Source organism: Micromonospora sp. NPDC048843 (genome assembly GCF_040649965.1).
Taxonomy (GTDB): domain Bacteria; phylum Actinomycetota; class Actinomycetes; order Mycobacteriales; family Micromonosporaceae; genus Micromonospora; species Micromonospora hortensis.
In genome coordinates, this window is sequence record NZ_JBEZGJ010000014.1 from 1 (window position 1) to 56,387 (window position 56,387).

Consider the following 56,387-nt stretch of genomic DNA (forward strand, 5'->3'; position numbering starts at 1 on the left):
CGTTGACGTCCATGAATGCCCGTCCGGGCCCGGAGGGTCGCATGAAACGCTCCAGCGCCGACCGACCTCAACCGGTACGTCGGACGAGCGTGCCGGTCGGGTGCCGCCCGGTGATCGGGGCGGCCGGCGCGCTGAACGACGAGCCGGTGTACGTGGTGCCGGGGCGTTCGACAGCGCCGGCCGAGCGGACCACGCCCGCTGGTGAGACCGACAGGGCCGAGGCGATCGCCGCCTGGGCGTCCCGACGACGCCGGTTCCAGGCGCCTCGGTCACCGTCGAAGTAGCCCTGCCGGTAACCGAAGCGGTAGCCGATGCGGTAGCTGAGCTGCCCGTGCAGCCGGCCTGCCGCGTAACTGGTGGCACCGAGCACCAGGACGAGGAACACCGCGAGAAACGGGCTCATCGGGCAGCTCCGGCCCAGCCGGGACGCCAGGTCATCGCTCCTCCGGCTCGATCGTGGTGGGGTCGGCGACGAGCAGCCGGTCCAGGTCGTCGGTGCTGACCTCCTCGACCAGCTCGACGCTGATCCGGCAGCCGTCCAGCACGACTTCGGCCACCGAGGAGCGGCGGATCTCGCCGCCGGCGTCGTAGACCCGGACGCTCAGCTCCGGGCAGCCGAGATGGGTACGCCAGGCGTTCCACTCGGTACGATCGCCGACGCTCAGCGACAGGTAGCGGCAGCCTCGGGCGAGGTAGAGCCGCCAGGGGGCGGTCAGCCCTGCGGCGACCCCCTCGGCGATCAGCCCGAAGGCCTGGGCGCGGGTGGCGAGCTCGGTCACCACGACCCCCTGGCACCGGGGGCGTGACGCACGCGAGCACCAATCGTCTCATGCACGTGACACACCGTAGATTGTCCCATGGGCGTGACAGTATCAGCTTTTCGTCCGCTTACGTTTGCCACTACGTTCATCTATTCTGCCCGCGTGACACCCCTCAACAGTGGCACTGACTCGTTTACCGGAAACCCGAACCTCTCGTCACGTCCGCGTGACAGTGGCGAGCCGGGGCGCGCACTCGCAGCCGGCTGGCCTTACCGTCACGGAGTGACCGAGACGGCCAATGCGCGGAAGATCGCCTTCGCCACCTTCGTCCGACGGGCTCTGGACGAGGCGCGGGCGACCCGAGCCTGGAGCGGCACCGAGGTGTCCCGGCGCACCGGCGTCTCCCGGCAGACCATCAACCGCTGGGTCCGGGGGGACTGGGCCAGCGACCCGGAGGCCGAGCGGGTGGTCGCCTTCTGCGAGGGCCTGGGGGTGAACCCGGCCGCGGCCTTCGCCGCGCTCGGCTGGGACCGCGCCGCGGCCGGCCCCCGCGCCGGCCAGGCCGCCCCTCCGATGGACCCCGACGTGGAGGCGCTGCTGCGCCGCCTGGTCGACCCTCAGGTGTCGGACGCGGAGAAGTTCCACATCCGGGAAACCATCAGATACCTCGCATACCGCCCAACGTTGCCGGTCGATGTCCGAAAAAGGGGCAATCAGGCAGGCTAGTTCCTCAGATAGCGAAAGAACGCCTGGTCAGGTTCATTCGTTTGCCTCCGGGGCTGGAACGGGCACGCTAGCGTCCCTATTCGTACTGCTTGGGCTCGTCATCGGCGGGGGGACGGGACAAGGCCGAACCCAGCCCTGCGGGACAGAAGGAGGGGTCTGTCCATGACCCTGAAGTGGTTGGCAGTCGTGGTCGCAACGGTGTCGGTGACACTGTGGGCGACCGGCAACACGGTGACCCTCGCGGTCGACGGCGGGCAGCTGCCGCTGCTCGTCAACCTCTTTGCGCTCATCACCGCCGGCACCGCGGTCGTCCTGGCCGTCGTCGCCGAGCTGCACGAGCGTCTGAACAACCGAATCAGCGCGCTCACCGAGTTCCTGGTGGCACGGCTCAACGAGATCGACAACCACACCGGCGATCGCAACACCGGGTTCGTGGAGGGCTACCTGTTGAGCCATGGCCAGGAGGCGGCGGTGGTGCCGTTCGGCCGGCGCGGACGAGGAGCCGCCGAACGCTGATCCCGTACCGCTCAATAGGTCCGCTCGGCCAGGAATGAGCCTGGATCGCCGGGGTACGCTGACGCGCGTGCCGCCGTTGAATCTGGGCAATCAGCAGCCGAGAACTCCGTTGAACGCCGACCAGGCCTGGCGGATAACCGCCAGCCGGGCGGCCGGGACCGTGCTCTTCTTCGACTTCGACGGCACGCTCGCGCCCGTCGACGACGATCCGACAGCGGTACGCCCGGCACCCAAGGCGTTGGCCGCGATCGAGGCGCTCGCCCCGGTCGTGCAGCGGGTCGCGATCGTCTCCGCCCGACCCGTCGAGTTCCTTCGGGATCAACTCGGCGGGCTCGCTGGCGTGGACCTCTACGGCCTCTACGGGCTGGAGCACAGCCACTCCGGCGGCGAAACTGTCACCGAACCGGCAGCACTGCCCTGGGTGCCGACCATGGCGGAGTTGGCCGACCTGGCCCGGGCGGAACTGCCGCCCGGCACGCTCGTGGAGTACAAGCGGCTCTCGGTCGCGCTTCATTGGCGTACCGCCCCGCAACTCGGCGCGACAGTGCAGCAGTGGGGGCAGGCGCAGGCCGACCGTCTGGGGTTGCGCTCGCAGGCCGGGCGGATGGTGCTGGAGCTCAAGCCACCTGTCGACCGGGACAAGGGCATGGTGATCGGCGAGGCGATCAAGGGTGCCACCGGCGCCTGGTACTTCGGCGACGACGTCTCCGACATCAAGGCCTTCGCCGCGCTGCGCGCTCGCGCCGCCGCCGACCCGGACTTCCTCGGTGTCTGCGTGGCGGTGGCCAACCCGGAGACCGGCCAGGAGGTGGCCAACGCCGCCGACCTGACCATCGAGTCGCCGGCCGCCCTGGGCGACTTCCTCACCCAGGCACTGACCCACCTGCCCTGAACCGACCTGGCTCAGGCGGCGACCGACGGCGTCGCCGCCGGGTCAGGCGCCGTAACGGCGTTGTCTGGTGGCGTACGAACGCAGGGCCCGCAGAAAGTCGATGTGCCGGAAGTCCGGCCAGTTGAGCTCGCAGAAGTAGAACTCCGAGTGCGCGGACTGCCAGAGCATGAAACCGGACAGCCGCTGCTCACCGCTGGTGCGGATGACCAGGTCCGGGTCGGGCTGGCCCCGGGTGTAGAGGTGCTCGGCGATGTGCTCGACGTCCAGCACCTCGGCCAATTCCTCGATCGTGCCCCCGGTGGCGGCGTGCTCCAGCAACAGCGAACGGACCGCGTCGGTGATCTCCCGGCGGCCGCCGTAGCCCACCGCGATGTTGACCTCCGCGCCACCGGTGCGCTCGCGGGTGCGCTCCTCGGCGCCCTTGAGCGCCGCCGCGGTCTGCGCCGGCAGCAGGTCGAGCGCTCCGACGATGCGCAGTCGCCAGGGGTTGCCCTCCTCGGAGAGCTCCACCACGAGGTCCTCAATGATCTTGAGGAGCGGGTCCAGTTCGGCGGCCGGACGGCGCAGGTTGTCGGTGGCCAGCAGGTAGAGGGTCACGTGCCCGACGCCGGCCTGGTCACACCAGCCGAGGACATGCTTGATCTTCGCCGCGCCGACCCGGTGCCCGTCGTTCGGGTCGACGAAGCCCATCTCCCTGGCCCATCGGCGGTTGCCGTCGCACATCACCCCGACGTGCCGGGGCACCGGCTTACCGGCGAGCTTCGCCGTGAGCCGGCGCTCGTACACGGAGTAGATAAGGTTCCGCAGCGTCATCACCTAGCAGCGTAGCGACCCTTCAGCCAGTTCACTGCCTCGGAGCCCCATCCCCGCCGCCCAGACCGGCGCCGATCAGTGCGAGCGTACGAGCGGTGAGGCGTCCGTCACCCAGTCCCAACTCGACCACGTCGTAGAACACCCGGTCGTCCCGACGGGCGGCCCGGACCGCCGCGTCCACCACCCGGCGTCGCCGGGCCAACCAGGCCGCTACCGAACTGTGCCGCAGGTGGGTGCCGAGGCGGCGGCGCAACCCGTCGGCGTAACGACCAGCCGCGCCCTCGGGCGACCGGGCCGCCGCCGAGCCGGCGAGCGCGCCGGAGAGCAACGCGTAGAAGATGCCCTCCCCGGTGAACGGATTGATCAGCGACAGCGCGTCCCCGGCCAGCAGCGTGCGCCCTCGCCCCGGCGACGGCCGGTGAGTGGAGAGCGGCAGGTGATGCGCGCGCAACGCGGTCACGGTCGCCAAGTCGGTGCCGGGCAGCAGCGCGGCCAGCCGATCCAGCAGGTACGCGCGGCTCAACGGCTCGCCGCGCAGGACCTCCCCGTACCCGACGTTCGCCCGCCCGTCGCCGATCGGGAACGACCAGGCGTACGCCGGCCAGCGTGCCTTCGATGTGACGATGAGCTGCTCGGACGGGCCGGGCAGGGCCGGGGCGTACCCCCGGATGGCCAGCGCGAGGTGCCGGTCGGGATTCTGCGGATGGCCGAGCGCCCGACGCACCACCGAGCCGGCGCCGTCCGCGCCGATCACCACCCGGCCGGACACCTGCCCGTCGAGCACCACCCGGTCCGCGCGCGGCTCGACCTGGCGCACCGTGTGCCGGCGTAGCTGCGCGCCGGCGGCCACAGCGGCCGCCACCAGCCGCGCGTCGAAAACCTCCCGGGGCACCGTGTACGCGGGTCGGGGCAGCGCCCGAGCCACCGCACCACCACCCGGCGAGATCATGCGCAACGCCGGCAGCGGCGCGTAACCGGCCACCGCCTCGGTCACCCCCAGCTCGGCGAGCACGTCCACCGAGTGCGCGGCGATCCCGTCACCACACGCCTTGTCCCGGGGAAAATCGGCCCGGTCCAGCAGCAGCACGCTGGCACCGGCCCGGCGCGCCGTCAACGCGGCTGCCGCCCCGGCCGGCCCCGCCCCCACCACCACCACGTCGAACTCGTCGTCCACCGCGCGCCTCCCTCCGTTCGGTGGCGGCCCGCTCCTGCCCCGTCCGGCGATCCGCCAGTGCCCCGACGTCGACCACTGTGACCGACACCACCCGCCATCCTGCCCCGTACCGGCGCAGGCAGACCGACCGCGCGGCGCGCCAGCCGGCCCCACCCCGTCGATCATGGAGTTGTGCTGGTTCACAAAAGTGGCAAATCAATGTTCACCGGGCACCACAAGTCCATGATCGACGCGGGTGGGGGTGGGGTGGGGGGTGGGGGTTAGGCCGGGGCGTGGTCTTCGGTGCGGGCGGCGCGGCGCAGGCCATAGAGGGCCAGGCCGGCGGCGGCCAGGAGGGGGGCGCCGTCGCGGATCAGGCCGTCGACGCCCAGCAGCCACCAGCACAGCGGCAGGTCCACGGCGAGTACGGCCACGGTGACGACGACCAGCAGGCCACGCGCCCAGTCCTTGCCCCGCATCAGGAACGCCGTGCAGAACAGCACCGCGTAGCTGGCCGTGATGCCCGCGCCGAACCAGAACAGCACCGCCGGCACCGCTGTCAGTCGACCGTCCAGGATGGAACCTCCGGCCACCAGGGCCGGCACCAGCATCAGCGGGCTGTAGGTGAAGGCCGCCACCCGGCTGGTAGAGAACCAGGCACTGGCCTGTGGCCGGCGTGGAGGGGTTTCCCGCCAGGAGATGCCGTCCCGGTCGATGACGAGGCGTGGACGGTGCCGGACCAGGTGGCCGGCCAACGCCGACGAGCGGTAGAGCAGCCAGACCACCGCGACACAGAGCGCCGTGAGAATGGCGAAGCCGAGCAGGCCGGGCAGCGGCGGCACTCCCTGCCGGGGCACGATGAGCCGGCCGACCGCGAAGATCGTGGTGACCGCGAGGATCAGGCCGAACGGGCGGGCCACCGTACGACCCCGTCGCACGTGCCCGATCAGCAGCAGGAAGCCGAACGAGCGCAGCATGGCCCAGCCGGTCCGTACGGCCAGCCCGAATCCCTGCTCCGGGGCGTACCACCAGTTGAGCAGCTCGACCACGACGGTGGCCGCCGCCGTCGTCGCCAGCAGGGTGGTCAGCACCCGGACGGCGGACGGCCGCCGGACCTGGGTCTCGGCGGCCGTCCTCATGAAATCCGATGTTGCCCGCGAAGGGTCTCGTTCACACCTATCGCTGCGGCTGCGCGGCGTCCAGGCGGGCGCGCAGCGCGTCCAACTCGGCCCAGAGCACGCCGGGCAGCTTGTCACCGAACTTCTCGAACCACTCGGTGATCATCGGCAGCTCGTTGCGCCACTCGTCCGGGTCGACCTTCAGCGCGATCCGAACATCCTCCGGGGTCATGTCCAGGCCCTCGACGTCGAGGGCGTCCGGAGCGGGGACCATGCCGACCGGCGTCTCGACCGCGCCGGCAGTGCCCTCGATCCGCTCGACGACCCACTTGAGCACCCGGGAGTTCTCCCCGAAGCCCGGCCAGAGGAACGAGCCGTCCGGGTCCTTGCGGAACCAGTTGACGTAGTAGATCTTGGGCAGCTTCGCCTCGTCGCCGTCGGCGCCCTTGCCCATCTCGATCCAGTGCCGGAAGTAGTCACCGGCGTGGTAGCCGATGAACGGCAGCATCGCCATCGGATCCCGCCGGACCACGCCGACGGCGCCGGACGCGGCGGCGGTGGTCTCCGAGGAGAGCGTGGCGCCCATGTAGACGCCGTGCACCCAGTCGCGGGCCTCGGTCACCAGCGGGATGGTGTCCTTGCGGCGACCGCCGAAGAGGATCGCGTCGATCGGCACCCCGTTGGGGTCGAAGTACTCGTCGGCGAGGATCGGGCACTGGGTGATCGGGGTGCAGAACCGGCTGTTGGCGTGGGAGGACAGGCTGTCGCTCTCCGGCGTCCAGTCGTTGCCCTTCCAGTCGATCAGGTGTGCCGGCGGCTCGCCCATGCCCTCCCACCAGACGTCGCCGTCATCGGTGAGGCCGACGTTGGTGAAGACGGAGTTGCCCCGGTCCAGCGTGCGCATGGCGTTGGCGTTGGTCTTCCAGTCGGTGCCGGGCGCGACGCCGAACAGACCGTACTCGGGGTTGACGGCGTAGAGGCGGCCGTCCGGCCCGAACCGCATCCAGGCGATGTCGTCGCCGATGGTCTCGACCTTCCAGCCGGGAATCGTCGGCTCCACCATGGCGAGGTTGGTCTTGCCGCAGGCAGACGGGAACGCACCGGCGATGTGGTAGGTCTTACCCTCCGGCGAAGTGATCTTGAGGATCAGCATGTGCTCGGCGAGCCAGCCCTCGTCCCGGCCCATCACGCTGGCGATCCGCAGCGAGTAGCACTTCTTGCCGAGCAGCGAGTTGCCGCCGTAACCCGAGCCGTACGACCAGATCTCCCGGCTCTCCGGGAAGTGCGAGATGTACTTGGTGTCGTTGCACGGCCAGGCGACATCCTGCTGGCCGGGGGCGAGCGGGGCGCCGATCGAGTGCAGGGCGTGCACGAAGTCCGCGTCGTTGCCCATGGCCTCGAGGACCCGGGTGCCCATCCGCGTCATGATGCGCATCGAGGCGACCACGTAGGGGCTGTCGGTGACCTCGACACCGAACATCGGGGACTCGGCCTCGACCGGCCCCATGACGAACGGGATGACGTACATGGTGCGACCGCGCATGGAGCCCCGGTACAGGTCCGTCATCGTCCGCTTCATCTCGGCCGGCGCCATCCAGTTGTTGGTGGGGCCAGCGTCCGCCTCGTCGACGGAACAGATGTAGGTGCGCTCCTCGACCCGGGCGACATCCGTCGGGTCGGTGCGCGCGTAGAACGAGTTGGGCTTCTTCTCCGGGTTGAGCCGGATCAGGGTTCCGGCCTCGACCAGCTCATCGGTGAGGCGGCGCCACTCCTCGTCGGACCCGTCCACCCAGACGACACGGTCGGGGGTGGTCAGTTCCGCGACCTCACGGACCCAGGCGAGCAGTTTCGGATGGGACGTCGGGGCCTGATCAATACCCCGCACAACAGCCGGAGCAACCATGACACATCTCCTTGTGGTCGACGCTGACCGATCTATGGGATGCACGAGACTCAGCGGCGCGATGCGTCGCCTTCGTGGAAACCTGGGATTGGCCTCAGCGTAAACCGGGCAGCCTTCCGAGTCAGTGGGACAGGTTGTGAAGAACTGCACAAGCTACGGCCTCGCTGCGGCATCACGAGCTGATACCCGCTTTCCCGCGCAGTTTCACGCAAATCTTGTTGTGCACCCCGGCGGACGCTTGTTGCGGTCGGGCCGTGGACCTGCCCCGCCGACCGGTGCGGTGATTCCCGTTCCGCGGCGGCTCAGTCCTCCGAATTGGCTACGCTCTGTGCAGCGGTTACGTACGCGGCGCTGGGCCCCTCCGGGAGACCACGCCCGCTTGCCGTTGCTACCCCTCCGACTGGCCGGCAGCCGGTAGGCTCCCTCCGTGGCCGCCACGATGACCGGGGAACAACCGGGTCCCCGGCAGACCCGAGGGGGTCTCGTCGGCTTACTCCTCGACCGCTTCGGTCATCTCATCCGCGAGATGGGCAAGTTCGCCACAGTGGGTGGTTTCGCCTTCCTCGTCGACTTCGCGCTCTTCAACTACCTGACGAGCAAGCACGGCGTCGAAGAGCTGACGGCGAAGACGATCTCCACGGTGATCGCTGCGTCCGTCGCCTTCGTGGGCAACCGGTTCTGGACGTGGCGGCACCGCCAGCGCAACAACGCGGCGCGCGAGTACGCGCTCTTCTTCTTCTTCAACGCCGTCGGTCTCGGCATCACCGTGGCCTGCCTCGCGCTCAGCCGCTACGGGCTCGGAGCCATCTGGCCGGCCGTGTTCCAGACGCGCCTGGCGGACAATCTGGCCAGCTACATCGTCGGCACGGGGTTCGCCACGCTGTTTCGATTCTGGTCGTACCGGCGGTTCGTCTTCGTCGAAGCGGGAACCCCGACCCTTCCGCAGGTGGATCCCGACCGTGACCACAGGGCGTGACCTGCCGCCCACCTCGTTCGGCCGGTGATCGCCGGCCGCACCGACTGCCCTAAGGTGTTTCGCATGCGTCTTGTCCGCCTGCTGCCTGAGCGCTGGCAGAAGTTCATCCACGAGGCGCTCAAGTTCGGCATCGTCGGCGGCATCAACACCGTCATCAATTACGCGGTGTTCAATGCCCTTGCACTGACCGTTTTCGTCAATGGTCAGTTGAAGGCGACAGTGATCGCGACGATCGTCGCCACCATCACGTCGTACCTCATGAATCGGCACTGGACGTACCGCGATCGCCCGAAATCGGCGCTTCGCCGGGAATATCTGCTTTTCTTCCTATTCAACGGTGCTGGCCTGCTCATTGAGCTGGGTGCCGTGGCGGCGGCCAAGTACGGTCTCGGCGTACACGGCCTGCTGGCTCTGAATCTGGCCAAGACCGTCGGCGTCATGCTGGCCACGCTGTTCCGGTTCTGGTCGTACCGCACCTTCGTCTTCCAACCCGTCGCACCGGCCGAGGACGAGGCCGCGAAGCCCGACTCCACCTGGCACGACATTCCGCGCGACGAGTGGGACACGATGGCGGAGATGGACCCGGTCGCCGAGTTGGCGGAGTCGGTGTCCGAGCTGGAGGAGGCGGAGTCCGCGCAACGGCGCGACTCCCCAGCCGGCGCACCGGCTCAGAGCCGGCTCCCGCGGCTGAGCGTCAGCCCCGCCGTCGACCTGGACGCGGAACTCGCCGCGGAGCTGCACGTCAGCACCCGTCGCGCGCCCCGCCGGTGACGACACCCGACGCCCGCTCCGGCACGGGGCGACCGGCCGAGCTGTTCTTCGAGGATCTCGTCCCGGGGCTCACCGTCGACCTCGGCGTGGTCACCGTGGACGCCGACGAGATGGTCGCCTTCGCCCGCCGTTTCGACCCGCAGTGGTACCACGTCGACAGCGACCTGGCCGCCGCGAGCCGGCACGGTGGTCTGATCGCCAGCGGCTTCTACACTGTCAGCCTGTTCATGCGCGCGTACGTCGACCACCTGCTGTCCCGGGCCGCCGCCGACGCGTCCCCCGGCCTGGAGGAGCTGCGTTGGCTCGCCCCGGTGCGGGCCGGCGACCGGCTCGCGGTCCGGGTGGACGTGATGGGCGCCCGGCCGTCGACTGCCCGCCCCGGGCTCGGCACCGTCAGTCTCACAGGCACCATGCTGCGCCTTGGCCCGGACGACCGGCCCGAGCAGGAGGTGCTGCGGACCCGCTTCCGCGGCTGGTTCGCCGTGCGACCGGTCGAGGCCGACCCCGCCGAAGCCGAAGCCACCGAAGCCGCACCGACCGACGCGGACCAGCCCGGGGTCGACCAGCCCGACCACGGCCCGACCGAGACGGACCCGTCCACCGTCGGGTCGTCCGTCGGCGACCCGACGGACAGCAGCGGCTCACCCGAGGCCCAGCGGCCCGACTGACCCGCCCCGACAGCGCGGCAGGGGCGGGTTCCAGCCGTCCGGTTCAGGTGGTGGTGTCGCGCAGCGGCTTGCCGTCCTGCATGTCGGCGAGCATGTCGCGCATCTCGCCATCACCCAGCGAGTGCTTGTCGTGCTGTGCCTCAACCAGCTCGTACAGGGTGGTCTGCACCCTTCCGACGTCCGGCACGTCGGCGAGCACCGACTGGCCGCGCTCACCTGCCGACTCGATGGTGAGCGTCCCGCAGCCGAGCAGACGCTCGACGAACCGCTGATTCATCGAGTGGTCGTTGACCCGGGCGAGCGGAAGGTCCCGCCGGTCCCGGGAGAACACACCCTGCTGGAGCAGGACTCGCTCGTTCGTGAACAGGTAGTGGGTGGTGCGCCAGACCAGGAACGGCCACAGGCCGAGCCAGAGCACCGCGACCAGGGCGATCGCCCCGATCACGGCCAGCGCGATCGAACCGCCGCCACTCTCGGGCAACAGGAGCACGCCGACCACCACCGCGGCGATGGCCAGCACCAGCACCGCGATCGGCCGGATCAACGCCTTCCAGTGCGGATGCAGGTGCAGCACGACGTGCTCGTCCTCGGTGAGCACGTCTTCAGGAAACGCCACGGGAACCTCCAACGCGATTTTCTAGACGCGCAGACGGTAAACCCCCCAAGCCCCACCACGACATCCGCCGCGCGGGCCCACTCGGGCTCTTCGTGATCTTGCCCGTCCTCAGCGGAGGTGCAGGACGTCGCCGGCAGCCAGGGTCCGGGCGCCGGTCGACGTGGTGACCATCAGTTGGCCGTCCGGGTCCACCCCGGTGGCGGTGCCGGTCAGGGACTCACCGTTGGGGAGCAGGACGCGTACCTCGCGCCCGATCGTCGCGCAGGCCGCCAGGTAGGCGTCGCGCAGACCGCTGGCCACCGCGTCGCCGCCCGCCGAACGCCAACGGTCGTACCAGTCGGCGACCGAGCGCAACAGCGCCCGCAGCAGCGGATCCCGGTCGGTGGCCACAGCGCCGGCCAGTTGGAGCGAGGTGGCCGGCAGCCCGGTCGGGTTCACCGGCAGCTCGTCGGCGCGCAACGTCACGTTGAGCCCGATGCCCAGCACGATCGCCGGCGGTTGGTCCGGCACACGTCCGGGCACCGCCTCGGCCAGCACACCCGCGCACTTCGCGTCGTCGATCAGCAGGTCGTTCGGCCATTTGAGGGCGGCTTCCAGCTCGGCCAGCCGGGCCACCGCCTCGACCAGCGCCACGCCGGCCAGCAACGGCAGCCACCCGTACCCAGTGGGTGACGCCGGTAGCCAGCCGCGGTCCGGCACTGCCTCGCCGGGCCGCAGCAGGACGCTCGTCGCGATGCCGGCCCGCGCCGGCGACTGCCAGATCCGACCGCGCCGGCCGCGCCCTTCGGTCTGCCGCTCGGCGACCACTACCAGGCCCTCGGGCTCGTCGGCCCGGGCCGCCTCGGCCACGTCGGCGTTCGTGGAGCCGGTCTCGGCACGCAGCTCCAGCCGGGCCCACGGCCCGTTCGGCGCTGTCAACGCGCGGCGCAGCCGGGCCGCCGACAGCGGCGGCCGGTCCAGATCGGTGTACGGGGAGCCCGACATTCCGCCAGCCTACGGCGGTGCTCCGGTCGACACTGAGGCGTACTGCACAGCGGCACCCACCTGAACCATCGTTATATTCCCTGGGTGACTACCGAGACCGGGACCAACATGCACAGCACCGCGGGCAAGCTGGCGGACCTGGAGCGCCGGGTCGACGAGGCGGTGCACGCCGGGTCGGCCCGCGCCGTGGAGAAGCAGCACGCGCGCGGCAAGAAGACCGCCCGCGAGCGGATCGAGATGCTGCTCGACGAGGGCTCCTTCGTCGAACTCGACGAGCTGGCCCGGCACCGGTCCACGGCCTTCGGGCTGGAGCGAAACCGCCCGTACGGCGACGGTGTGGTCACCGGCTACGGCACGGTCGACGGCCGGCAGGTGTGCGTCTTCGCGCAGGACTTCACCGTCTTCGGTGGCTCGCTCGGCGAGGTCTTCGGCGAGAAGATCGTCAAGGTGATGGACCTGGCCATGAAGATCGGCTGCCCGGTGGTCGGCATCAACGACTCCGGCGGCGCGCGCATCCAGGAGGGCGTCGTCTCGCTCGGTCTCTACGGCGAGATCTTCTTCCGCAACGTGCGGGCCTCCGGCGTCATCCCGCAGATCTCACTGGTGATGGGCCCCTGTGCCGGCGGCGCCGTCTACTCCCCGGCGGTCACCGACTTCACGGTGATGGTCGACCAGACCTCGCACATGTTCATCACCGGCCCCGACGTGATCAAGACGGTGACGGGCGAGGACGTCGGCATGGAGGAGCTGGGCGGCGCGCGTACGCACAACACCCGCAGCGGCAACGCGCACTACCTCGCCAGTGACGAGGAGGACGCTGTCGACTACGTCAAGGCGCTGCTGTCGTACCTGCCGTCGAACAACCTGGACGAGCCGGTAGTCGTCGACGCCCCCGCTTCGCTTGAGGTCACCGACGAGGACCGGGAGTTGGACACCCTGATCCCGGACTCGGCCAACCAGCCGTACGACATCCACACGGTGATCGAGCAGGTCCTCGACGACGGGGAGTTCCTCGAGGTCCAGCCGCTCTACGCGCAGAACATCGTGGTCGGCTACGGCCGGGTCGAGGGGCGACCGGTCGGTGTGGTGGCCAACCAGCCGATGCACTTCGCCGGCACCCTGGACATCGCCGCCTCGGAGAAGGCCGCACGCTTCGTTCGCACCTGCGACGCGTTCAACATCCCGGTACTGACCTTCGTGGACGTGCCCGGCTTCCTGCCCGGCACCGGTCAGGAGTGGGACGGCATCATCCGCCGGGGCGCGAAGCTCATCTACGCGTACGCCGAGGCGACCGTCCCGAAGGTCACGGTGATCACCCGCAAGGCGTACGGCGGGGCGTACGACGTGATGGGCTCAAAGCACCTCGGCGCGGACCTGAACTTCGCCTGGCCGACAGCGCAGATCGCGGTGATGGGCGCGCAGGGCGCTGTGAACATCCTCTACCGCTCCGAGCTGGCCGGCGCCGAGGACCCGGCGGCGGTCCGGGCCGAGAAGATCGCCGAGTACGAGGACACCCTGGCCAACCCATACGTGGCCGCCGAGCGCGGGTACATCGACTCGGTGATCGCTCCGCACGAGACGCGCACCCAGATCGTCCGGGCGCTGCGCGTCCTGCGGACCAAGCGGGAAACCCTGCCGCCGAAGAAGCACGGCAACATCCCGCTCTGAGCCTTTGTGGCGGCCCCTGCGGCCCCTGATCCGCGCAACTTCAGCGTTGTTGCTGCCTCCGGGCGCCGGGAGGCACCAACATCCCTGATGTTGCGCGGATCATCGCCGCATGTTGCTCGGGTCGAGCGCCTCGGTTGGGGTCAGCAGGCCGGGTTGGCGGCGGCGCACATCCGGGCTGCCGCCGCCACGGCGAGCTGGTGGAGTTTCGCCTCGGTGCCGCCATCTGCAATGCGGAGCAGCGAGACAGTGTCACCGACCCGGACGATGGCCAGGAGGGTCGGCGGCGGTGCATTGCCGAACGTCTGCCCGGTCTGCACGTCCCGAGCAGCCGTGAACGTGTCCCGCAGGATGGCGGCGTCGTCCCCCGCGAAGCCCCGCTGCACCACCGCCCACCGGTGGATCACCTCCACGGTGTGGGTGCTGTCCACCGTCTCCGTGCCCGCCAACCCCCACTGCTCGACGCTTCGCCACTCGGCGCACGGCGCGACCAGGTCGTCCAGACTGGTGAAGAGCTGTCGAGCCGTCTGTGGTTCCAGCCTGAAGAGATCCTGCATGGCCAGGGCGTCGCCCGGCACCAGGACGCCCTGAGTGGCCTTCCGCATGAGGGTCTGTGAACGGGACAGGATGGACATCTGCCAGCCGTCCGATTGCCCCTGGCTCGTCCGGCAACGGCCGAGCGTATCGTCCAGCCGGACCGGCTCGCCCAGACCTGCCTGGCTGAGCTGCACGTAAACCGGCTCCGGCAGGTCGGCCGGCTGCAGCAGGGCGTCGGTGGTGATCTCGTGCCGGGTGGGCGAGGCGGAGGCTGCCGGCTGAACCAATGGCGGGGACGTCCTCGGCGCGGCGACCGCCACGGCGGAAACCCCGGCGAGGGCCAGCACGACGGTGGCCACCACGACCTTGCGCTGGCTGCGGCGGCGGGCCCGGGAGCGGATCTCCTCCGGGCCGAGCCAGCGCACGTCGAGCAGGTCCCGCCGGACGTGTTCGACGAAGGTCGGTTCGTCACGCATCGGTGGCCTCCTCCAGGTCAGAGACGGCGAGCAGACCGGCGAGCGCGGCGCGCCCCCGGGAGAGTCGAGCCTTGACCGTGCCCACCGGGGCCGCGGTCTCCCGCGCGACCTCGGCGACCGGCATGCCGACCAGGTAGTACAGGGCGATGGCGACGCGTTGCTCCTCGGGTAGCAGACGCAGCGCGGCGACCACATCGACGGTGTCGGTGCCCGGGCCGGGAACGGTCTCGACGGCCCCGTGTCGCAGGTACGCGCGAGCACGACTGCGCAGGCTGCGCCACCGGCTGACCGCGATGCGGCTGGCCACGACCCGCACCCACGCCTCCGGTTCGTCGTACCGGCTCACCGTCGACCAGCGCTGCCACGCCCGGACGTACGCCTCCTGCACCGCGTCCTGCGCCTCACCCCGATCGCCGGTGAGGGCGTAGACGAACCCGAGGAGTCGTTGCCGACTCCCCTGGTAGAACTCGTCGAACCCGTCGACGTCCGGCACCCGCTACCTCCCCGTGTCGGTCGCTGGGAACACGCACCGGCAAGGGCCGTTGGTTGCCCGGTCAGGCGATCGACTTTTCCAGCTCGCTGAGCGGGAACGCGCCGGCCCCGATCCGCTCTCGGACCGCCCTGCGTACGGCCCGCTGCACTGCGACGTTGACCGGCGTCCGTACGGCGTGCAGCCGGCCGAGCAACGCGATCTCACCGTTGAGGTGGTCGACCTCGGTCGAGCCGGTGCCCCGGGCCAGGCTCTGCCAGGTGGAGCCGCCGGAACGGGCCTCGCCGTCGACCGGGCGTTGCCCGACCAGGTCGCCGCGTTCGGCTTTCTCCTCCTCGGGCGAGGTGTGTGCGATGCCGGCGGCGGCGAGCGCGGCGACGCCCTCGGCGCGTACCCGCTCGACCAGCGCGTCCGGGATGTCCTGGCCGAGCAACGCCTGTAGGCCGTTACCGAGGTTGCTGAGCAGCTTGCCGTACTTCCAGCGCAGCACGTCGGTGCGGACCGGGGCGACGAAACCGGCGGCGGTCAGGTCGGCGGCGATCGCCCGGTCGGTGCCGTCGGCGCCCCCGGGGTACCGCCCGATGTGGAGCATCCCCGGATGCGGGTACCCGTTGGCGACCACCACACCCGGTTCCAGGTGGGTGGCCGGCAGCCAGACGCAGACCGGGTGCACGTCGGCGAAGAGGCGCAGCGCGGCCCGCTCGTTGGCCACCCCGTTCTGCGCTGTCACCAGCGGCAGACGCTCGCCCGCAGTGCCGCCGCCGACCACCGGCGCGTCCACCCAGGCGGCAAGCGCGCCGGCGGTGTCCTGCGACTTCACGGTGAGGATCAGCACGGTGTCCGCCGGCAGAGGCTGGTGGGTGGGCCGGTCCACTGCCGCGAGCCGGGCGGTGACCTCACCGTCGGGCTGCCGCACTGTCAGACCCCGCGCACGGATCGCGTCCAGGTGGGCGCCGCGGGCCACCAGTGTCACGTCCCGGCCGGCCTGGGCCAGCCGTACGCCGATGGTCCCGCCGACAGCACCCGCGCCGATGATCACGTATCGCATGGCCCCATTCTGCCCGCCCGCGCCTCTCCAGCCCGTGCCCCTCCGCCACCCCTTCCCCCGCCGATCATGGAGTTGTGGTGCCTGACTGCGGGGGTATTGCGGCTTTCGCGCCCCACCACAACTCCTTGATCGACCCGGGCGGAGGCGGGGTTGAGGCGGGGTTAGAGCGTCAGGCCGGCGCTTGCGAGCATCGGGCCGGTTAGCAGCAGGGCGCCGGCGATCAGGGCCGCCAGGTTGACGAGGGCGAAGACGCCAACCCAGAAGAGCGGCGGGAACGGGGTGAGCCCGGCCAACTGGTCGGCGTCGGAGGCGGGCATCCGACCCCGCGAACGCTGCCGTTGCAGCTCGACTACCGGCCGCACCCCACCGAGCAGCAGGAACCACACCCCGGCGTACGCGAAAGCGGCCTGGACCTGCGGCGTCGCGTACCACGAGACGGCGAACACCAGCGCCCCGGTGATCAGCAACGACACCACGCCGAAGACGTTTCGGATCATGACGAGCATGGCCAGCAGCAGCGCCACCGCCACCCAGAGCAGCAGGGTGATCCGGTTGCCGCCGAGCAGCCAGGCGCCGGCCAGCCCCACCAGCGGCGGCGCGACGTATCCGGCGAGCAGGGTGAGGATCATGCCCGGCCCGGTGGGACGGCCGGCGGAGAGCGTCAGCCCGGACGTGTCCGAGTGCAACCGGATGCCGTGCAGCTTGCGGCCGGTGAGCAGGGCGATCAGGGCGTGCCCGCCCTCGTGCGCGATGGTGACGGCGTTACGGGCGATCCGCCACGGCAGCCGGGTGGAGACCACCACCAGCGCTACGGCCCCGGTGATCAACACCAGCAGCGCGGGCGGGTCCGGCTGCGCGCCGAACAGCGTGTCCCACAGGTCGCCCAGCCCGTCGATCGACATCATGGGGCGCGAGCCTACCGGCGGCGTTCCGTGTCGCTCCCGAGGCACCGGCTCGTATCCTGTGAAACTGATCGGGTGGCGAGTGAAGCGGGAGGTGGACGCAGGTGAGCGCAGCCCCCCTGGAGCCGCACGTCGGCCTGTGGACCGAGGCCGACTACTTCGCCTTGGGCGAGACGCCTGACCGGATCGAGCTGCTCGACGGGAGCCTGCTGGTGAGCCCTGCACCGAGCCGACGGCACCAGCGGGTGTCGCGCCGGCTGGCGAACAGCATCGAGGCAGCAGCAGAGCCTCGCGGTCTCCTGGTCTATGACGCGATCAACGTCCGGCTCGGCGTCGACCGGGTCGTCATCCCGGATCTCGTCGTCACCGACGCCGACGACGACGGCACCTATCTCGACTCCGACCGAGTGTCTCTCGTCGGTGAGGTCGTCTCGCCGGGCAACGCCGCAGCCGACCGCCTGCTCAAGATGCAGCTCTACGCCATTGCGCGAATCCCCTGGTATCTGCTTGTCGAGCAGGATGGGGACGCTCACTCGTTGCGGCTGTTCCGGTTGGATGGTGAGCACTACGTCGAGGACCAGGTGGCCAAGCCCGGCGAGACGCTGACCGTCGTCGAGCCGTTCCGCTGGCAACTCGACCCGGCCACGCTGCGCTGATCCGTCCGGTCTCGGCCAGCGGTCCCGCATGGCGCGTCGATGAAGCTTTTTTCCGGTCACCCTTGTGATCTAGGGCACTTACCTCCAAAGATGAATGTCGATAGAGCGACGTCCTTGGAGGCACTCATGGCCCGTACCCGATCATCGCTGCGCCGCGCGCTCGCGGCCGGCCTCACCGTCCTCGCCACCGCGGCGGCGGCCCTGGTCGCGACCGCCGGACCGGCGGCCGCCGCCACCACACCCGGTGTCGACGTCTCCCGCTATCAGGGCACCATCAACTGGACCAGCGTCCGCAACGCGGGCATCCAGTTCGCCTTCATCAAGGCGACCGAGGGCACCAGCTACAAGGACCCGAACTTCAACGCCAACTACGTCAACTCGTACAACGCCGGGGTGATTCGCGGGGCGTACCACTTCGCCCGCCCGAACATCTCCGCCGGCTCGACCCAGGCCAACTACCTGGCCTCCAACGGCGGCGCCTGGTCCGCGGACAGCCGCACCCTGCCGGCCGCGCTGGACATCGAGGGCAACCCGTACGCCGGCGGCTACTGCTACGGGCTCAGCACGACCGGGATGCGCAACTGGGTGCAGGACTTCCTGAACACCTACCGCTCCCGCACCGGCCGGTACGCGGTCATCTACACCACCACGAGCTGGTGGAACCAGTGCACCGGCAGTTGGACCGGCCCGTGGGCGAACCACCCGCTCTGGCTGGCCCGCTGGTCGAGCACGCCCGGGGCCCTGCCGGCCGGCGCGTCGGTGTGGAGCTTCTGGCAGTACACCAGCACCGGCGCGGTCTCCGGGATCAGCGGCAACGTGGACCGCAACTACTGGAACGGCGACCGGAGCCGCCTGATCGCGTTGGCCAACAACACCTGACCGGGCCGTTGGCGGCAGCGGGATCGACGGTCACCATCACGGTCGACAATCGGTCCGGCTGCCGCCACACCACCGGGTACGGGGTCAAGCCCGCCGCCGGCTCAGGGCCGGCACCACAGCATCCTCACGAGCCAGCGCGCCCCGGCGGGTCAACCGCCAGGCAGCCACGCCAAAGCCGGCAACGATCGCGACGCCGAGCAGTGCGATGAGCACCGAAACCCCCGCGCTGACCAGCAGCAGGATCGCGTCGCCGAGCGCCACGAGCATCCACAGTGCCAGCCGGGGCCGAGCGTCCCTCCGTCGGTAACCCATGTCGTGCCTCCTTCCGTCGTCGAAGGTCAAGTACCCACGACGACGCAAGGTCATGCGAATGAGTTTCAGTCCTGACGGTCGGGCACGAAACCCTTGGCGATCCGGTCGAAGTTCGGCAGGTTGGCCTGCCAGTCCTTCTCCGCGATCTCCCACCGCAGGGCGTAACCGCGGTTCTTGGCCGTCACGAACCCCCGGTTGCGGACGTGGATCCGCTGCCCGTCCCGGGTCTCCAGCCACTCCCAGTCGCCGCAGGTCTTCCAGAAGTCGCAGCCCACGATGCTGAGTTTTTGGTAGTTGTTGACGCGGCTAGCGCGCCGCGGCTCCTGCTCCCGCCAGTCCGCGACCGCATCCTTCGCCGGCCTGTCGGTCCACTGCACCAGCAGCTCGCCCGGTCCGTTGGGATCCTCGAAGACGACAGTTTTGTCGGGGGGCGTGCTACGCACCCAACCGTCGGGGATCGGCAGGGCGAAGCCGAACGGGTCCCGGTGCAGCTTCCAGCCCGCCGGCAGCGCGTTCGGGTCGACCGAGGGGGTGGCCGACGGCGTCGCGCTGGGGGCACCGGTGGTGGGCGCCGGCGCGGCGGAGGTCGGCGCGGGCGCCGAGGTCGCGGCAGCGCTGGTCGGGTTGGCCTGCGGGGTCTTGTCGTCGTCAGTGGTCAGCATCGGCACGACCACCACGAGGCCGATCAGCAGCAGGGCGACAACGGCGCCGATCAGCAGGTTACGTCGGGTGTTGTTCGGCTTCGTGCCATCCGAGAGCGGCACCGCAGCGCGGCCGGCCGGACTCACCGGCGGCATGAGCGACGTCGGGGTGGTCGGCTTCCGCTGCTCCGGAGCCACCGGCGGGCCGTCGACAACGGTCGGCTCGTCGTCGACGTTCGTCGTACCGTCGCCGCTCGTGTCGGGTGCGGCCGTGACCTTCGCGGTCGGCTCGGCATCTACCGGCTCGACCTCGGACGGGCGGTCGATCGTGGCGGTCGGCTCCGCCGGTGCGGCTGCGGCCGGCTCGGTGGGCACCAGCGCGGTCGGGTCGGCGGCCGCGTCGGAAGAGACGACGGCCGTCGGCGTGGCATCGGCGGTGGGGGTCGCGGCGGCAGCGGAGGTGGCGGCCGAGGTGCTCGCGGCGGCGGCCGGCGGCGACACCGGCCGGTCGACACTCTCGGCCGGTCGCGGCGCCGGCACGTGCGGCGGGCGCGGCTCACGCGGGCCGTTCGGCCCAGGCCGGCGTACGCCATCAAGCAGGGAGATGCCGCGCGACCGCTTGCCCCCGGCGCGGCGCAGCAAGCGCTCCGCCACCTCGGCGGTGATCCGCTCGTTCGGGTCCTTGCGCAGCAGCCCGTTGAGGACGGCCTTGAGTGGGCCGGCGTTCTTCGGCGGCGGAATCGGCTCGGTGGCCAACGCGGCCAGGGTGCCGATCGCCGACGGCCGGGCGTACGGCGACTTGCCCTCGACCGCCGCGTAGAGCGTCGCGCCCAACGACCACAGGTCGGCCTCCGGACCGGCCGTGCCGTCCCGAGCCCGCTCCGGCGAGATGTACGCGGGTGAGCCGAGCACCATGCCGGTGCGGGTCACATTGGGGTCACCGGGGATCGTGGCGAGACCGAAATCGGTCAGCACCACCCGGCCGTCGTCGCCGAGCAACACGTTGCCGGGCTTCACGTCGCGGTGCATGACACCCGCCTTGTGCGCGGCGCTGAGCGCGCCCAGCACGCCCAGGCCGATCTCCACAGTGCGGGCCACCGACACCGGGCCGTCCTCGGCGAGAGTGTCCTGCAACGACTTCGACGCCACGTACTCCATGACGATCCACGGATCGCCGTCGGTGCGCAACACGTCGAAGATGCGGACGACGTTGGCGTGGTTGAGCCGGGCGATGGCCCGCGCCTCCCGCAACGAGCGCTCGCGCATCTCGCGGCGCTCCTCATCGGTGAGACCGGGCGGCGGCACCAACTCCTTGATGGCGACGTCCCGATGCAGCACCTCGTCGCGCGCCTTCCACACCCGGCCCATGCCGCCCTGGCCGAGCGGCGACAGAAGCCGGTATCGGTCAGCGACGAGTTGGGGAAGCGCGTTCGACATCGGTGAGACGGTACCCGGACCCGCTGACGCTCACACCGCCGGCACGCCACTGTGCGCTTCGGGTAACTTCGCGCCGCGTACCCTGGCGGCATGTCTGCCGAAGAGCCGCTGTTCCGGGTCGTCCGCGGCGTGCCCACCGCCGAGGAGTTGGCCGCTCTGGTGGGGGCGATCATCATCCGGCCCCGTCCGTCCGCCGCCCCCGTGCCGACGACCCCGTCCGCCTGGGCGCGCAGCGGTCGACCCGGGGGCTCCCGCGGGTGGCGCGCCGCCGGCCTGCCCCGATAACCCGAGACCTACCGGTACGGGGGGCTGTCAGGGTGGCGTTGAGCCGTTAACCTCACTCAGGGAAACGGTTCCGCTACGGGTAGGGAGGATCCATGATCCCCGAAGAGGACCGGCCAGCACCCTGGCTACGCGGTTACGGCGGCATCGAAGCCGACATCAGCCAGCTCAGAGAGTTCGCCGACCGGCTCGCCGCCGAGGTCGAGAGCAACTACGCGCCGCACCTGTCGTACATCGCCGAAGACATGTCCGCGAAGCTGCCCAACCCCTGCGACGCCTTCATCGAGCTGGTCACCTTCCTGCACGCTCACCACGAGACGCAGCAGGCCACCGCCGACATGGTGTACGCCGTCCGAGGCGCCACCGGCCACCTGGCCGCCGCCGCCGACCAGGTCGCCACCCACTACGCCGACAGCGACGCCTTCACCGCCGCCCGAGTGATCGACGTGCAACGAGCCCTCGCCAACCCGGCCAGCGTCCTCCCCGGCGGCCCGACGCCAACCCTGACCGACCCGACCAGCCCCGACGCCGCAGGACCGGTGGTGCTGCCGTGATCGAACGGGGCACCGGCCGCACCTCCGGCCTCACCGACTGGCAGCTCATGGACGTCAACAGCATGTGGGCCTGCCTCCAGGACCACGACACCGCCAACCACTGGAAACAGGTAGCCGGCTGGCGCAAGGTCTGCGACCTGGCGCAAATCCACCTCGGTCGCCTCCAGCAGTACCGACGCGGACTCGCCGAGGCGTGGCCCCCCGAAACCAGCGCCGCCTCCCGCACGTACCTTGCCGAACTCGACGAACTCATCGACAAGGTCCAGCGCACCCACGACGCCGCCGCCGCGAACTACACCGCGCTGTCCGCCGCGACCCAGGCCATCGGCACCACCCGCGGCGCACTCCGCAAGATCTACGAGGAGTACGCGACCAAGTTCCAGCAGAAGCAGGCGTACGAGTCGATGGTCGCCGACCCGAAAGCGGTGATGGGCAACCGGGCTGCCACGCCGCCCGTTGCTGATGGTGAGTTGGAACGACTCAACGTGCAGGCCCGATCCATGATGTTCACCCTGAGCGGCGAACTCCAACAAGCCCAAGCAACCCTCCAAAAACCACCCGTGGCGCCTAAGGCAAACCCCGGGATCGATCAGAGTGAGACGAATGTTTACGGCGGAACCTCCGCCGCCCCTGCAATTCCTCCAGTAATAGCGGTGCCTCTCCCAAAATCCCCTACAACTCGCCCAAGGGCTTCCGCAGGTCAATCCTGGCCAATAACAAGCCCTGGCGTCGGACCAGTTCTTGGCGGAGCAGGTAGCGTAATCGCTCCCGGCTCCACGACCCCAGTCCCGCCAATCGGAGCTACGCCGCCAGTAGTTTCCGGTTCAACACCTGGAGTCGGCGTGTCGCCCCTACCGCCTGCAAATTCCGCACGTGGTGATGCTGCTGAGGCATCGCGTTTGCGGCCCCCCTCTGCCAACCCCCCGGCCAACGCCACAGGCTCTGCTGGCAAACCTGCAGCGCAACCGCGTCCGATGCCTCCTGGCGGCCTAATCGGCGGAGGGCCTGCGATGGGATTCGGGCCACCCGCAGCCGGCGCCAGCGCACCCCGTCGAATTAATCCGGTGGGCGGTGTAATAGGTGGCGGCAGCGCCGGGACAGGGCCCACTGGCGGCGCAGGCTCTCGCCCTGGAGGCGGCCGAGGCTTGAATGCGATTCAGGGAACTCCTCCCTTCGGCTTCGGCTCCGGCCTCGGTCACAGCGCCGGTGGCGGAGCATCGCCGCGGCCCGGCTTTCGGCTAGATCCCGACGCGGAAAGGCGCCGCCGGGATCCTGACAACCCCTGGGCGACAGACGAAGGCGTAGCCCCAATCGTTCGACCACCGAACGATGAGGGCCCAACCGACCCCGGCCCGGCTATTGGCATAGACCGTTGACCCTGCGGCCCTTCAGAGCGCTGTTAGCCAGCCTTAGCCTCACCTTCACATTACTCCCAGCCCCGGCGTCATCTCAGAACAACCCTGGGCCAAAAGATGTCGAGCGGATACGCAAGGATCAGTGGCACCTGGAATATCTAAAGGCCGGCGAAGCTCAAAGGTTAAGCAAAGGCAAGGGCATAATGGTGGCCGTCCCAGACACCGGCGTCACACCGCACCCCGACCTTCGCGACAATCTCCTAACCGGCGCCGACATCGTCTTTCCCGACGGCGACGACGGCTGGCAGGACGGCAACAGCCATGGCACCGGAATGGCCGGTCTAATCGCCGCTCACGGACAGTCCGGAAATCTTGGCGCTCTTGGCATCGCCCCAGAAGCCAAGATCCTACCAATCCGAACCAGCCGAACAGATCAAGATGGCGACAGTGACAATCTTGCGTCCGGCATCGATTTTGCTGTCGCCAAAGGCGCTTCGGTCATCAGCATCTCTTCGGTCGCAGGGCCCAATAGTCGGCTAAAACGAGCCATTGAGATGGCAATGCAAGCGAATGTAGTCGTGGTTGCAGGGACAGGTAACCGACCTCGGGATGAATATGTTAGCTTTCCGGCAGCCTATCCGGGCGTGGTCGCTGTAGGCGGTATAGATCAAAGCGGGAGTCACGCCAGCTTTTCGGTATCTGGGCCGGAGATTGACGTGGTTGCGCCCGCCGTTGACATCTACAGCACGAGCATCGACGGCAAGTACCGCAAAGGCACCGGCACCTCTGACGCAACGGCGATCGTTGCGGGCGCGGCTGCGTTGATCCGGTCCAAGTACCCGTACCTGCCGGCCCGAGAGGTAGCGCACCGGCTCACGGCCACCGCCGTCGACAAGGGCCCTCCGGGGCGTGACGACGAGTACGGCTATGGAGTGATCGATCTTGTGGCGGCGCTGACGGCAGACGTACCGCCGCTGGGGTTTGAATCGGTGAGCGCTCCGGCCGGTGCTGGCCCGACGACGACGGCTGGCGCTCAGCCGGGTGATGCGAGCGGTAGCGCGACCGCGCGTGGGCTGGCCACGCTCGGGGTGCTCGTGGCTGCCGGGGTCGGGTGGGCCGTGATAGCGCGGCGACGCCGGCGTGGTGATGATCCACCACCCAGAATCAGTCGCTGAATGATCAACGAAGCGCTGGCCGCCCGGCCGCCCCAAGGGCGCCCGACCACCCGGCCGGCCAAGGGCGCCCGGCCACAGGGCCGTGCTGGGCGGGGTGTCGGTCTTGGAGGGGGGTTGGGCGGTAACGTCGGGGTGGTGTCTGAGACTTTGCCGCTCCGCCTCGTGCTCGCTTCGGCGAGCCCTGCCCGTCGTAAGTTGCTCCAGGCTGCCGGCGTCGAGCCGGAGGTGCTGGTCAGCGGGGTGGACGAGTCCCTGGTGGTGACCGAGCGGGCCGAGGAGTTGTGCCTGGAGTTGGCTCGCCTGAAGGCGCAGGCGGTGTTGACCCGGCTCAACGCGACCGCCGATCAGCGGACGTTGGTGATCGGCTGCGACTCGGTGCTCGCCTTCGACGGGGAGATCCTCGGCAAGCCGGCGGATGCGGCTGACGCGACCCGGCGGTGGCTGCGGATGCGGGGACGCAGTGGCGTTCTGCACAGCGGGCACTGCCTGGTCGACGTTAGTGCGGGCCGGCGCGCGGAGGCGGTCGCGTCGACCACTGTCCACTTCGCTGACATCAGTGACGACGAGATCGCCGCGTACGTGGCCACTGGTGAGCCGCTGGCGGTGGCCGGTGCGTTCACTATCGACGGGCTGGGTGGGCCGTTCGTGGAACGAATCGAGGGTGACCCGGGGACTGTGGTCGGGCTGTCGATGCCGCTGCTGCGCCGGCTCCTCGCCGAGCTGGATCTGCGGATCACCGACCTGTGGACGACTGTCGCGCCGGGCGGCCAAACTGTCGAGCCGCTCGGTAACGTCCGGTCATGACCACCAAGTCGATCCCGCTCACCAACGAGCTGCACGCCTATCTGGTCGCACACGGCTCCCCGCCGGACGAGATCATCAATGACCTGGCCGAGGAGACCCGGTCGGTGCTGCCGGAGCACGCCACCATGCAGGTGGCTCCGGAGCAGGCCGCGTTCCTGACGTTCCTCACCCGGCTGCTCGGCGTGCGGCAGGCCGTCGAGGTCGGCACGTTCACCGGGCTCTCGTCGCTGGCGATCGCCCGCGGGTTGCCCGAGGGTGGGCGACTGACCTGCTTCGACATCTCCGAGGAGTTCACCGGCATCGCCCGGCGCTACTGGGCGCGGGCCGGCGTGCAGGATCTCATCGACCTGCGCATCGGCCCGGCGGCGGACGGGCTGCGGGAGTTGCCGCACGAGCGACACCTGGACTTCGCGTTCATCGACGCGGACAAGACCGGCTACCCGATCTACTGGGCGGAACTGGTGCCCCGGATGCGTCCGGGTGGGGTGATAGCCGTCGACAACGTGTTGCGGGGCGGGCGGGTCATCGCCCCGCAGGACGCCAATGACCGGGCCATCGCCGCGTTCAACGACGAGGTCCTCGCCGACGTACGGGTGGACCCGGTGATGCTGCCGATCGCGGACGGCCTCACCCTCGCCCGGGTCCGCTGAGGGTCAGCGACAGCCGGACAGAGCGACCTCCGAAAACGGATATCGGGGTGTCCCCGACGAAGGGACACCCCGATAACCAGGAACAGCCGACCCAGCGTCAGCGGACGCTGCGGGCGAACTGGCGGGCGGCCCAGTAGACGCCCAGCGCGGCGAGGACCGCTGTGATGCTGAGGCCCTGCCAGACCTTGTCGCTGCCCAGGTCACCGGCGAACAGTGCCCGGGTGCCGTCGACAGCCCAGGAGAACGGGTTCCAGTTGGCGATGCCCTGCAACCAGCCGGGTGCGAAGGTCAGCGGCAGCAGGATGCCGGAGAGCAGCAGCACCGGCTGCGCCACCGTGTTCATCAGCGGGGCGAGCGCATCCTCGCTCTTGACCTTGAGGGCGACGCCGTAGGAGACGGCCGAGGTCATGAGGGCGATCAGGGCGAGCATCAGGTACGCCAGCAGCAGGTCCCCGATGAACACCCGCAGGTCGAAGATGAGCGCCAAGAGCGTGATGATGACCGCCTGCACAAGGAGCGAGACCACGTCGCGCAGCGAGCGGCCGAGCAGCAGGGCGAGCCGACTGATCGGGGTGACCCGGGAGCGTTCGATGACGCCGGCTCGCAGCTCGGCGATCAGGCCGAAGCCCTGGAACAGGCCACCGAAGATGGCCAGCAGCACCAGCAGACCCGGTACGAAGATCTTGTAGGCGGCGGCCTGGGTGGGCGCGTTAAGTGCGGGCTTGAGCAGCGGGGCGAAGAGCAGCAGGTACATGACCGGCTGGAACACGCCGACGAAGACCCAGACCGGGTTGCGTAGCAGGAGTTGGATCTGGCGCTGGAAGATCAGCCACGTGTCACGGGCGAATTTCATGAGAGTCGTCTCCGGTGGTCAGGACTCGCGCAGCGAGCGGCCGGTCTTGGTGAGGAAGACGTCGTCCAGGCTGGGTCGGTGCAGCTCGATCGAGCGCAGCTCCAGCCCGGCGTGGTCGAGTCGGCGCAGCACCTGCGGGATGGCGGTGGCGCCCTCGTCGACGTAGAGGCGCAGGCCACCCTCGTCGACAGTCTCCAGCTTGTTGACGTACGGCTCGCCGTCGAGCGTCTGGGCGGCCTGCGGGGTGGCGGCCAGGTCGAGACCGACCAGCACCACGTCGCCGGAGATCTCCCGTTTGAGCTCGGTTGGTGTGCCCTCGGCCACCACCTCGCCGTTGTCCATGATCGCGATCCGGTCGCAGAGCGCGTCGGCCTCGTCCAGGTAGTGGGTGGTGATGAAGACGGTCATCCCGTCGGCGCGGAGCCGCCGGATCTCGTCCCACATGTGGGCGCGGCTCTGCGGGTCGAGGCCGGTGGTCGGCTCGTCCAGGAAAACGATCTTCGGCTCGTGGATGATGCCGAGGGCGATCTCCACCCGACGACGCTGGCCGCCGGAGTAGGTCTTGCACTTGCGGTCGGCGTACTCGGTGAGCTGGAAGGCGTCCAGGGCGCGGGCGGCGCGCCGCTGCGCGTCGACCTTGCTGATGCCGTACATCCGGGCGTGCAGCACCAGCTCCTCGCGGGCGGTGGACTCGTCCCAGGTGCTGCCGCCCTGCGGGACGTACCCGATGCGGCGGCGCACCTCGGCCGGGTCCTTGCGCAGGTCGGCGCCCGCGATGGTGGCTTCGCCGCCGTCCGGCTCGATCAGCGTGGCGAGCATCCGCAGCGTGGTGGTCTTGCCGGCGCCGTTCGGGCCGAGGAAGCCGAAGATCTCGCCCTTGGCAACGTCAAGGTCGACGCCCCGCACGGCGTCCACCGTCTTCGTCTCTCGACCCGCGCGGGAGCGGAACGACTTCCGCAGCCCCCTGGTCTCGATCATTTCTGCTCCTGGTCGTTCGGGCCGGTCGGGCCGGCCATCGAGTGGGCGAACGCCGGACGGCGCACTCCCCCGCTGTGCCGCCAGCAGGCTAACGCGATATAGCTTTTTTAGTCAACGTTGATTATTCCGCGTTGGTGTCGGGCGGCTCCACGCCGTCCCTCCACCCCGACCAACCCTGCGCTTCATCCAGCTCAGCAGGCAGGTACGACACTCCGGAATCGATCCGCTCCGCGATCCGCTCGCACCAGCTCATCTCCGCCTCCGCCCGCGCCGACCACAGCTCGAACATCCAGCCCACGTGCACAGGCTTGCGGTTGCGCACCCAGTCCGACTCCAACGAGGCGCGCATGGACTCGACGCCGGCGCGCAGCAGGTTGGCCCGGTTACGCAGGGCGGCGGCCGCCTCGGCGCGCGGCATGGCCGGCAGGAAGGAGAAGGCCGCCACGAACGGGTCGGCGGGCTCGGTGATGGTCCACCAGGAGTTGCGCAGCAGCGTCTCGAACTCGTCCTCCCCCTTGACCGTCACCTCGTACGTGGTCCGCGCCGGACGGGCGCCCACCTGCTCGGTCGCTACGGCGCGGAGCAGTCCTTCCTCGGTGAGCTTGCGCAGGGCGTGATAGATCGATCCGGGCTGTACGTTCGCCCACTTGTCGGCGCTCCAGCTCAGCAGCTCACGGCGCACGTCGTAGCCGTGCACGGGCTGCATCCACCGCACCAGACCGAGAATCATCATCCGAGTCGAAGACACCCGATAAGCGTAATAGACAAGTTTGACTAAACCGTGGCGGATGCAGTGCGGCATCCCACACTGAGCGATCGTTAGGGCCGCCGTGGGCGGCCGATACACTCCCCGTCAGTAACCTGCCCGGGAGGAGCCACGAAGGTGCGCAAGGTACTCATCGCCAACCGCGGCGAGATCGCCGTCCGGGTGATCCGCGCGTGCCGCGACGCCGACCTGGGCAGCGTCGCCGTGTACGCGGACTCCGACCGCGACGCCCTGCACGCCACCCTCGCGGACGAGGCGTACGCGCTCGGCGGGGACAGCGCGACCGAGACCTACCTGCGCATCGACAAGCTGCTCGACGTCGCCGCTCGGGCCGGCGCTGACGCCGTACACCCGGGTTATGGCTTCCTCAGCGAGAACGCCGACTTCGCCCAGGCCGTCATCGACGCCGAGCTGACCTGGATCGGCCCCACCCCGCAGGCGATCCGCGACCTGGGCGACAAGGTCACCGCCCGGCACATCGCCCAGCGGGCCGGCGCGCCGCTGGTCCCCGGCACCCCGGACCCGGTGGCCAGCCCGGACGAGGTGATGGCCTTCGCCGTCGACCACGGCCTGCCGGTCGCCATCAAGGCCGCCTTCGGTGGCGGTGGGCGCGGCCTCAAGGTCGCCCGCACGATGGAGGAGATCCCGCAACTGTTCGAGTCGGCCACCCGGGAGGCGGTCACGGCGTTCGGTCGGGGCGAGTGCTTCGTCGAGCGGTACCTCGACCAGCCCCGGCACGTCGAGGCGCAGGTCCTCGCCGACCAGCACGGCAACGTGATCGTGGTGGGCACCCGGGACTGCTCGTTGCAGCGACGTCACCAGAAGCTCGTCGAGGAGGCGCCCGCGCCGTTCCTCACCGACGCCCAGCGCGCGCAGATCCACGAGAGCGCCAAGGCGATCTGCCGCGAAGCCGGCTACCACGGCGCCGGCACCGTGGAATACCTGGTCGGCGTCGACGGCACGATCTCCTTCCTGGAGGTCAACACCCGACTCCAGGTCGAGCACCCGGTCACCGAGGAGACCGCCGGCATCGACCTGGTCCGCGAGCAGTTCCGGATCGCCGACGGCGAGAAGCTGCGGATCACCGAGGACCCGACGCCGCGCGGGCACGCCATCGAGTTCCGGATCAACGGCGAGGACCCGGGCCGCAACTTCCTGCCCGCCCCCGGCACTGTCACCGCGCTGCGCCTGCCCAGCGGGCCGGGTGTGCGGGTAGACACCGGCATCTCGGCCGGCGACGTGATCGGCGGCAACTTCGACTCGCTGCTCGCCAAGGTGATCATCACGGGTGAGACGCGGACCGAGGCGCTGGAGCGCGCCCGCCGCGCACTGGACGAGATGGTCCTCGACGGGATGGCCACCGCGCTGCCGTTCCACCGGCTCGTCGTGCGGGACGAGGCGTTCACCGCCGAGCCGTTCACAGTGCACACCCGGTGGATCGAGACCGAGTTCCACAACACCGTGCCGCCCTTCACCGCCGCCGCCGGCCCCGCCGAAGCGCCGGCCGAGCGCGACACCGTCGTGGTCGAGGTGGGCGGCAAGCGCATCGAGGTCAGCCTCCCCGCCGGCTTCGGTGGGAGTACGACCACAGCGGCACCCGCCGCCCGCAAGTCGACCCGGCGCGGCGGCGCCAAGGCCGGGGCTCCGGTCGGCGGCGACGCGCTCACCTCGCCGATGCAGGGCACCATCGTCAAGATCGCGGTGGCGGACGGCGACACGGTGGCCGAGGGCGACCTGGTCGTGGTGCTGGAGGCGATGAAGATGGAGCAGCCGCTGCACGCGCACAAGGCGGGTACGGTCAGCGGTCTCAGCGCCGAGGTCGGCGCCGTGATCACCGCCGGTGCGCCCATCTGCACCATCGCCTGAGCGCCCGGCGGGAAGTCAGCGCAGGGTTTCGGCGGCAACCGCGCGGACGGCGGCGGTCAGGGCGTTCAGCACGTCGGACTCCAGCCGCCAGTGCTGCCAGTACAGGGGCACGTCGAGGTGTCGACCCGGTGCGAGGTCGACACAGTGACCGGCGGCCAGGTCGGCCCCGGCGATCTGTTCCGGCACCAGGCCCCAGCCCAACCCGAGCCGGATCGCCGCACTGAAGGCCGGCACCGACGGCACGTAGTGCACCGGCGGGTCGAGCGGTCGACCGACCACCGCCCTGATGAACCGGTGTTGCACCCGGTCCTTCCGGTCGAAGACGGTCAGCGGCGCGCCCGCCAGCGCGGACGCGGTGAGTCCCTCACCGAAGTGGGAAGCAGCGAATTCCGGCGTGGCGAGCGCGCGGTAGCGCATGGCCCCGAGCCGCAGCACCCGGCAGCCCTGCACGGCCTCCCGCTGGGCGGTGACCGCCGCCGTCACCGAACCGTCGCGAAGCAACTCGGCAGTGTGGTCCTGATCGTCCCGCCGCAGGTCGAACGAGAGCCCGGCCCGCTGCGGCAGCCGGGCCAGCGCGGCGGGGAACCAGGTGGCCAACGAGTCCGCGTTTACCACCACGGCGACCCGGATCAGGCCACCGCCGGCCAGCGGGCTGCGAGCATCGGCCAGCGCCTCCCGTTCGAGCAGCGCGAGCTGGCCGGCCAGGCGCAGCAGCGGGCGGCCGGCGTCGGTTGCCACGCACGGACGGGCGCGGCGGACCAGGACCTGGCCGACCGTCTCCTCCAGCGCCTTGATCCGTTGGCTCACCGCCGACGGCGTGACGTGCAGCAGCCGGGCCGCCGCGTCGAAGCTGCCCTCCGCCACCACCGCCGCGAGTGTCCGTAGCTGCGCCGAATCGAGACCATCCATTAGCTGAGCTTAAGTTGCGTCAGAATCTTTAGTTGGACTGGTGCCAGCCGACAGCCCTAGCGTCGACTCCGTGCTCACTTCCGCCGTCGCCGGCTTCTCGATCTCCATCGCGCTCATCGTCGCCATCGGCGCCCAGAACGCCTTCGTCCTGCGCCAGGGCCTGCGACGCGAGCACGTCGTACCCGTGGTGCTGACCTGCGCCGCGTCGGACGCGCTGCTGATCATGGCGGGAGTGGCCGGGGTCGGTTCGCTGGTGACCGGCCGACCGGGCCTGCTGATGGCGATCCGCTGGGGCGGTGCGGCCTTCCTGCTCTGCTACGCGGGGCTCGCCGCCCGCCGCGCCCTGCGTCCCGGCGCCCTGCTGCCCACCGAACGGCCGCCGGCCACGTTGGGGGCGACACTGCTCGCCTGCGCCGCCTTCACCTACCTGAACCCGCACGTCTACCTGGACACCGTGCTACTCCTGGGCAGCGTGGCCCAACAACACCCGCACCGGTGGGTCTTCGGCGCCGGCGCCGTTCTGGCCAGTGTGGTCTGGTTCACCGCGCTCGGCGTCGGCGCGCAGCGCCTCGCGCCGCTGCTCGCCCGCGCCATCGCCTGGCGGGTGCTGGACGCGGTCATCGCCGTCGTGATGGCCGGGCTCGCCGCAGCCCTCCTGCTGGGCTGACCGGTTCGTACCCGGCCGTGCTCGCCGTGGCACTTCCGCCGGGCTGCGCGACAATCCGGCGAGCACCGACGACGCCACCGGGACCACTACCAACGACGGTGCGAGTGTTTTCCGCGACCACCGGCGGTGGAATGGACCGCGAGCGGGAATGATTGCCGGGTGCGGTTCCTTCACGGCGCGGCTCCCGCGCACGACCTGACCTATACCGACGTCTTCATGGCGCCGGCCCGCTCCGACCTGGGCTCCCGGCTCGACGTCGACCTCGCCACCGGCGACGGCACCGGCACCACCATTCCGTTGGTGGTGTCGAACATGACAGCCGTCGCCGGACGGCGGATGGCGGAGACGGTCGCCCGCCGGGGTGCCATCACGGTGATTCCGCAGGACATTCCGATCGAGGTGGTGGCGAATGTCGTCGCCTGGGTCAAGCAGCGCCACCTGGTCTACGACACGCCCATCACGCTGGGCCCGACCGAGACCGTTGGCGATGCCATCCACCTACTGCCCAAGCGCTCGCACGGTGCGGTGATAGTGGTCGATGACGCCGGCCGGCCGATGGGTGTGGTCACCGAGGCGGACACCACTGGCGTGGACCGCTTCGCGCAGCTGCGTCACGTGATGTCCACCGAACTGCACACCGTCCCGGCGGACGCGGATCCTCGTACCGGTTTCGATCTACTCTCGGCGGGCCGTCGCCGACTCGCCCCGGTGGTGGACGCCGAGGGTCGGCTGGTCGGGGTGCTGACCCGACAGGGCGCGCTGCGCGCCACCCTCTACACACCGGCCGTGGACGACAGGGGTCGGCTGCGGATCGCGGCGGCCGTCGGGATCAACGGGGACGTGACCGGCAAGGCCGCGGCGCTGCTCGAGGCGGGGGTGGACACGTTGGTGGTGGACACCGCGCACGGCCACCAGGCACGGATGATCTCCGCACTTCAGGCGGTCCGGAAGCTGGACCCGGGGGTGCCGGTGGCGGCCGGCAACGTGGTGACCGCCGAGGGCGTACGCGACCTGGTGGAGGCTGGGGCGGACATCATCAAGGTCGGCGTCGGCCCGGGGGCGATGTGCACCACCCGGATGATGACCGGCGTGGGTCGACCGCAGTTCTCCGCCGTGCTCGACTGCGCGGCCGCTGCCCGCCAACTGGGCCGGCACGTGTGGGCCGACGGCGGGGTGCGGCACCCTCGGGACGTGGCGCTCGCGCTCGCCGCCGGGGCGTCGAACGTGATGATCGGCTCCTGGTTCGCCGGCACCTACGAGTCCCCGGGTGACCTGTACACCGACGCGGACGGCCGGCGGTACAAGGAGAGCTTCGGAATGGCGTCGGCTCGGGCGGTCAGCGCCCGAACCGCCGACGACAGCCCGTACGACCGGGCCCGCAAGGCGGTGTTCGAGGAGGGCATCTCCTCGGCCCGGATGCACCTGGACCCGGCCCGCCCCGGTGTCGAGGACCTGATCGACGAGATCATCGCGGGGGTACGCAGCGCCTTCACCTACGCCGGCGCACGCGACCTGACCCAGTTCCACGAGCGAGCCATCGTCGGCGTGCAGAGCGCCGCCGGCTTCACCGAAGGAATGCCCCTCCCCACCAGCTGGTAACCCACCCACCCACCGGCCCCGGCCCCGGCCCCGTCCGCCCCGACGCGTCGATCATGGAGTTGTGGTGCCTCGCAAAAGGGGCGGCGATGAGCGAATCGCCCACCACGCCTCCATGATCGACGCTGCAGGGCGGGGTTGCTGTCAGGTTGACAGTCGGCGTAGGACGGCGCGGGCTGCCTCGCGAGGATTGTTGCCCACGCGGTCGGGCAGTGCGCCGGCCAGCCAGAGGGTGGCGAAGCCGTGCGCTATCGACCAGGCCGCGAGCGAGTCCCGGTCGGTGTCGGCGGGCGCGCCGCCGCTGGGCAGCGCCGCCACCCCGGAGCGGAGCGCGGCGCCGGCCCGAACCCGAGCCGCGTTCAGCTCGGTGTCGTCGGCCCGGTAGAGCTCCGGCCGGAACATCACCTCGAAGTACGCCCGGTGCGTGACGGCGAAGTCGACGTACGCGACGCCGGCCTCCAACAGGTCGTCCGCCTCGGACAACGCCTGGGCCAGCTTGTCGAAGCCCTGCGCGGCGAGCGCGGTGAGCAGGCCCGCCTTGTCGCCGAAGTGATGTGCGGGCGCGGCGTGCGAGACACCGGCCCGCCGGGCCAGGTCGCGCAGGCTCAGCGCGGCGGGTCCGACCTCCCCGACGGCCTCCAGCGCCGCGGCGAGCAGGGCGCGGCGCAGATCGCCGTGGTGGTAGGCGCGGGTGTCGGTCATGGGCGAATCTTATCTTGCCATTGACAAGATGCACCCCTGGCACGCAATCTTGTCACTGGCAAGTTTCACAGAGGAGGATTCCGATGGCACCCCTGATCGCCTTGATCGTCGGCACCGCACTGACTCGAATCGCCGGCCTGGCCGGCATCACCGCACTGGACGGCTGGCATCCCGCGCTGCGCGTCGGGCTGGCCGTGATGTTCACGCTCACCGCCGTCGCGCACTTCGTCGGCCAGCGGCGCGCCGACCTGATCGCGATGGTCCCGCCCCGACTACCCCGGCCGGACCTGCTGGTCACCGTCACTGGCGTGCTGGAACTGGCAGGCGCCGTCGGTCTCCTGGTGCCGGCGACCGCCCGGGTCGCGGCAGCCGGGCTCGGCCTGCTCATGCTCGCCATGTTCCCGGCCAACGTCTCGGCCGCCCGGCGCGAACTGACCCTCGCCGGCAGCCCGGTCACCCCACTCGCACAGCGAACGGTGCTGCAGATCGTGTTCGTGGCCACCGCTGCGGTTATTTCGTTTGGCCCCTGACTATCAGGGAGCTAACCTGCCTGTTGTGGAACTCGTGACCCTCCAGGACGTGCCGCTCGGCCGGCTGCTGGTGGTGGCCGGGCACCTGGTCGGGCAGCGGTGGAACCGCTACCTCGCCGAGGAGCACGGTCTCACCCAGGCCGGCATGATCACCCTGCTGACGCTCGCCCGACACGGCGAGTTGCCGCACCGGGCGGTCGCCGAGAAGGGGTTCGTCCGCCCGGCGACCCTGACCGGCATCGTCGACACGCTCGAGCGCGACGGCCTGGTCGAGCGGCAGCGCGACGACAACGACCGACGCAGCATCCGACTCGCCATCACCCCCGCCGGGCGGGAACGGGTGGCCGCGCTCGGCGCGCTCATGCACTCCGGACGGCCCCTCACCTCGGTCGACGCCGACCCGGCGAAGGCCCAGGTGATCCGGGAGTTCCTGCTTGAGGTCATCGGCAGCGGAGACGACCCGCGGATGACCGGACGCCCTACCGAAACGAAGGACCCGGCGTGCTGATCAGACTCCTGCGCGGCCAACTGCGCACCTATCAGAGACCGTTGCTGGCGGTCGTGCTGCTCCAGTTCGTGGGCACCATGGCCTCGCTCTACCTGCCCAGCCTCAACGCGGACATCATCGACCAGGGTGTGGCCCGGGGCGACACCGACTACATCGTGCGCACCGGCGGCTGGATGCTGCTGGTCAGCCTGATCCAGATCGTCTGCTCGATCGCCGCCGTCTACCTGGGGGCCCGGGTCGCGATGGGCTTCGGCCGCGACGTACGCGCCGAACTGTTCGGGCACGTCAACCGCTTCTCCGCCCGCGAGGTGGCCCGGTTCGGGGCGCCGTCGCTGATTACCCGCAACACCAACGACGTGCAGCAGGTGCAGATGCTCGTGCTGATGAGCTGCACGATGCTCGTCGCCGCACCGATCATGAGCGTCGGCGGCGTGTTCATGGCGTTGCGTGAGGACGTCGGGCTCTCCTGGCTGATGCTGGTCAGCGTGCCGGTGCTGGCCATCGCCCTCGGCGCGATCATCCGTCGGATGGTGCCGGGCTTCCGGCTGATGCAGACCCGCATCGACACTGTCAACCGGGTGCTGCGAGAGCAGATCACCGGCATCCGGGTGGTTCGTGCGTTCGTCCGCGAGCCGTACGAGACGGACCGCTTCGGCGTCGCCAACGCCGACCTGACAGCGACCGCGCTGCGTACCGGTCGGTTGCTGGCGTTGATCTTCCCGGTGGTCATGCTGGTGCTGAACGTCTCCAGCGTGGCGGTGCTCTGGTTCGGCGCGCAGCGGGTGGACGCCGGCGCGATCCAGGTCGGCGCGCTCACCGCGTTCCTGCAGTACCTGATGCAGATCCTGATGGCGGTCATGATGGCCACCTTCATGCTGATGATGGTGCCGAGGGCGGCGGTCTGCGCCGAACGGATCGTCGAGGTGCTGGACACCGACTCCTCGGTGGTCCCGGCCGCCGCGCCGGTCACCGAACTGCCCACCCGAGCCGAGCTGGAGCTGCGCGGGGTGCGCTTCCAGTACCCGGGCGCTGTGGAGCCGGTGCTGCGCGACATCTCCTTCCGGGCGATCCCGGGCACCACCACGGCGATCATCGGCAGCACCGGCGCGGGCAAGACGACGCTGCTGTCGCTGATCCCCCGCCTGGTCGACGTCACCGACGGCGCGGTGCTGGTCGACGGGGTGGACGTGCGGGAGTTGGCGCCGGACGAGCTGTGGCGACGCATCGGCCTGGTGCCGCAGCGGCCGTACCTGTTCACCGGGACGGTCGCCAGCAACCTGCGCTACGGCAACCCGGACGCCACCGACGAGGAGCTGTGGGCGGCGCTGGAGATCGCCCAGGCCCGCGACTTCGTGGCCCAGATGCCCGGCGGGCTGGACGCCCCGATCGCGCAGGGCGGCACCACAGTCTCCGGTGGGCAGCGGCAGCGCCTGGCCATCGCCCGGGCCCTGGTCCGGCAACCGGAGATCTACCTCTTCGACGACTCGTTCTCCGCGCTCGACCTGGGCACCGACGCGCGACTGCGAGCGGCGCTGCGGCCGGTCACCGCGCAGGCGGCGGTGGTGATCGTGGCCCAACGGGTCTCCACGATCATCGACGCCGATCAGATCATCGTCCTGGAAAACGGAGGGGTCGTCGGAGTGGGGCGACATGCGGAGTTGTTGGACACCTGCCCGACGTACGCCGAGATCGTGGCCTCGCAACAGACCACTGAGGTGGCGGCATGAGCGAGCGTGACGAGCCGCGCACAGCGGCCGTACCCAGTCAGAAGCCGGCCGGCGACGGACGGACGCCCGATGAGACAGCGCAGCAACCCGGCGGGGGACCCGCGGCGGAGACCGGCAGCGGCGCGGCGACGCCGAAGCGGCTGCCGCCCGGCGGGCAGCGCGGCGGCCCGGGCTGGATGAGCGCCGGAATGCCCGCCGAGAAGTCGATGAACTTCGGGCCGTCGGCCCGACGGCTCCTCGGCCGGCTGCGCGCGCACCGACTGCACCTGGCCGCGATCATCACGTTGGCAGTGGTGAGCGTCGGGTTCAGCGTGGCGGGGCCGAAGATCCTCGGCCACGCCACCGACCTGATCTTCACTGGGGTGATCGGTCGGCAACTGCCCGCCGGCACCACCGCCGAGCAGGCCGTCGCGGCGGCCCGGGCCAGCGGCAACGACAGCTTCGCCGACATGCTGGCCCGGATGGACGTGGTGCCCGGGGTGGGCATCGACTTCAGCGCCCTGAAGCGGGTGCTGCTGCTGGCGCTCGGGCTCTACCTGGCGGCGAGCCTGCTGTCCTGGTGGCAGGGGTGGCTGCTCAACGGGGTCGTCCAGCGCACAGTGCTGCGGCTGCGCGCCGAGGTGGAGGAGAAGCTCAACCGGCTGCCGCTGCCCTACTTCGACAGGCAGCCGCGCGGTGAGTTGCTCAGCCGGGTCACCAACGACATCGACAACATCTCCACCAGCCTCCAGCAGACCCTCAGCCAGCTGCTCACCTCGCTGCTGACCGTCGTCGGCGTGCTGGCGGTGATGTTCTGGATCTCGCCGGTGCTGGCCCTGGTGGCCCTGGTCGCGGTGCCGTTGTCGGTGCTGGTCACCCAGCGCATCGCCAAGCGCTCGCAGAAGCAGTTCATCGCCCAGTGGACGCACACCGGCGAGTTGAACGGCCAGATCGAGGAGGCGTACACCGGTCATGAGCTGGTGAAGGTCTTCGGCCGGCAGCGTGAGGTCGAGGCCGCGTTCCACGCGAAGAACGAGGAGTTGTTCCGCGCCAGCTTCGGGGCGCAGTTCATCTCCGGGATCATCATGCCGTCGATGATGTTCATCGGAAATCTGAGCTACGTGGCGATCGCCGTGGTCGGCGGGCTGCGGGTCGCCTCCGGCACGATGAGCCTCGGTGACGTGCAGGCGTTCATCCAGTACTCCCGCCAGTTCACCCAGCCGCTCACCCAACTCGCCTCGATGGCCAACCTGCTCCAGTCCGGGGTGGCCTCGGCCGAGCGGGTCTTCGCGGTGCTCGACGCGGCCGAGCAGAACCCCGACCCGGTCGCGCCGGCCCGGGTCACCGACCCGCACGGTCGGGTCGAGTTCGAGCACGTCTCGTTCCGCTACGAGCCGGACAAGCCACTGATCGACGACCTGTCGCTGGTCGCCGAGCCCGGACACACGGTGGCCATCGTCGGCCCCACCGGCGCCGGCAAGACCACGCTGGTCAACCTGGTGATGCGGTTCTACGAGCTGGACGCCGGCCGGATCACGCTCGACGGGGTGGACATCACCACGATGCGCCGCGACGACCTGCGCGGCCGGATCGGCATGGTGCTCCAGGACACCTGGCTGTTCGGCGGCACCATCCGGGACAACATCGCCTACGGGCGGCCGGACGCCACCGAGGAGGAGATCCTCGCCGCCGCCCGGGCCACCTTCGTGGACCGGTTCGTGCGCAGCCTGCCCGACGGCTACGACACCGTCATCGACGAGGAGGGCAGCAACGTCAGCGCCGGCGAGAAGCAGCTCATCACCATCGCGCGGGCGTTCCTCGCCGAGCCGTCGCTGCTGATCCTCGACGAGGCCACCAGCTCGGTGGACACCCGCACCGAGGTGCTGCTGCAACGGGCGATGGCCGCGCTGCGCTCGGACCGGACCAGCTTCGTGATCGCGCACCGGCTCTCCACCATCCGCGACGCCGACCTGATCCTGATGATGGAGGACGGTCGTATCGTCGAGCAGGGCACCCACGAGCAGTTGCTCGCCGCCCAGGGCGCGTACCACCGGCTCTACCGCTCACAGTTCACCGGCGCGGTGGTCGACGAGGAAGCGGCCGCCCAACCGGCGTCGGTCTGAGGTCGGGCGGCCGTGCGCGCGAGACGATCGGTGGGCGTGTCAGTCCGACGGCAGCAGGTCGGTCGCGCGGGCGGCGACCTGCCCGCCGATCAGGGCGAGAGCGGCGGCGGCGGGCATCGGGGCCAGGGCGCGGCCGCCGCGCAGGCGCAGCGCGAGTCGCCCGTCGGCCACCTCCCGGGCACCCAACACCCCGAGGTACGGGACGCGGCGGCGGGCCGCGTCCCGTACCCGGGCGCCCAGCGAGCCGGCAGCGTCGACCTCGACCCGGAGGCCGGCGTCGACCGCCCGCCGGGCCAGGTCGGCCGCCGCGTCGGCCTGGCCGTCGTCGACCGGCAGCAGCACCAACTGGACGGGTGCGTACCAGGCCGGGAACGCCCCCTCGTGCACCTCGATGAGGTACGCGAACAGCCGCTCCATGCTGCCGACCAGGCTGCGGTGCACCATGACCGGTCGACGCCGGCTGCCGTCCGAGTCGGTGTACGACAGGTCGAACCGTTCCGGCTTGTCGAAGTCCAGTTGGATGGTGGAGATGGTCGACTCCCGGCCGGCCGCGTCGACGATCTGGATGTCGATCTTCGGACCGTAGAAGGCAGCCTCCCCCGGTGCCTCGACGTACTCCACCCCGGCCAGCGCCTCCCGGAGCAACTCCTCGGCGCGGGCCCACTGGGCGTCGTCGCCGACGTACTTCTCACCCGGCCCGCGCAACGACAGCCGGAACCCGGCCGGCCGGACGCCGAGCGCGGCGTGCGCGGCACGGATCAGCCCGAGGATCTCGACGACCTCCGCGCCGACCTGCTCGGGGGCGCAGAAGGTGTGCGCGTCGTTGAGCGAGATGGCGCGTACCCGGGACAGCCCACCGAGCACACCGGAGCGCTCCGAGCGGTACATCCCGCCCAGCTCCGCGATCCGCAACGGCAACTCCCGGTAGGAACGGCCCCGCGCCCGGAAGACCAACGCGTGGTGCGGGCAGAGGGCCGGCCGGAGCACGAACTCGTCGTCGGCGCTGAGCCGCATCGGCGGGAACATGTCGTCGGCGAAGTAGCCGAGATGGCCGGAGAGCTCGAAGAGTTCCCGCTTGCCCAGCGGCGGCGAGTAGACGTGCTGGTGGCCGGAGCGGCGCTCCAACTCCCTGACGTACTCCTCGACGGCGTGCCGGGCGGCGGCGCCGGCCGGCAGCCAGATCGGCAGGCCGGCGCCGGCCAGCGGGTCGGAGACGAAGAGGTCCAGCTCGCGGCCGAGCCTACGGTGGTCGATCATGTCGGGCTCCTGGATCGGGTACGACCCGGAGGCGACCTGAGCTCCGTTCGGCGCACTGCCCACCGGGGCGGATCGCCCCGGGGCCTGGTCGACGGTGTTTACGTCAGAGCGGCGCGCCGGGGACACCCGGCGTCGTGGTCATCACTACCGCGCTGCGCATACGGCGACCGTACTCGCGCGACTATCGGGGATGCACCCGGATTTACGGCGGAGGGGTGGGCCGCCGGCGCGGGACCCGCCGGCGGCCCTGGCGGCCGAATCGTCAGGAACGGGGGACCCGACGGGCATGGCCGCGCCGACAACGGTACGCCGACGAACGCCGTTCTGCCGCCCGCCTCGAACGGGTGCAACGGCCTCCGGACCCGTCACCCGGCAGCGACCGGCCTCGTTGTAGCTGGGTGGCCCAGTCGTGTCGACGGTCACGACGGGCCGGGGCCGTCCACCGTGACGCCGGACACGACGTCAGGCTCAAGACACCCAATCGGCCGCATTCGGCGAGGTGGCAGGCGTGCCCGAACTTCTGACTGACGTCGCATCGCCGACGTGGGCGTACCTGGTGCTGCTCGCGCTGCTGATCGCGGACGCCTTCGTGCCGGTGATCCCCACCCAGGTCGTCATGATCACCAGTGGTGCGCTCACCGTCTACGGCGGGCTCAGCCTGCCGGTCACCATCGCCGTCGGAGCGCTCGGCGTATTCGTCGGCGACCTGGCCTGCTACCTGCTGGGGCGCAGCGCACCGGACCGGCGGCCACCCCGGCACGCCGAGCTGAGCCGCGCCCGCCGGGTGGCCAGCCGGGTCACCCAGGGGCTGCGACAACCCGGGCCGCTGGTCATCCTGCTCTGCCGGTTCGTGCCCGGCGGCCGGATGGCGGCCTGCTTCTCGGCCGGGCGCAGCCGCTACCCGTACCGCCTGTTCGTGCTCTACGAGGCCGTCGCCGCGCTCGGCTGGGCCACCTACGGCGCGCTGGTCGGACACCTGGGCGGCACCGCGCTGACCGAGTCGGCCTGGCGGCTGGCCATCATCGCCACCGCCGCGGCAGCCGGCTTCGCCGCGGCCGGATGGGCGATGACAGTGGTCAGCGCCCGCCACGCCCGCGCCACCGCCGCGGTCGCAGCGGTCGAGGTCCCCGTCGACTGAGTGTCGTTACATCTGCGGGTATAAGCTCCACTTATATTGGCAGCATGTGGGACGTCAAACTTCATCCTCAGGTCGAGGAGTGGTTCCTCAACCTCTGCAAGACGGATCCCGCCAGCGCCGACCTCATCAGCGAGGCCATCGACCTCCTCGCCGAACACGGGCCGGCGCTCGGGCGTCCCCTGGTTGACCGTCTCAAGGGCAGCATCTTCCACCACATGAAGGAGTTGCGGCCTGGGTCGACCGGCTCCACCGAGGTCCGGATGATCTTCGCTTTTGATCCAGTTCGAGAAGCTGTTTTCTGGTTGCTGGCGACAAGTCGGGCCAGTGGCAGACTTGGCACAAGACGGCGGTCCCGTTGGCGGACGACCGGTTTCAGGAGCACCTCTCCAGGCTGAGGGAAACACAGAGATGACCGATGGAGCTGACTGGCAGGACGTCAAGGCGAAGGCCCGCGCGCTCGACCCTTCCTGGGCAGATCCGGACCGGGTCTCCCGACGCGCTCAGCACCGTGAGCAGATGCTGGCAGCGGTCAGTGGGGCGCAGCTGGCAGAGATCCGCAAGCACCTGGGTATGACTCAGGTACAACTGGCCGAGGCGGCGGGGCTGACGCAGGCGAGGATCAGCCAGATCGAGAACGGCGAGCACACCAGCCTGGGATCACTCCGCGCCTACGTCACCGGCCTGGGTGGTCATCTCGACGTCGTCGCCCGCATTGGGAACATCCAGCTGAACGTCGCCTGACCTGGCGAAGGTCTTCGCGACCATCGGACGTTCACGGATGCGCGGAAGCACGTGACGGCCGCATCCCGGAAGGCCTCTAGGGGTGGTCCCGGGGAACGATTTCGGTGGCTGTCCCGGATTCGGCTGGGGTGTCCGCGGCGACAGGCTGAGGCATGCCTGTTACCCGGAGTACCGGCCTGCTGGCCCTGGGCGGGATCGCCCTGGCTGCGCTGCTCACCGTGATCGGCCACCTCGAAGTCAACGACGACCTCAACCCGTGGGCGTTGACCATCAGCGACTTCGCGGTCTCCGACCGCGGCGGCGTCATCGACATCGCCATGGTGGTGCTCGCGCTCGCCACAGTGGCGTTGCTGTACGGACTGCGCCGCGCCAGCCCACCCCGACCGCGCTCCGGCCGTACCGCCGAGCTGCTGCTCGGCGCATGGGTGGGTGGGCTGCTGCTGGCCGCCTTGGTGCCGACGAACGAGCCGGGCACCGCCATGACCACCGCCGCCTACCTGCACCGGTACGCGTCGGTGATCGCCTTCCTGGCGTTGCCGGCGGCCGGTTGGCTGCTCGCCCGCCGACCTGACCTGACGCCAGCCGCCCGGACGCTACGCGCCCTGGTCCTGCTGAGCCTGGCCCTGGCAGCGGCGATGATCTGGTCCGCCTACCCCGGCGACCGGATGCTCATCGGCCTGGCCGAACGCCTCCTGATCCTCACCGAGGTCGCGGTCCTGGCCACCGTGGCGCTGCTCCAGGCCCGGCAGGTCACTCCAGCTCGTGCAGCATGAGCTGACGGGCCGCCTCGGTGATCGAGCCGGACAGCGAGGGGTAGATGGTGATGGTCTGGGCCAGCTCGTTGACTGTGAGGTTGTTCTCCACCGCCATGGTGATGGGCAGGATCAGCTCGCTGGCCTTCGGAGCGACCACCACGCCGCCGATCACCTGACCGCTGGCGGGACGGCAGAACAACTTCACGAAACCGTCGGAGAGGTCGTCCATCTTGGCCCGGGCGTTGCCGGACAGCGGCAGCATCACCTGCCGGGCCGGCACCTTGCCCGCGTCGACCTCGTCCTGCGAGACGCCCACGGTGGCCAGCTCCGGGTCGGTGAAGACGTTCGCCGCGACGGTACGCAGCCGCAGCGGGCGGACCGCCTCGCCGAGCGCGTGCCACATCGCGATCCGGCCCTGCATGGCAGCGACGCTGGCCAGCAGCAGGACGCCAGTGCAGTCGCCGGCGGCGTAGATGCCTGGCACGTTGGTCCGGGAAGCCCTGTCGACAGTCAGGTAGCCGCCCCGGCCCAGCTCCACCCCGTACTCGGTGAGACCCAGGTTGGCGGTGTTCGGGATCGAACCGACGGTGATCAGCGCGTGTGAGCCGGTCACCTTGCGGCCGTCGGAGAGCTCCACCTCGACGCCGTCGGCGGTACGCCGGACCGCGTCGGCCCGCGAGTTGTTGAGGATCTCCATGCCCCGGTTGCGGAACACCCGCTCGATGGCGGAGGCGGCGTCGGCGTCCTCGTGCGGCATCACCCGGTCCCGGCTGGAGACCAGTGTCACCTCGACCCCCATCGCCAGGTACGCGCTGGCGAACTCCGCGCCGGTCACGCCGGACCCGACCACGATCAGGTGCTCGGGCAGCTCCGGCAGGTCGTACACCTGTCGCCAGGTCAGGATGCGCTCACCGTCCGGTACGGCGGTGGGCAGCTGGCGGGGCGTCGAGCCGGTGGCCACCAGCACGGTGGACGCGTCGATCGAGTACTCCTCGCCACCGTCGGCGGGGGTGACGACGACCCGGTGGGTGTGCCCGAGGGAGTCCTCGCCGAGCCGGGCGGTGCCGGCCACGAAGGTGACCCCCGCCTTCAGCAGCTTGGCGTGGATGTCGGCGGACTGCGCCAGGGCCAGCCGCTTGACCCGGCCGTGCACCGCCCGCGCGTCGACGGTGACCGCCTCCAGGCCGTCCGAGTGCACCCCGAACTCCTCGGTGTCGCGGTAGCCGGTGACCACCTGCGAGCTGGCGATGAACGTCTTCGACGGTACGCAGTCGGAGAGCACGCAGGCGCCGCCCGCACCGTCGGCCTCCACCACTGTGACATCGGCGTCGAGCTGGGCGGCGACCAGCGCCGCCTCGTACCCGGCCGGCCCCCCACCGATGATCACGATCCGGCTCACAGCGTTCGCCCTTCGTTGATGCTCACAGTGACTTTCTTCTCCCGAGCGCATTCGACACGCACTGTCGTATTCTCCCCCACCCATCGGCCGGGCTATCGTCATCGCCGTGCGTCATCACGCCGCCTACGGCTCAAATCTCGACCCTGCCCGGATGCGCGCCTACTGTCCGCATTCGCCGATGGTGGGCACCGGCTGGCTGGAGGGCTGGCGGCTGACCTTCGCCGGGGCGGACGTGATCGGCTGGGAGGGTGCGGTGAGCACCCTTGTCGAGTCTCCCGGTGAGCGGGTCTTCGTGGCGCTCTACGACATCCACCCCTACGACGCGGGCCAGCTCGACGAGATCGAGGGGGTGACCGCCGGCACGTACCGCAAGCTGCACGTGCGGGTCTCCACCCTCGACGGCGACGTGACCGCGTGGATCTACGTCTTCAACGGGTACGAGGGTGGCCTGCCGACCTCGTGGTATCTGTCGGAGATCGCGAACGCCGCCGAGAAGGCGGGCGCCCCGGACGACTACGTCACCGAGCTGCGGGCCCGCCCCACCGGCACCGCCTCGGCGTAGCAGCGCGTATCGCACCCCTCCAGTCTGCTCCCGCTGTCGAGCGGAGCGCCGGTCGGGCCGGACCGGGGTCGTCAATCACACACCGGCCGCCGGAACGGAAAGCTCGTACATGTCGGCCCACAGGGTTTCCCGCAGGCCCACCGACTCGTACAGCGACAGCGGGGCGGTCGGGTTGGTGAGGTCGACGCCGAGGCCGGCGGACCGCCGCCCCTTCTCGGCGTAGCGGGCGAAGGCGCTGCGCAGCAGCGCCGCACCCACACCCCTGCGCCGGTACGCGGGCAGCACCGACAGACTCTTCACCCAGCCCTGCTGCTGGTCGACCGCCTGGTCCGAGGACCGCAACGCGCCGACCGGCACCCCGTCCACCTCGGCGACGAACCACTCGTCCCAGGCGGTCAGGTCACCGATCCGGGCCCGCCACCGCTCGTACGACAGCGGCTCGTGATCGGCGGTGTCGGCGAAGGCGGTATCGGTGATCCGGTGGAACTCCCGCAGGTCGGCCTCGTCGTCCGGGCGGACCTGCCGCACCGTCACTGCCGATGGACCGGCCGGCTCGTCGGGCAGGTCGTCCAGCGGCCCGCTCATCCGGACGTACCTCTTGACGAGGGTGAACCCGACCTCGCGCAGGGTTCGCGCCCAGTCGCGTTCCGGCGCGAAGACCGCGCAACGGACGGTGAGCGATGGCAGCCCCCGCTCGGCGGCGCGCTCGGCGACCCGGTCCAGTTGTCGAGTCAGCAGCGATGCCCGAACGGTCGCGGCGCGCACCGGGTCGACGTGGATCTCCACGAACTCCCGGCCGACGCCGGTGGGGTTGTCCACCGTCGCCCAGCCGACCACGTCGCCCTCCGGGTCGACCGCCAGCCAGGAGTCCCGGGCCGGGTCGAAGTGGGGGGCGGTCAGCGACGCTGCGACGTCCTCGGCGTCGAAGTCGGGATGGCCGATGGCGAAGGTGTCGGCGGCGTGCACCACAGCGAGGATCGCCGGCACGTCGTCGAGGGTGGGTCGGCGCGTCGTCCAACCAGCGGGAAGGGTCACGGCAGGACATCCTGGCAGCCGATCCGCTCCGACGCCGCCCATTTTTCCGGCCGGCGGCAGGCTCAGCCGAGGTCGACGCGGGTGCGGTGCAGCAACTCCACCAACTCCGCGCCGTCGGCGGGCCCGAGGGCCGTGAACGCCGGCGCGGCCAGCCGGTTGGTCACCGCCTCCGCCCAGAGCCGGCGGCGCACCAGCGGCCCGATCGGCGGGTACGGCGGCGGCCAGCCACAGGCCACCGCCCCGGCCTCACCCTCCGGCCCGGACAGCACTGCCTCCAGCGGGGTCATCCCGGCGGCCCGTACCGCCAGCAGGTAGGCGCCGGTGAAGTGTTCCCGGAGCAGCCGCAGCCCGGCGGCGCTGCGAGCCCCGGGCGAGAGATCCGGAAGCGGCATCGCCCGCCACGCGGCGAAGAGCGGCATCCCACTGGCCTCCGCCGCCACCACGGCCCGCTCGACGAGCGCCGACAGGCGCTCGGTGCCGGGCAGGGGGCCGAGCTGCTGCGCCCCCCACCGGCAGCATTCGGCGAGGCTCGCGGCGGCCACCTCGAACGGCGGAACGACCCGGGCGGCGGCGTCCCAACCGTCGGCGACCGCGTCCGGGGCGATGAACCCGAGGGCGGCGGCGGCGGTCTCGGCCCGCACACCGCCGAGCGCGCCGGCCCGGCCGCTGATGTAGAAGGCCCAGCCGGAGATGCCGAGCAGTCGGGCCCGGCGCAACGTGGTCGGGTCTCGACTGAAGGCGTCACCCAGGTCGAGCACGACGGGCTTACTGGCGGCCGCGACCTGCTCCGGAGTCACAGCGCCGCCCCGTTCGGGCAACCCGAACCGGCGACCACGACAACGCCCCGACCCGGGGCCACTCGCCGTGTACGGCCCGCACACTCGTCGTCGTCCATCGATGGTCAGTCTGCCGCGCCACCGCCCGCGTCCGCATTCCCCTCTTCGGCCGCCAGTGCCTCGACCGCCGCCTCGACCTCACCGGCACGCCGCCGGGCCACTGTGACCGCCCGCTCGGCGGCACGCCGGGCGAGCTTGGCCCGGCTGAGGTCCTGCTCGGCGACCGCGCGCCGCCGCTCCAGCTCGGCCAGCTCGGCCTCAAGGCGATCGAGTACGGCCGCACCGTCGCGCTCCTGCCCGGTCGCCTCGGTCAGCTCGGTCTCGGCCCGCTCCTGGTCGGCCTGGGCCTTCGTCAACTCCCGGTCCAGGGCGCGGCGCTGCCGGGCCAGCTCGGCTCGGGCCGCTCGCTGAGCGGCACGCTCGGCCTGCTCGGCACGCTCGGCCTGCTCGGCCGCCCGGTCCGGACGGGGGGCCGCCTCGGGACGGCCCCGTTGGGGGCCGGGCCGGCGGGCCGGACGCTCCTCCTCGCGCTCCTCGTCATCGTCGGTGACCAGCCGCAGTTGCGGCCGGGGCACCTCACCGAAGCCGGCGTAGCTGGCCGCCCGCAGCAGGCGGCCCGCCCGCACCTGCTCGGCGACCTCGACGTCGGAGAACGCCGCGTTCAGCGTCGCCTCCACCTCGGCCAGGGGCAGTCGGCTCGCCGGTGGCGCGTCCGGCTCGGCCGCGGCGAGCTTGCGAACCTCGGCGACCAGGGCGCCGACCACAGCCCGGCGCTGCGCGGACAGTTCCCGCAGTCGGGGCCCGCGCAACTCCCGCTGGGCGACTCGCAGGGCGTCGGCGAGCTGCACCAGATCGGCGACCAGCTCCGGGCGTCGGATGGCGAGCAGGTTCACCAACCAGGCGGCCACCGTCGGGCGACGCAGCCGGGCCAGTTGCCGGGCGGTGCTCGGGTCACCGGCCCGGCGGGCCTCGGCCACAGCGGCGTCCCGGGCGGCCACGAACCGGTCCGGTGGGGTGCGGTAGAGCTGCTGCACCAGCTCCGCGGAGAGGCCGGGCATCGGGTCAGACGTCCACCCGGCTACCGGGCTCCAGTCGCTGGTATTCGGTGCCGGACAGCGCTGTGTACTGCCTGTCGAGCACGCCCAGCCCATTGTCGTTGAGCAACGCGTCGTGCAGGGCGTACGCGCGCCGCGGTGCGACAGCGCGGATGAAGTCGACCACCTCGGAGAACTTCGACCAGGGCGCGTGGATCGGCGCGAAGAGCGTGTCGACGGGTGTCTCGTCGGGCACCACCAGGGAGTCTCCCGGGTGGTAGACCACGTCGTTGATCAGGTAACCGAGGTTGTCGATCACCGGGATGTCGGGGTGGATCACGGCGTGCCGCCCCCCGTAGGCGCGTACCGCGACCCCGGCGGCGGTGAACGACTCACCGACGCTGACCGGGCGCAGAACGTCGGCCACGTCGCCCAGGGTCTCGCCGAGCGAGGCGGGCCCGTGGATCGGGAACGGCTGTCGGTCGAGTTGGAGACGCACCGCTGCCAGATCGAGGTGGTCGGGGTGTTCGTGGGTGATCAGCACCGCGTCCGCACCGTCCAGCGCCGCCGCGGCGTCGCTGAACACTCCGGGGTCGACGACGAGCACTCCCCCGTCGTGTTCCACCCGAAGGCAGGAGTGGGCGTACTTGGTGAGCCGCATCGTGACTCCTCGATTATCGAATCGTGACGTCCTCAGCGCAGTCTGCCGGAACCAGCCGGTGTGCGCGTCGCGTCCGAGCTATCGCCACACCGGTTGACGACGATGGGAGCGGGGATGGACGGACAGGTGGGACGACGCCGCGGTGCGCTGCTGGCGGCCACGACACTGGCGGCGGCCCTGGCGCTGACGGGGTGCGGCGCTGGCGACAGCGGGGCGCAGGACAGCGCGGGCACGGCGGCCGAGGCGCCGGCGGCCAACGGCGGCGAGGCGGGCCGGGACGCCGCCGCTGGTGCGCCGGAGGGGGCCGGCGCTGGCGTTCCGGACCTACGGGTCGACCAGCGGGCGATCATCTACACCGGAAGGATGCGGGTGCAGGTGAACGATGTGGACTCGGCCGCCCGCGAGGCCACCGACGTCGCCACCCAGGCCGGCGGCTTCGTCGGCGGCGACCAGCGGCGCAGTGCCGATGCCGACGCGGTGGCGGAGTTGGAGCTGCGGGTGCCGGCGGCGAAGTTCACAGGCGTGGTGGAGGAGATCGCGAAGCTCGGTCGACAGCAGAGCCGGCAGATCGACACTCAGGACGTCACCGAGGAGACCGTCGACCTGGAGGCCCGGATCACCAGTCAGCGGGCCCGGGTGGAGAGCGCCCGCCGGTTGCTGTCCCGAGCCACCTCGATCACCGACCTGGTGTCGCTGGAGAACGAGTTGGGTCGACGGGAGGCCGACCTGGCCTCGCTGGAGGCCAAGAAGCGGCGCCTGGCCGACCTGACCGCCCTCTCCACGATCACCGTGTCGCTGGCCGGACCGGCGGCGAAGGACACCGAGGAGGAGGCCGAGACCGGCTTCCTGGTCGGGCTCAGGGGCGGCTGGAAGGCATTCGTCGTCTCGATGACCGTCCTGCTCACGGTGCTGGGCGCGTTGCTGCCCTGGCTGGTGGCGCTCGGCGTACCACTGGTGGTGCTGCTGGTGGTGCTGCGCCGACGGCGCAAGTCCCCGGCCCCGGTCGGGCCGGTCAGCGCGCCGCCGCCAGTGCCCGCAACGCGGTCTGCACCATGACGCGGACGCCGACCGCGATGGACCGCTCGTCCACGTCGAAGCTCGCCCGGTGCAGGTCGACGTTGGGGCCGGAGCGACCCACGCCGAGCCGGGCGAGGGCGCCGGGGACGTACTCCAGGTACCAGGAGAAGTCCTCGCCGCCCATGCTCTGCGGTGTCTCGGCGATCCCGTCCGGGCCGAGGGCGGCGGCGGTGGCGGCGGTCAGCACCTGGATGGCGTGGGAGTCGTTGCACACCGGCGGCCGGCCGCGCAGGTATTCCAGGTCGACGGTGGCACCGGTCGGCGCGATCACGTCCCGCACCACCTGAGCGACGATCTTGGGAGCCTGCTCCCAGGTGTCGCGGTCCATCACCCGGAGGGTGCCGGAGGCGCTCGCCTCGGACGGGATGACGTTGTAGCGGGTGCCGGCCGAGGCGTGGCCGAAGACCAGCAGCAGGCCGCTGTTGGCCGGCACCCGGCGACTGACCAGGGCCGGCACCTCGGTGATCAGCCGACCGAGGGCGTCGACCATGTCGACGGTCAGGTGCGGGCGGGCGGTGTGCCCGCCCGGGCCGGAGAGTCGAACTGTCACGTTGTCGGCGGCCGCGGTGATCGGGCCGACCCGCAGGCCGACCTGGCCCACCGGCAGGTTCGGGTCGCAGTGCAGCGCGAAGATCTGCACCACGTCGTCCAGGCCGCCGGCCTCGATGACCTCCAGCGAACCGCAGGGCAGGATCTCCTCGGCCGGCTGGAAGATGAGCCGGACCCGACCGTCCAGCTCACCGAGGTCGGCGAGCTGGGCCAGCAGCATGCCAACGCCGAGCAGGACCGAGGTGTGCACGTCGTGCCCGCAGGCGTGGCAGACGCCCTCCACTGTCGACCGGTACGGGACGTCCTTGGGGTCGTCCAGCGGCAGGGCGTCGATGTCGGCGCGCAGCGCCACGACCGGGCCGTCCGGCCTGCCGTTGACGTCGCAGATCACGCCGTTGCCCTTGGGCAGCAGGCGCGGGTTCAACCCGGCCAGCGACAGCTCCCGGGCGATCAGCGCGGCCGTCTCGAACTCGTTGCCGGAGAGCTCCGGGTGCGAGTGGAGGTGACGGCGCGTAGCGATCAGCCCCGGTACCCGGAGGGCGAGCAGGTGGTCCAGCTCGCGGGGCAGGGGCTGGGATCCCGGCGGCGTCTCCGGCCAGGACGACGCCAGCGGGCCGCTTGTGGGCAGCGTCAACGCACTCGTCACGTCGAATTCTCGATCACTAGGAATGGATGGATCATCGGGGACAGCAGACAGCCTAGACCTCCGACGGTGACGCTGCGCAACCTCGTTACGGTAATGATCGGACCGCGCAGAGTCACGTATGCCCTGCTGGGGGCGCTCGTCAAGGCGGGGGACAGCAGGTAGATCACGGTCGAATGCCGTCATCAGCCCCTCACCTCCTACAACGCGTAACCGATCGCGGCGGTCACGAATCCCGGCGCCAGCCGGAACCCCGTTGCCAAATTGTCGCATTAGTCGGGGTGGTGAACTGACACTCCGACAATTAGCCGACCACGCACCGCAACGAGCCGGATAAGGACGCTCACACGCACCCACCCACCGTGGGCGCACACGGTGTGCGTCCCGGCTCAACCGACCGGATACCCGCTCAGAGCGCCGGACACACCGCGCCCCGGGGCCGCGGTCGCGGCCGGGCGCTTCAGAATCGGTCGGTGGGTCGGTACAACCCCCACACCTCACGCAACGTCCCGCAGACCTCACCCACTGTCGCCCGGGCCCGCAACGCCTCCTTCATCGGGTACAACACGTTCTCCGTTCCCTCGGCGGCGGCCCGAAGATCGGCGAGCGCCCGTGCCACCGCGTCGGCGTCCCGCTCGGCGCGCAGCCGGGCCAGCCGGTCGGCCTGGGCCGCCTCGATCGTCGGATCGACCCGCAGCGGCTCGTACGGCTCCTCCTCGTCCACGGTGAACCGGTTGAGCCCGACCACCACCCGTTCCCCCGAGTCGATCTCCTGGGCGATCCGGTACGCGGACTGCTCGATCTCCCGCTTCTGGAACCCAGCCTCGATCGCGTCCACCGCCGAGCCGTGGTCGGCCACCCGCTCCATCAACTCGACGGCGGCGGCCTCGATCTCGGCGGTCATCGCCTCCACCACGTACGACCCGGCGAACGGGTCGACGGTGGCGGTCAGGTCCGTCTCATAGGCCAGCACCTGCTGGGTACGCAGCGCGAGCCGGGCCGCCTTCTCGGTGGGCAGCGCGATCGCCTCGTCGAAGCTGTTGGTGTGCAGCGACTGGGTGCCACCGAGCACGGCGGCCAGACCCTGCACCGCCACCCGAACCAGGTTCACCTCCGGCTGCTGGGCGGTGAGCTGCACACCAGCGGTCTGGGTGTGGAACCGCAGCATCATCGACTTCGGATCCTTGGCGCCGAAGTCGTCCCGCATCAGCCGGGCCCAGATCCGCCGGGCGGCGCGGAACTTCGCCACCTCTTCGAGCAGCGTGGTGCGGGCCACGAAGAAGAACGACAGCCGGGGTGCGAAGTCGTCGACGGCGAGGCCGGCGGCCAGCGCCGCCCGTACGTACTCCACACCGTTGGCCAGCGTGAACGCGATCTCCTGCGCGGGCGTCGCGCCGGCCTCCGCCATGTGGTAGCCGGAGATCGAGATGGTGTTCCACTTCGGCACCTCGCTGCGGCAGTACGCGAACGTGTCGGCCACCAGGCGCAGCGACGGCTTCGGCGGGAAGATGTACGTCCCCCGGGCGATGTACTCCTTGAGGATGTCGTTCTGGATGGTGCCGTTGAGCGCCGTACCCGGCACCCCGTTCTCCTCGGCGACGAGTTGGTAGAGCAGCAGCAGCACCGAGCCGGGCGCGTTGATGGTCATCGACGTGGACACCTTGTCCAGTGGGATGTCGGCGAAGAGCAGCCGCATGTCCTCGATGGAGTCGATCGCGACACCCACCTTGCCGACCTCGCCGTGCGCGATCGACTCGTCCGAGTCGTAGCCCATCTGCGTCGGCAGGTCGAACGCGACCGAGAGGCCCATCGTGCCGGCCCGCAACAACTGGTGGTACCGCGCGTTGGACTCGGTGGCGGTGCCGAAGCCGGCGTACTGGCGCATGGTCCACGGGCGGGAGGTGTACATGGTGGGGTAGACACCCCGGCTGTACGGAAACTCGCCCGGGCTGCCGAGCCGGGAGTCCAGGTCCTCCGGAAGGTCGGCCTCCGTGTAGACGCCGTTGATCGGGAAACCGGACTCACTTGACCGCCGTTGGTTCATCCCCGGATGGTAGGACGCCTGGCCACGTCGTCGGGTGAGGGATACCGCACAGTGCGTCCCGACCGGTCGACACCAGGTGAACGACAGGGCACGTTCTGTCGACTTCGATAAACGTCCGCCGCGTCGGCTTTCGCATCGGGCGTCGGAACCAGCAAGATAGGGGGGTTGTGTCCCAGCCCCCCTCGATTTCCCCCGGTGGCTTTTCTGTGACTCAGATCCCGACGTGGAGCGGCGGACCAGTTAGTCCCGCCAACGGACGAGCGGCGCCCGGCACCACCATTGGTGGCCGGTACTCGCTGCGGTCCTCGGTGGGCAACGGCGGCATGGGCACGGTGTGGCGCGCCACAGACACCCTGCTGCGCCGCGACGTGGCGGTGAAGGAGGTCGTCCTGCCCCCGGGGCTGGCCCCCAGCGACCGCGACGCGATGTACGAACGCACCCTGCGCGAGGCCCGCGCCGCCGCCGCCATCCAGCACCCCGCCGTGGTGCAGGTGTACGACGTGGTCACCGAGGCCGGGCGGCCGTGGATCGTGATGGAGCTGCTGGACGCCCGCAGCCTCGCCGACATGGTGATCGAGGACGGGCCGGTCGCGCCCCGCGCCGTCGCCAAGATCGGCATCGCGCTGCTCGGCGCGTTGGAGGTCGCGCACGCGATCGGCGTGCTGCACCGCGACGTCAAACCCGCGAACGTGCTGATCTGCACCGACGGGCGCTGCGTGCTGACCGACTTCGGGGTCGCCCGGATGCCCACCGACGTGCAGCTCACCACCCCCGGCATGGTGCTCGGCTCGCCGCACTTCATCTCGCCCGAGCGGGCCATGGGCCAGGAGTTCGGCCCGCCCAGTGACCTCTTCTCGCTGGGTGTGACGCTCTACACCGCCGTCGAGGGGCGGCCCCCGTTCGACAAGGGCGACCCGATCGAGACCATGCACGCCGTGGTGGAGGACCCGCCCGCCCCACCGCAGCGCAGCGGCCCGCTGACCCGGGTGCTGATGGGTCTGCTCGAGAAGGACCCGGCGCGCCGACTCGACGTGCACACCTCCCGGGCCATGCTGCGCGAGCTGCTCGCCGGCCCGCTGGGCAGCACGGCGACGGCTGTGCACTCGGTCACCGACCCGTACGCAGTGGTGCCGGTGCAGCAGCGCCCCATCCCCGTCCTCCCGCCGGCCCAGCCGGAGCCGAAGCCGGACAGCCAGATCGGTGGCCCGGCGATGCTGGCCCCTGGTGAGTCCCTGACCGACCGGCTGGCCTCGCTACGCCGGGGCGAGCGCCCGCAGGCAGCTCGCCCGGCCGGCACCACCGGTGGGCTCGACGAGACCAGCGCCGACGCGTTGGCCGGTCCGCTGCACACGCCGACCGGCGCGATGCCGACTCCCGGCCGACCGGCAGCCGGGCGCACCTACGGCGGCAATGCGGACGCCACCCAGCGGGTGGACGCCGGCGGGCACCCCGATGCCACCCAACGGGTCAGCTACGGCACCCCGGCCGATGCCACCCAGCAGGTCGGGTACGGCGGCGCAGCACCGGAGGCCACCCAGCGTGTCGGCGGCACCTACGGCGGCGGCAACCAGTGGTCGGTGCCGGGCACCGGTCAGCCCTGGGCGACAACGCCCGCCGCGTCGGGCGGCAGCGCGCTGGACAAGGTCCGGGCCACCGGTGGTCAGCTCGTCACCACTGTCAAGGGCTGGCCGCGCAAGGTGCAGCTCGCCGCGGCCGGCGGGTTGGTCGTCGTGCTGCTGATCACCGCGGTGGCACTCTCCGGCGGCGACGACGCCCCGCCGAGCACCCCGGCCGCACAGCCCACCCCGTCCGCCCCGGCGGCCCCCACCGTCGAGATGCAGGAGCACACGGCCCGCGGGATCCAGGTCATGGTGCCGAAGGGCTGGAAGAAGGCCACCGGCGGCTCGTACACCGACTACATCGACCCGGCGGACAGCGGCCGCAAGGTCCGCATCATCACCGAAAAGTGGAGCAGCAGCTCCGTCCGGTGGGCCGAGACGGCCGAGAACGGCCTCAAGACCCGGAGCACCTCCTGCGTCAAGCCGTACAACCAGATCTCCTCCACCGAGACCGAACTGGCCAGCAAGCCGGCAGCCGAATTCGAGTACACGTGCGGCGCTGGTGACGCGATGCGGCACGGCGTCTGGCGGGGCGTCGCGGAGGACGGCAAGGCGTACTCGTTCTACCTCACCGCCACGGACGCCAAGTTCGCGGAGAGCAAGCCGATCTTCGACGAGATGGCACGGACGTTCCAGCTCACCGGGAACGGCTGAGCCGGAGGGAACCCACAGGGGTGATCCGCCGCCGTGCTATCAAAGGGGCATGGCGGCGGACAGCACTGACATCGACGACATTCGCGAGCAAGCCCGGCGCTGGCTGGCCGACGACCCCGACCCGGCCAGCCGGGACGAGCTGACGGCGGTGCTCGATGGCCTCCCGGCGAGCGCCCCGGAGCTGGCCGACCGGTTCGCCGGCCCATTGACCTTCGGCACGGCGGGCCTACGCGGCCCGCTGCGTGCCGGCCCGAACGGCATGAACCTCGCCGTGGTCACCCAGGCCGCTGCCGGCCTGGTCACCTGGCTCGCGGCCCAGGGCGGCACCGGCCCGCTGGTGATCGGGTACGACGCCCGGCACGGTTCCCGACAGTTCGCCGAGCGCACCGCCCAGGTGGCCACCGGCGCTGGCCGCCCGGCGCTGCTGCTGCCCAGCCCGCTGCCCACCCCGGTGCTGGCGTACGCCGTGCGGCACCTCGGCGGTGTCGCCGGAGTGATGGTCACGGCCAGCCACAACCCGCCGCAGGACAACGGCTACAAGGTCTACCTCGGCGCGGAGCTGGGCGGCGAGTTGGGCGCCGGCGCGCAGATCGTGCCCCCAGCCGACGCCGGTATCGAGGCGGCCATCCGATCGGTCGGGCCGCTGGCCCAGGTGCCGTTGGGCGAGCCCGGTCTGGTGCTCGGCGACGACCTGGTCGCCTCGTACGTCGAACGGGCCACCGCGGTGATCGACCCGGACGGGCCACGGGACCTGACTGTGGCGTACACCCCGCTGCACGGGGTGGGCGCGGCGGTGCTCACCGCCGCCTTCGCCCGCGCGGGCTTTCCGACCCCCGGGGTGGTGCCCGACCAGGCCGAGCCGGATCCGGCGTTCCCCACCGTGTCGTTCCCCAACCCGGAGGAGCCGGGTGCTGTGGACCGGCTGATCGCCCTGGCCGACTCCACCGGCGCGGACCTCGCCATCGCCAACGACCCGGACGCCGACCGTTGTGCGGTGGTCGTTAGGGACGACAGCGACGGCTGGCGGATGCTGCGCGGCGACGAGGTGGGCGTCCTGCTCGCCGATCACCTGATGCGCCGGGGGGTGACCGGGCTCTACGCCACCACTATCGTGTCGTCGTCACTGCTGCGGGCGATGTGCGCGGCCCGGGGGCTGTCCTACGACGAGACGCTGACCGGGTTCAAGTGGATCGTGCGGGCCGGCGGCGGAAGCGCGCCGCTGGTCTTCGGCTACGAGGAGGCGCTCGGCTACTGCGTCGCCCCGGAACACGTCCGGGACAAGGACGGCATCACCGCCGCGCTGACAGTGGCCGAGTTGGCCGCCGGCCTGAAGACGCAGGGTCGTACGCTGACCGACCGGCTGGACGAGCTGGCCGCCGAGTTCGGCGTGCACCACACCGACCAGCTCTCCGCCCGGGT

56 protein-coding genes (1 of these 56 running past the window's edge) are annotated in these 56,387 nt (G+C 70.7%); 29 read left to right on the forward strand and 27 right to left on the reverse strand.

Translation table 11 applies throughout. The features are described 5' to 3' along the window. Positions 1-67: 67 nt before the first annotated feature. Together AB0C20_RS05585 and AB0C20_RS05590 are read right to left on the reverse strand one after the other, a co-directional pair. Complete coding sequence (locus tag AB0C20_RS05585; protein WP_091394339.1) at positions 68-403, reverse strand: hypothetical protein; 336 nt, start codon at positions 401-403, stop codon at positions 68-70. Between the two features lie 31 nt (positions 404-434). Continuing rightward, the gene (locus tag AB0C20_RS05590; protein WP_145786311.1) at positions 435-779 is read right to left on the reverse strand and encodes a hypothetical protein; all 345 of its coding nucleotides are present in this window, start codon (positions 777-779) and stop codon (positions 435-437) included. A gap of 264 nt (positions 780-1,043) precedes the next feature. On the opposite strand from AB0C20_RS05590, the gene AB0C20_RS05595 reads away from it, so the two are divergent. The 3 genes from AB0C20_RS05595 to otsB all read left to right on the forward strand — a co-directional run bounded on the left by AB0C20_RS05595 (position 1,044) and on the right by otsB (position 2,895). Beyond that, entirely contained in the window at positions 1,044-1,487 is a 444-nt protein-coding gene (locus AB0C20_RS05595; RefSeq protein WP_357188353.1) for an XRE family transcriptional regulator, read from the forward strand. Positions 1,488-1,649: 162 nt separating this feature from the next. Beyond that, a complete protein-coding gene (locus AB0C20_RS05600; protein WP_210784414.1) occupies positions 1,650-2,003 on the forward strand; it encodes a hypothetical protein in 354 nt (117 codons plus the stop codon). Between the two features lie 67 nt (positions 2,004-2,070). Beyond that, complete coding sequence (gene otsB, locus AB0C20_RS05605) at positions 2,071-2,895, forward strand: trehalose-phosphatase (protein WP_357567452.1); 825 nt, start codon at positions 2,071-2,073, stop codon at positions 2,893-2,895. 42 nt (positions 2,896-2,937) lie between these two features. Here the strand turns inward: otsB and AB0C20_RS05610 are convergent, their stop codons facing one another. From AB0C20_RS05610 to AB0C20_RS05625, 4 genes are all read right to left on the reverse strand, one after another. Then, positions 2,938-3,708, reverse strand: a complete 771-nt coding sequence (locus AB0C20_RS05610; protein ID WP_091394347.1) for an isoprenyl transferase — start codon at positions 3,706-3,708, stop codon at positions 2,938-2,940. A gap of 31 nt (positions 3,709-3,739) precedes the next feature. Beyond that, on the reverse strand, positions 3,740-4,882 hold the full coding sequence (locus AB0C20_RS05615) for a geranylgeranyl reductase family protein (protein ID WP_210784416.1): 1,143 nt from the start codon (positions 4,880-4,882) through the stop codon (positions 3,740-3,742). A gap of 260 nt (positions 4,883-5,142) precedes the next feature. After that, positions 5,143-6,000 (reverse strand): hypothetical protein, encoded by an 858-nt coding sequence (locus tag AB0C20_RS05620; protein ID WP_357567453.1) that lies wholly within the window; start codon positions 5,998-6,000, stop codon positions 5,143-5,145. Positions 6,001-6,037: 37 nt separating this feature from the next. Then, the gene (locus AB0C20_RS05625; RefSeq protein ID WP_357188361.1) at positions 6,038-7,882 is read right to left on the reverse strand and encodes a phosphoenolpyruvate carboxykinase (GTP); all 1,845 of its coding nucleotides are present in this window, start codon (positions 7,880-7,882) and stop codon (positions 6,038-6,040) included. Positions 7,883-8,309: 427 nt separating this feature from the next. Here AB0C20_RS05625 and AB0C20_RS05630 point away from each other — a divergent pair, with 427 nt between their 5' ends. The 3 genes from AB0C20_RS05630 to AB0C20_RS05640 all read left to right on the forward strand — a co-directional run bounded on the left by AB0C20_RS05630 (position 8,310) and on the right by AB0C20_RS05640 (position 10,297). Then, positions 8,310-8,858 (forward strand): GtrA family protein, encoded by a 549-nt coding sequence (locus AB0C20_RS05630; protein ID WP_357567454.1) that lies wholly within the window; start codon positions 8,310-8,312, stop codon positions 8,856-8,858. 63 nt (positions 8,859-8,921) lie between these two features. Continuing rightward, positions 8,922-9,629, forward strand: coding sequence for a GtrA family protein (locus AB0C20_RS05635; RefSeq protein WP_357567467.1), 708 nt, complete (start codon positions 8,922-8,924; stop codon positions 9,627-9,629). Next, positions 9,626-10,297: a MaoC/PaaZ C-terminal domain-containing protein gene (locus AB0C20_RS05640; RefSeq protein ID WP_357188364.1), complete on the forward strand. Its 672-nt coding sequence runs from the start codon at positions 9,626-9,628 to the stop codon at positions 10,295-10,297. The genes AB0C20_RS05635 and AB0C20_RS05640 overlap by 4 nt, the downstream gene beginning before the upstream one ends. Positions 10,298-10,340: 43 nt before the next feature. Here the strand turns inward: AB0C20_RS05640 and AB0C20_RS05645 are convergent, their stop codons facing one another. Together AB0C20_RS05645 and AB0C20_RS05650 are read right to left on the reverse strand one after the other, a co-directional pair. Further along, entirely contained in the window at positions 10,341-10,913 is a 573-nt protein-coding gene (locus AB0C20_RS05645) for a PH domain-containing protein (protein WP_238684429.1), read from the reverse strand. Between the two features lie 108 nt (positions 10,914-11,021). Beyond that, on the reverse strand, positions 11,022-11,897 hold the full coding sequence (locus AB0C20_RS05650; RefSeq protein WP_357188366.1) for a biotin--[acetyl-CoA-carboxylase] ligase: 876 nt from the start codon (positions 11,895-11,897) through the stop codon (positions 11,022-11,024). Between the two features lie 84 nt (positions 11,898-11,981). On the opposite strand from AB0C20_RS05650, the gene AB0C20_RS05655 reads away from it, so the two are divergent. Then, positions 11,982-13,565, forward strand: coding sequence for an acyl-CoA carboxylase subunit beta (locus AB0C20_RS05655; protein ID WP_357567455.1), 1,584 nt, complete (start codon positions 11,982-11,984; stop codon positions 13,563-13,565). Between the two features lie 140 nt (positions 13,566-13,705). Here AB0C20_RS05655 and AB0C20_RS05660 read toward each other — a convergent pair whose 3' ends face one another. The 4 genes from AB0C20_RS05660 to AB0C20_RS05675 all read right to left on the reverse strand — a co-directional run bounded on the left by AB0C20_RS05660 (position 13,706) and on the right by AB0C20_RS05675 (position 17,018). Then, entirely contained in the window at positions 13,706-14,575 is an 870-nt protein-coding gene (locus tag AB0C20_RS05660) for a hypothetical protein (protein ID WP_357567456.1), read from the reverse strand. Further along, complete coding sequence (locus tag AB0C20_RS05665; RefSeq protein WP_357188372.1) at positions 14,568-15,068, reverse strand: SigE family RNA polymerase sigma factor; 501 nt, start codon at positions 15,066-15,068, stop codon at positions 14,568-14,570. The genes AB0C20_RS05660 and AB0C20_RS05665 overlap by 8 nt, the downstream gene beginning before the upstream one ends. 61 nt (positions 15,069-15,129) lie before the next feature. Next, positions 15,130-16,113 (reverse strand): 2-dehydropantoate 2-reductase N-terminal domain-containing protein, encoded by a 984-nt coding sequence (locus tag AB0C20_RS05670; RefSeq protein WP_357567457.1) that lies wholly within the window; start codon positions 16,111-16,113, stop codon positions 15,130-15,132. Positions 16,114-16,274: 161 nt separating this feature from the next. Then, positions 16,275-17,018, reverse strand: a complete 744-nt coding sequence (locus AB0C20_RS05675; RefSeq protein WP_357188375.1) for a M50 family metallopeptidase — start codon at positions 17,016-17,018, stop codon at positions 16,275-16,277. Between the two features lie 101 nt (positions 17,019-17,119). Between AB0C20_RS05675 and AB0C20_RS05680 the strand changes: the two genes are divergently transcribed. Beyond that, complete coding sequence (locus AB0C20_RS05680) at positions 17,120-17,671, forward strand: Uma2 family endonuclease (RefSeq protein ID WP_357188377.1); 552 nt, start codon at positions 17,120-17,122, stop codon at positions 17,669-17,671. Positions 17,672-17,797: 126 nt separating this feature from the next. Further along, positions 17,798-18,550 carry a GH25 family lysozyme gene (locus AB0C20_RS05685; RefSeq protein WP_091394392.1) on the forward strand — a complete coding sequence of 251 codons (753 nt, stop codon included), beginning with the start codon at positions 17,798-17,800 and terminating at the stop codon, positions 18,548-18,550. Between the two features lie 84 nt (positions 18,551-18,634). On the opposite strand, the gene AB0C20_RS05690 is transcribed toward AB0C20_RS05685, so the two are convergent. Both AB0C20_RS05690 and AB0C20_RS05695 read right to left on the reverse strand, forming a co-directional pair. Next, positions 18,635-18,862 carry a hypothetical protein gene (locus AB0C20_RS05690; protein ID WP_238684435.1) on the reverse strand — a complete coding sequence of 76 codons (228 nt, stop codon included), beginning with the start codon at positions 18,860-18,862 and terminating at the stop codon, positions 18,635-18,637. A 65-nt stretch (positions 18,863-18,927) separates the two neighbouring features. Beyond that, positions 18,928-20,940, reverse strand: coding sequence for a serine/threonine-protein kinase (locus tag AB0C20_RS05695; protein ID WP_357188380.1), 2,013 nt, complete (start codon positions 20,938-20,940; stop codon positions 18,928-18,930). A gap of 90 nt (positions 20,941-21,030) precedes the next feature. On the opposite strand from AB0C20_RS05695, the gene AB0C20_RS05700 reads away from it, so the two are divergent. From AB0C20_RS05700 to AB0C20_RS05720, 5 genes are all read left to right on the forward strand, one after another. Beyond that, on the forward strand, positions 21,031-21,225 hold the full coding sequence (locus AB0C20_RS05700) for an acyl-CoA carboxylase subunit epsilon (RefSeq protein WP_357188382.1): 195 nt from the start codon (positions 21,031-21,033) through the stop codon (positions 21,223-21,225). A gap of 92 nt (positions 21,226-21,317) precedes the next feature. Further along, positions 21,318-21,776 (forward strand): hypothetical protein, encoded by a 459-nt coding sequence (locus AB0C20_RS05705; RefSeq protein WP_357567458.1) that lies wholly within the window; start codon positions 21,318-21,320, stop codon positions 21,774-21,776. Between the two features lie 1,483 nt (positions 21,777-23,259). Continuing rightward, complete coding sequence (gene mycP, locus AB0C20_RS05710) at positions 23,260-24,306, forward strand: type VII secretion-associated serine protease mycosin (RefSeq protein WP_357567468.1); 1,047 nt, start codon at positions 23,260-23,262, stop codon at positions 24,304-24,306. Between the two features lie 135 nt (positions 24,307-24,441). Continuing rightward, positions 24,442-25,110, forward strand: a complete 669-nt coding sequence (locus AB0C20_RS05715; protein ID WP_357188388.1) for a Maf family protein — start codon at positions 24,442-24,444, stop codon at positions 25,108-25,110. Continuing rightward, positions 25,107-25,760: an O-methyltransferase gene (locus tag AB0C20_RS05720; protein WP_357188390.1), complete on the forward strand. Its 654-nt coding sequence runs from the start codon at positions 25,107-25,109 to the stop codon at positions 25,758-25,760. The genes AB0C20_RS05715 and AB0C20_RS05720 overlap by 4 nt, the downstream gene beginning before the upstream one ends. A 97-nt stretch (positions 25,761-25,857) precedes the next feature. Here AB0C20_RS05720 and AB0C20_RS05725 read toward each other — a convergent pair whose 3' ends face one another. From AB0C20_RS05725 to AB0C20_RS05735, 3 genes are all read right to left on the reverse strand, one after another. Continuing rightward, the gene (locus AB0C20_RS05725; RefSeq protein WP_124823257.1) at positions 25,858-26,613 is read right to left on the reverse strand and encodes an ABC transporter permease; all 756 of its coding nucleotides are present in this window, start codon (positions 26,611-26,613) and stop codon (positions 25,858-25,860) included. Positions 26,614-26,631: 18 nt separating this feature from the next. Continuing rightward, the gene (locus tag AB0C20_RS05730; protein ID WP_357188393.1) at positions 26,632-27,591 is read right to left on the reverse strand and encodes an ATP-binding cassette domain-containing protein; all 960 of its coding nucleotides are present in this window, start codon (positions 27,589-27,591) and stop codon (positions 26,632-26,634) included. 121 nt (positions 27,592-27,712) lie between these two features. Continuing rightward, on the reverse strand, positions 27,713-28,324 hold the full coding sequence (locus AB0C20_RS05735) for a PadR family transcriptional regulator (protein WP_357188511.1): 612 nt from the start codon (positions 28,322-28,324) through the stop codon (positions 27,713-27,715). 150 nt (positions 28,325-28,474) lie between these two features. On the opposite strand from AB0C20_RS05735, the gene AB0C20_RS05740 reads away from it, so the two are divergent. Next, entirely contained in the window at positions 28,475-30,223 is a 1,749-nt protein-coding gene (locus AB0C20_RS05740; protein ID WP_357567459.1) for a biotin carboxylase N-terminal domain-containing protein, read from the forward strand. 15 nt (positions 30,224-30,238) lie between these two features. Here the strand turns inward: AB0C20_RS05740 and AB0C20_RS05745 are convergent, their stop codons facing one another. Further along, on the reverse strand, positions 30,239-31,132 hold the full coding sequence (locus AB0C20_RS05745; RefSeq protein ID WP_357567460.1) for a LysR family transcriptional regulator ArgP: 894 nt from the start codon (positions 31,130-31,132) through the stop codon (positions 30,239-30,241). 70 nt (positions 31,133-31,202) lie between these two features. Between AB0C20_RS05745 and AB0C20_RS05750 the strand changes: the two genes are divergently transcribed. Together AB0C20_RS05750 and AB0C20_RS05755 are read left to right on the forward strand one after the other, a co-directional pair. Continuing rightward, positions 31,203-31,799, forward strand: coding sequence for a LysE/ArgO family amino acid transporter (locus tag AB0C20_RS05750; RefSeq protein WP_357188399.1), 597 nt, complete (start codon positions 31,203-31,205; stop codon positions 31,797-31,799). A gap of 159 nt (positions 31,800-31,958) precedes the next feature. Then, positions 31,959-33,398 carry a GuaB1 family IMP dehydrogenase-related protein gene (locus tag AB0C20_RS05755; RefSeq protein ID WP_357188401.1) on the forward strand — a complete coding sequence of 480 codons (1,440 nt, stop codon included), beginning with the start codon at positions 31,959-31,961 and terminating at the stop codon, positions 33,396-33,398. A gap of 141 nt (positions 33,399-33,539) precedes the next feature. On the opposite strand, the gene AB0C20_RS05760 is transcribed toward AB0C20_RS05755, so the two are convergent. Beyond that, positions 33,540-34,097, reverse strand: a complete 558-nt coding sequence (locus AB0C20_RS05760; protein ID WP_357188403.1) for a TetR/AcrR family transcriptional regulator — start codon at positions 34,095-34,097, stop codon at positions 33,540-33,542. Positions 34,098-34,180: 83 nt separating this feature from the next. Here AB0C20_RS05760 and AB0C20_RS05765 point away from each other — a divergent pair, with 83 nt between their 5' ends. From AB0C20_RS05765 to AB0C20_RS05780, 4 genes are all read left to right on the forward strand, one after another. Then, positions 34,181-34,627, forward strand: a complete 447-nt coding sequence (locus AB0C20_RS05765; protein WP_357188405.1) for a DoxX family protein — start codon at positions 34,181-34,183, stop codon at positions 34,625-34,627. A gap of 25 nt (positions 34,628-34,652) precedes the next feature. Next, complete coding sequence (locus AB0C20_RS05770; RefSeq protein ID WP_124861988.1) at positions 34,653-35,135, forward strand: MarR family transcriptional regulator; 483 nt, start codon at positions 34,653-34,655, stop codon at positions 35,133-35,135. After that, a complete protein-coding gene (locus AB0C20_RS05775) occupies positions 35,129-36,862 on the forward strand; it encodes an ABC transporter ATP-binding protein (protein WP_357567461.1) in 1,734 nt (577 codons plus the stop codon). Before AB0C20_RS05770 ends, AB0C20_RS05775 begins: the two co-directional genes overlap by 7 nt. Before the next feature lie 188 nt (positions 36,863-37,050). Beyond that, positions 37,051-38,964, forward strand: a complete 1,914-nt coding sequence (locus AB0C20_RS05780) for an ABC transporter ATP-binding protein (protein ID WP_357567469.1) — start codon at positions 37,051-37,053, stop codon at positions 38,962-38,964. Between the two features lie 39 nt (positions 38,965-39,003). On the opposite strand, the gene thrS is transcribed toward AB0C20_RS05780, so the two are convergent. Continuing rightward, complete coding sequence (gene thrS / locus AB0C20_RS05785) at positions 39,004-40,221, reverse strand: threonine--tRNA ligase (RefSeq protein WP_330439739.1); 1,218 nt, start codon at positions 40,219-40,221, stop codon at positions 39,004-39,006. A gap of 508 nt (positions 40,222-40,729) precedes the next feature. Here thrS and AB0C20_RS05790 point away from each other — a divergent pair. From AB0C20_RS05790 to AB0C20_RS05805, 4 genes are all read left to right on the forward strand, one after another. Then, positions 40,730-41,359, forward strand: coding sequence for a DedA family protein (locus tag AB0C20_RS05790; RefSeq protein ID WP_357188411.1), 630 nt, complete (start codon positions 40,730-40,732; stop codon positions 41,357-41,359). A 44-nt stretch (positions 41,360-41,403) separates the two neighbouring features. After that, positions 41,404-41,754 carry a type II toxin-antitoxin system RelE/ParE family toxin gene (locus tag AB0C20_RS05795; RefSeq protein ID WP_357567462.1) on the forward strand — a complete coding sequence of 117 codons (351 nt, stop codon included), beginning with the start codon at positions 41,404-41,406 and terminating at the stop codon, positions 41,752-41,754. 13 nt (positions 41,755-41,767) lie between these two features. After that, complete coding sequence (locus tag AB0C20_RS05800; RefSeq protein ID WP_357188414.1) at positions 41,768-42,100, forward strand: helix-turn-helix transcriptional regulator; 333 nt, start codon at positions 41,768-41,770, stop codon at positions 42,098-42,100. 152 nt (positions 42,101-42,252) lie between these two features. Continuing rightward, entirely contained in the window at positions 42,253-42,873 is a 621-nt protein-coding gene (locus AB0C20_RS05805; RefSeq protein ID WP_357188416.1) for a DUF998 domain-containing protein, read from the forward strand. On the opposite strand, the gene AB0C20_RS05810 is transcribed toward AB0C20_RS05805, so the two are convergent. After that, positions 42,851-44,254, reverse strand: coding sequence for an NAD(P)H-quinone dehydrogenase (locus tag AB0C20_RS05810; protein ID WP_091394456.1), 1,404 nt, complete (start codon positions 44,252-44,254; stop codon positions 42,851-42,853). The two genes, AB0C20_RS05805 and AB0C20_RS05810, sit on opposite strands and share 23 nt — an antisense overlap. 106 nt (positions 44,255-44,360) lie before the next feature. On the opposite strand from AB0C20_RS05810, the gene AB0C20_RS05815 reads away from it, so the two are divergent. Further along, positions 44,361-44,816, forward strand: a complete 456-nt coding sequence (locus tag AB0C20_RS05815) for a gamma-glutamylcyclotransferase (RefSeq protein WP_357188419.1) — start codon at positions 44,361-44,363, stop codon at positions 44,814-44,816. Positions 44,817-44,891: 75 nt separating this feature from the next. Here AB0C20_RS05815 and AB0C20_RS05820 read toward each other — a convergent pair whose 3' ends face one another. From AB0C20_RS05820 to AB0C20_RS05835, 4 genes are all read right to left on the reverse strand, one after another. Next, the gene (locus AB0C20_RS05820) at positions 44,892-45,851 is read right to left on the reverse strand and encodes a GNAT family N-acetyltransferase (protein WP_357188421.1); all 960 of its coding nucleotides are present in this window, start codon (positions 45,849-45,851) and stop codon (positions 44,892-44,894) included. 62 nt (positions 45,852-45,913) lie between these two features. Then, positions 45,914-46,648 (reverse strand): hypothetical protein, encoded by a 735-nt coding sequence (locus tag AB0C20_RS05825; RefSeq protein WP_357188423.1) that lies wholly within the window; start codon positions 46,646-46,648, stop codon positions 45,914-45,916. Positions 46,649-46,752: 104 nt separating this feature from the next. Further along, on the reverse strand, positions 46,753-47,745 hold the full coding sequence (locus AB0C20_RS05830) for a hypothetical protein (protein WP_357188425.1): 993 nt from the start codon (positions 47,743-47,745) through the stop codon (positions 46,753-46,755). Between the two features lie 4 nt (positions 47,746-47,749). Beyond that, on the reverse strand, positions 47,750-48,382 hold the full coding sequence (locus AB0C20_RS05835; protein ID WP_357188427.1) for an MBL fold metallo-hydrolase: 633 nt from the start codon (positions 48,380-48,382) through the stop codon (positions 47,750-47,752). A 93-nt stretch (positions 48,383-48,475) separates the two neighbouring features. On the opposite strand from AB0C20_RS05835, the gene AB0C20_RS05840 reads away from it, so the two are divergent. Further along, positions 48,476-49,438, forward strand: a complete 963-nt coding sequence (locus tag AB0C20_RS05840; protein ID WP_357188429.1) for a DUF4349 domain-containing protein — start codon at positions 48,476-48,478, stop codon at positions 49,436-49,438. On the opposite strand, the gene AB0C20_RS05845 is transcribed toward AB0C20_RS05840, so the two are convergent. Then, positions 49,395-50,654, reverse strand: a complete 1,260-nt coding sequence (locus tag AB0C20_RS05845; protein ID WP_357188431.1) for an amidohydrolase — start codon at positions 50,652-50,654, stop codon at positions 49,395-49,397. The two genes, AB0C20_RS05840 and AB0C20_RS05845, sit on opposite strands and share 44 nt — an antisense overlap. 457 nt (positions 50,655-51,111) lie before the next feature. Continuing rightward, positions 51,112-52,695, reverse strand: coding sequence for a methylmalonyl-CoA mutase family protein (locus AB0C20_RS05850; protein WP_357188434.1), 1,584 nt, complete (start codon positions 52,693-52,695; stop codon positions 51,112-51,114). A gap of 206 nt (positions 52,696-52,901) precedes the next feature. On the opposite strand from AB0C20_RS05850, the gene AB0C20_RS05855 reads away from it, so the two are divergent. Continuing rightward, complete coding sequence (locus AB0C20_RS05855; RefSeq protein WP_357188436.1) at positions 52,902-54,968, forward strand: protein kinase; 2,067 nt, start codon at positions 52,902-52,904, stop codon at positions 54,966-54,968. Positions 54,969-55,017: 49 nt separating this feature from the next. After that, positions 55,018-56,387, forward strand: the 5' portion of a protein-coding gene (locus AB0C20_RS05860) for a phospho-sugar mutase (RefSeq protein ID WP_357567463.1). The gene runs 298 nt beyond the window's last position; only the first 1,370 of its 1,668 coding nucleotides appear in the window; it begins with the start codon at positions 55,018-55,020; its stop codon lies off the right edge, out of view.

What these genes read in the sequence shown, in the direction of transcription:
- AB0C20_RS05800 (WP_357188414.1), top strand. Translation starts at nt 41,768, where the DNA reads ATGACCGATGGAGCTGACTGGCAGGACGTCAAGGCGAAGGCCCGCGCG.
- AB0C20_RS05690 (WP_238684435.1), bottom strand. Translation starts at nt 18,862, where the DNA reads ATGGGTTACCGACGGAGGGACGCTCGGCCCCGGCTGGCACTGTGGATG.
- AB0C20_RS05695 (WP_357188380.1), bottom strand. Translation starts at nt 20,940, where the DNA reads ATGTCGAACGCGCTTCCCCAACTCGTCGCTGACCGATACCGGCTTCTG.
- AB0C20_RS05635 (WP_357567467.1), top strand. Translation starts at nt 8,922, where the DNA reads ATGCGTCTTGTCCGCCTGCTGCCTGAGCGCTGGCAGAAGTTCATCCAC.
- AB0C20_RS05585 (WP_091394339.1), bottom strand. Translation starts at nt 403, where the DNA reads ATGAGCCCGTTTCTCGCGGTGTTCCTCGTCCTGGTGCTCGGTGCCACC.
- AB0C20_RS05745 (WP_357567460.1), bottom strand. Translation starts at nt 31,132, where the DNA reads ATGGATGGTCTCGATTCGGCGCAGCTACGGACACTCGCGGCGGTGGTG.
- AB0C20_RS05650 (WP_357188366.1), bottom strand. Translation starts at nt 11,897, where the DNA reads ATGTCGGGCTCCCCGTACACCGATCTGGACCGGCCGCCGCTGTCGGCG.
- AB0C20_RS05600 (WP_210784414.1), top strand. Translation starts at nt 1,650, where the DNA reads ATGACCCTGAAGTGGTTGGCAGTCGTGGTCGCAACGGTGTCGGTGACA.
- AB0C20_RS05720 (WP_357188390.1), top strand. Translation starts at nt 25,107, where the DNA reads ATGACCACCAAGTCGATCCCGCTCACCAACGAGCTGCACGCCTATCTG.
- AB0C20_RS05685 (WP_091394392.1), top strand. Translation starts at nt 17,798, where the DNA reads ATGGCCCGTACCCGATCATCGCTGCGCCGCGCGCTCGCGGCCGGCCTC.
- AB0C20_RS05625 (WP_357188361.1), bottom strand. Translation starts at nt 7,882, where the DNA reads ATGGTTGCTCCGGCTGTTGTGCGGGGTATTGATCAGGCCCCGACGTCC.
- AB0C20_RS05670 (WP_357567457.1), bottom strand. Translation starts at nt 16,113, where the DNA reads ATGCGATACGTGATCATCGGCGCGGGTGCTGTCGGCGGGACCATCGGC.
- AB0C20_RS05730 (WP_357188393.1), bottom strand. Translation starts at nt 27,591, where the DNA reads ATGATCGAGACCAGGGGGCTGCGGAAGTCGTTCCGCTCCCGCGCGGGT.
- AB0C20_RS05675 (WP_357188375.1), bottom strand. Translation starts at nt 17,018, where the DNA reads ATGATGTCGATCGACGGGCTGGGCGACCTGTGGGACACGCTGTTCGGC.
- AB0C20_RS05610 (WP_091394347.1), bottom strand. Translation starts at nt 3,708, where the DNA reads ATGACGCTGCGGAACCTTATCTACTCCGTGTACGAGCGCCGGCTCACG.
- AB0C20_RS05760 (WP_357188403.1), bottom strand. Translation starts at nt 34,097, where the DNA reads ATGACCGACACCCGCGCCTACCACCACGGCGATCTGCGCCGCGCCCTG.
- AB0C20_RS05735 (WP_357188511.1), bottom strand. Translation starts at nt 28,324, where the DNA reads ATGATGATTCTCGGTCTGGTGCGGTGGATGCAGCCCGTGCACGGCTAC.
- AB0C20_RS05765 (WP_357188405.1), top strand. Translation starts at nt 34,181, where the DNA reads ATGGCACCCCTGATCGCCTTGATCGTCGGCACCGCACTGACTCGAATC.
- AB0C20_RS05700 (WP_357188382.1), top strand. Translation starts at nt 21,031, where the DNA reads ATGTCTGCCGAAGAGCCGCTGTTCCGGGTCGTCCGCGGCGTGCCCACC.
- AB0C20_RS05780 (WP_357567469.1), top strand. Translation starts at nt 37,051, where the DNA reads ATGCCCGCCGAGAAGTCGATGAACTTCGGGCCGTCGGCCCGACGGCTC.
- AB0C20_RS05725 (WP_124823257.1), bottom strand. Translation starts at nt 26,613, where the DNA reads ATGAAATTCGCCCGTGACACGTGGCTGATCTTCCAGCGCCAGATCCAA.
- AB0C20_RS05850 (WP_357188434.1), bottom strand. Translation starts at nt 52,695, where the DNA reads ATGAACCAACGGCGGTCAAGTGAGTCCGGTTTCCCGATCAACGGCGTC.
- AB0C20_RS05795 (WP_357567462.1), top strand. Translation starts at nt 41,404, where the DNA reads ATGTGGGACGTCAAACTTCATCCTCAGGTCGAGGAGTGGTTCCTCAAC.
- AB0C20_RS05830 (WP_357188425.1), bottom strand. Translation starts at nt 47,745, where the DNA reads ATGCCCGGCCTCTCCGCGGAGCTGGTGCAGCAGCTCTACCGCACCCCA.
- AB0C20_RS05835 (WP_357188427.1), bottom strand. Translation starts at nt 48,382, where the DNA reads ATGCGGCTCACCAAGTACGCCCACTCCTGCCTTCGGGTGGAACACGAC.
- AB0C20_RS05805 (WP_357188416.1), top strand. Translation starts at nt 42,253, where the DNA reads ATGCCTGTTACCCGGAGTACCGGCCTGCTGGCCCTGGGCGGGATCGCC.
- AB0C20_RS05620 (WP_357567453.1), bottom strand. Translation starts at nt 6,000, where the DNA reads ATGAGGACGGCCGCCGAGACCCAGGTCCGGCGGCCGTCCGCCGTCCGG.
- thrS (WP_330439739.1), bottom strand. Translation starts at nt 40,221, where the DNA reads ATGATCGACCACCGTAGGCTCGGCCGCGAGCTGGACCTCTTCGTCTCC.
- AB0C20_RS05660 (WP_357567456.1), bottom strand. Translation starts at nt 14,575, where the DNA reads ATGCGTGACGAACCGACCTTCGTCGAACACGTCCGGCGGGACCTGCTC.
- AB0C20_RS05705 (WP_357567458.1), top strand. Translation starts at nt 21,318, where the DNA reads ATGATCCCCGAAGAGGACCGGCCAGCACCCTGGCTACGCGGTTACGGC.